Genomic DNA, 44,924 nt, shown 5'->3' with positions numbered 1-44,924 from the left:
CATGCTCCGGGAGTTCGTGGATTTTGCCAATGTATTTAACTAACTCTCAATTTTGCAATCTTTACCATCAAAGCAGAAAATATGTCTATGGTGTACAAATATTATGAAAAAAGCTGAACTTCCTCCTACTTTTTATCCTTTCGCAAATACATCAAAATTCCATGGATCACTCTGCCAAGGCATGCTCCCACCACTGCCCCGGCAATGGTGATTCCCAGTATTTCCACATAGCGAAATCTGTTTGCCGAAAATGCCCATACGCATGCTACGACGCAGCACAAAACGATCAATCCGATATAGATATCCTTTATACTCTTATTCTCCCTCGAACTCCCGGATGACATCGCATCATTTCCCACCAATTCATCAATGCTTATGTCGAATTGCTTTGATAAGAGAATTAATTGCTCCGGATTCGGCGCCGTCTCTCCTAATTCCCAATTTGATATGGTCTGCCTTGTAACATTAATTTTTTCTGCCAGCTTCTCCTGCGAAAGTCCCTTCTTTTTTCTTAAGGTCTGAATATTGTTTCCTAACTGCATCCGTCACCTCTCCTTTCGCATGAAGTATAGCATGCAATAGCTATGCAGTACTATCAACATCTCTGGGAAATTGCGCAAAGGAACTTAACATTTCCGCAAACCTCAGAGTTTCTACTGATTTGCCGGTTTCTCCGATATTCGGCATTGTCCACATGTTTCGAGTGTTCCTATGTACCATTTCAGGATTGCTGCCACAAAATTGCTACTACCAAAAACATAATTGCAAAACCAAATTCAATCACTGTCGTGAACCTGATTCTTCTCTTCAAAACACATACTCCCGGATGTTTTGAATGAATATAGATGGGATAAGTGTTCCCTTCTGTCATCCTCCGCAGCAGGCGATAGGGTACTGTCAATGTGGTCTGCTCATGGTAAACCGTGCTGTTACAGACGTATTCAAACACCGGTGCATAGCTGGTAATCCCATAGTGTCCGGGGTAGCTGTTATATCCGCAATAGATAGCTTCTATCTTCTGATTGCAGCAAAATACAGCATAGATATCATTCACACCCAGTAAAAACAGAAACAATCCAAACACGCTCATAATCAGCAGCGCTTCGAGAGCTTCATTCCCTACAAACAAAATAACAAATGATGTGATGGCAAAACCAGCAAATGTCAGGATGATGTCCAGACATATAAAAGGTACAACCTTATATCTCTTATTTTTTATAATGATAACGGTAGATACTCCAAACAATAATGTCAATATGTATACCAGAGCTTCCATTACCATATCCCTCTCCTCCGATCCAATAAGCAAAATTTATGAGTTTTTCATTACCCAGGCAAATGCCTTCGCGGTCCGCAGGCCCGGATCTCTGAAATGATTCCCCGGATTCCATTCCAGCGTACTGCCGATCCCACACTGCTGCAGCCACGCATGTGCCTCCCGGATACAGTCACCTACAGTAGCCATAACAGGATTTTTCGTCTTTTCCTCTTTGTCCCCCAGGCTTAAGTAAACTGCCCGACTCTGATTCTCGTGCTCTTTCATATAGGGCAGAAACCCTGGGAACCACACCGAGGGCGATGCCGCCGCTATCCCCGCAAACCGATCCGTCTGATAAGATGCCCACAGAGAAAACAACCCTGCAAGAGAATATCCTCCAAGATAATAAGTTTTACTTTCATCCGAGCATAAACGCAAAATTTCTTCTAACAACGAGGCTGCACCATCGCCAAAATCCTCTTTTCCGAACACCGCCGGTGATCGCCACGGAGACAGATCGAGGTTCCAGTCATCCACCTTCACCGCAATCATTTGAAAATCCAATGCTGTCAGTTTCCGGATCTGTGCCACTTCGCCCTCTATTTCCGGAAGATCATGATCTCCCACGGGCTGGATCAAAACAATGGGAGCCTCCGGATTCCCATATTTATATTTAGTCATGCCGTCCTCTTTCTCTATCAAATATCCTTTTCTATCAAGTATCCATTCTATTTTATCAGTTTCAGAATCCTTTGCCTGTTATATCGCTGCATGATCACAAACATCATATCAAACATGGCCGCAAGGATCGATGTAATGATAAATGCCGGATATCCACCCAGCCAATGACCTGCCACAATCGGTGCAAAGCTGAGCACTACGATCGTCTCATGCCCCAGTTCCGCCTGACATGTGACCTGCGCTATTTCCTCCCAGGTGTGTTGTCTCGGATCAAACAGGCTGGGATTATAGGTAGGCATACAATTCTTCCATTTTTTCACACGCAGCTTTTCATATAATTTCATTTCGGATTTACTTACCTGATACCAGTGTTTTCTGTAATCTGCCCTGTTATGCATGATAGAATTGTAGATAAATGCTACCACCCATCGCATGATAAAATGATAAGCAGTGGTTCCAAAGGTAATGGCAATCGTCAGCCAGATTCCTAACAAAGTTTTTTGATATAAAATAGCCGTGACCATGGTTCCGATCAGGAACACGACAGGCGCTGCCTTTAAAAAATTTATCATAGGTCATTCTCCGTTTTTTCCAACTTCATATACCCATTTTCTTAATGAGTTTTGAATAAATATGTTCCACGAACCATGGTTCCGTAGATTTCTCCAAAGCATCTTCCGGAGAGAACCAGGCCACACCGCTGTTCTCATCTGCCTTTACGGATACTTGCTCTTCCGAATCTGCCTCCAATAAATACGTGATATTCAGGTGCAAATGGCTGGACACATAGTTTCCTTTTTTCACATGTCCATCCACCGTCAGAGATTCCAGAGAAAAAATCTCCTCTGATACTGGTCTCACATTGGAAATTCCCGCCTCCTCCTTCACTTCCCGGATGGCAACAGACAGCAGATCTGTCTCCCCATCCGCATGTCCTCCCAGCCAGGACCAGGAATTATAAATATTATGATATACCATAAGCACCTTGCTTCTGTCCTTATTTACCACCCAGGCAGAAGCCGTAATATGCGCTACAGTATTTTTTCTGGAAAATGCATTCTCATTGTCCCTGATCCATCCCAGAATCAAAGCTTTGTCCTTTTCTTCCTGTTCATTGAATGGGGGATAGTTTTCTATTTGTCTGATGGAATCCTCTCGTGTCATTTGGTTATCTCCCTATTTTCAAACAACCGGTCAATCTCCTGCCAATCCTTACATCTCACAAACCTGTCATTGGGAAGCTCTGCCCGGCTGTTCCATGGCCGGTCGAACACGGCTGTCCTGCAGTTGTCAAAATGTATTACATGCTCAAACGCCGCCGGAGAATCCTCTACCGCAAAATCAAAGGTCATGTTGTAAAGTTCCGCCAATGTCATATTATATCTATAATCCTGTTTCGCTGTTTCGCGCCCGTATTTGTCTACGCAGAACAAGGGAACTCTTTCCAAATGATGTTTATCAAGCCATTGCCTCGATGGTTCGTAGGAATTGAACGGCCTTCCGGTAATGATAAAAACCTCGTGTCCCTGATCCACCCACTTATTAATTACCTCGGAAGCCCCCGGCGTCTCCTCATAATGCAACAGATTTTCCGGTAAATGCCCCGCCTTCATTAAGACTTCATACTGTGCATCATTCAGGTCAAAGGATTTCTGCAAATTGAAAAATTGAACCTGCCGATAAGGGACCTCAATGCCGAACATTTCTTTCGCAATTTTTGTAAAATATTCTGCGGTTTCACATAATACATCGTCAAAATCTATGTAGATTTTCATCATTTCTTTTCTCCTATACCTTCGCATTATTCTTCTAATAGATTTTTAAACACCATTGTGATTTCCGACTCTCCCCCATGGTTCCATTTAAACTTAACATCACTTCCTGCCTTTGGTTTTTCATTAATATCCCCCGCCAATTTTGCAGGAATGAGTTTTTCCCAATAACGTACATTATATATATCATTTTCTACAGATTCAACCACACCTAAATGTTGCTCAAAAATCTGCATAAAACCCTCCTTAACTTTTACTTTGCGGTACTCGGGAAACTCTTCACTGATTCTAAGCAACGCTGCTTCATCACCGAGCTTTTCAAAATCAGAACTTTCAATGAGCTTTCCTCTGATTAATGAAAAATCAGCATTTAATGGTAATACCATTATTTCATCAAATGATTTTCCCCTGGCATCTGTAATTTTATATTTGGAAGCTCTCTCAAATCCAAAACGCGGATAATAATAAAGTTCTCCAATAATTACAATTCCAGCTATTCCCTGCTTTTGGGCCAGTTTTATTGTTTCACGCATAAGCGCTCCACCGATATCGTTTCCTTCCCATGTTGGTTCAACTGCTAATGGTCCAAATGTAGCAATTTCATGCCTACTTTTTCCGTCTACGATCCACGCTTTTGTGTAATATATGGCTCCGACAATCTGGCCATCAATTTCTGCAATTCGGCTTATTTCCGGTATGTATTCTTGAGAATCACGAATAATGCGAGTCAATAAATGCTCCGTGCATCCGGGCCAATATTTATTCCAAAAGCTTCTCATTATCATTAATTCCGTTTTTTTATAATCTTCTTCGGTCTCTTGTCTAATGATTAAATTATTTATCATTGTATCCTTTTCCACTCCACAGGCCTCAATTTTCCTAACCATTTAAAACTAAAATTTGTCAGTTGAGTTCATTTTCCTCCTCATCATTGAAAATATACTTCGATGTTTCCTTTGCAAGGATTTTAATCTTTCAATTCTGCCTCAATCTCTTCAATTGTAGGCAAGCTTCCCTTAAATTCTTCTGGTATCAACTTAGATAATTCATAGCTGGATATTCCCAAAGGTTGACTTGTTGATTCCAGTGCATACTGTGCCTCGACTTTATCCATATCTTTACAGATTAACAATCCTAAAGTTGGATTATCATTCTCTGTTTTCATTTGGTGATTAATTGCGACAACATACGTTCCAAGCTGTCCGGCATAAGATGAGTCAAATTTACCTGTCTTAATTTCTACAACTACATAGCAATGTCTTTGTGTATTGTAAAACAACATATCGATGAATTTCTCTACTTCCCCCACTGTGATACGGACTTCGCGCCCCATATAAGCGAATCCTGTTCCGAGTTCTATTAGAAAGTTGTTTACTTTATTAATTAATGCATCCTTTAATTCCTTTTCATCATATTGTTCCCGTAATGTCAAAAAATCAAAATTGTACGGATCCTTTGTAATTGCCTGCGCCAAATCACCTTGCACTGAAGGTAATGTATTTGCAAAATTTGTTATAGCTTTTCCTTGTCTTTCAAATAAATCCGTATCTAAAAAATTTACCAGGACATCACGAGACCAATTATTTTCTAGTGTTTTTCTCACATAAAACAATGCCTTATCCACATTGTTTTTACATTTGTCTATTATTGTTCTATTATGTCCCCAAGGAATTCTAAAAACGATAGTCGAATCGTCCACAGCTTGTGGACGATTTCCGGCACAAGGATATTATTGCTTGCTCATGGTTGAAATATCTTTTCCAAGTTTCCAATAAAAACGTAGCATTTCATCATTTATTTTTACCGCTGCACGAATTTGGCTCCTTTTAAATTCATTTGATATTTCTGTTATCCAATCTTTGTATGATTCACCATCGACAATAACCAATTTCTCCATTATTTCATTCCCCTCTATAAATTATTTTTTCCCGTTTCACCACAACTTTTATCACCGCATCCACGATGGATTCCCCCGGCTCGATATGACCTCCCGGAAGTGTATATCCCTTCCAGTCATTTTTTATTCTGTCCTGTAACAAGTATCTGCCATTTTTATGTATTAAGCATAAAACGGTAAGTTCGACGCTTTCTGTTCTCATTTACTTTCTCCTGCAATGTTTTCGACAATTTGGGAATTTCCACTCTTCCTACAAAGATTTTCCACGCTGCCATACCATTACATAGTCCTTTTCCCCAGTAACTTCATCCAATCCTTCTCGTTGGATTTCAAAACCTTCTCTTTGATAAAAGTGAATTGCACGTGTATTCTTTTGGTAAACATTTAAGTATAATTTCATCTTTTTTTCTTTTACAAAATTCAACAGGAGCTTACCTATGCCCTGCGACTGCATTTCATCACGGACAAAAATGCCTTCCACATATTCATCATTTAACCCTATAAAGCCCTCTATCTGGCAGTCATTCTCATACACATAGACCTCTGCCTGTGGCAACATTTCTTTCACTAAATCAATATTATTTTTCCAATATTGACCCGGAATAAAATTATGTGCTTTTAAGTTGGTATCTAACCATATATCAACAACTCGTTCGATATCTGCTTTTTGTAATGCTCTGATCATACTTCTTCAAACACCCTGTTCTGCTACAATTTAGAAAACCACCTCGAAGATCGTCCCTCCGGATGGATTGGACTTCACTGTAATACTGCCATCATGCACTCTTACAATTTCGCGAACCAGGGCAAGTCCCAGTCCTACTCCACCCAACTCCCGGCTTCTGGATTTATCCACCCGGAAAAACGGTTCAAACACGCGCTCCTTAAGTTCCTCAGGGATTCCGGCTCCCGTATCCTCTACTGACAGATACACATGGTTTTCCTTCCGGTCTGCGGTTACTGTGACCTGCCCGCCCGAATGATTATATTTTATGGCATTCTCAACAAGATTGTATACCAGCCGGTAAATAAGGATATCACTTCCGGTCATCGTTATATCCTTACATTTTCCGATCAGTCTTATATTTTTTCCCTCTGCAAGCGGTTCCAGATCCTCCAATACCTCATCCACCAGAGCATCCAAGATAATTTCATCATCCCGTCCTACCGTCTGAAGCTCACTCATGTCGAGAAGTGTCTTTACCATTTTGTTGAGTCTGTCGTTCTGTTCGGTAACCATCTTTATCATCTGTACCGTGTCTGCATCATTGTCCGGATGTCTGTTGGAATGATACAGATCCAGCTGTACCTGCATCAGGGCCAATGGAGTCCGAAGCTCATGGGCTGCATTTGCAGTAAATTGTCTCTGTATCTCAAATGCAGCCGAGAGACGTTCCAGCATCCGGTTATACGAAACGCTAAGCTGGTTCAGTTCCTTCACCTGGTTTTCTTCTATCCGTGAATCTGCCAGATTTTGCGCCTGCACCTTTTCAATCTTGTCCGAAAACTCTCTGATCGGTCTGAGTGCATGCCCACTTATAAAATAGGTAGCCACTCCACCCAGAAGCGCCAATACTGCTGAAATGATCAAGCTGTTTTTCCTGTAGTCCGCCTTATTATTATAGACCTGGACAGAAAAGTCATTAGCGAACTCATCCCACTTGTCCTCCGGAATGCTGATATATATTTCCTCCGCATCGTCCGGCTGATCATCTCCCCGTGTATCCACAGCCTCCTGCAGGGAATCCATATAATATACACCGTTTTTATAGACAAGCATCGTCACGCATCCACATATCACCGCTATATATAATGTAATGATGCAGGTAAGTCTCCACTGCAGCGACATTTTTTTCATCTATCGGACTCCTCTCGTATTTTATACCCTTCTCCCACCTTGTTCAGAATCGGATCATATCCCAGCACAGCCTTAAGCTTTTTTCTAAGGGAAGACATGTGTACTCTGATCGCTCCGCTAAAGCTATCCACAGATGCATCCCAGACATGCTCCATCAATTCCTCCTGACTTACCGGTCTGCCCATGTTCAGAAGCAGATATTCCAGAATACCATTTTCTTTTCTTGTCAGGGATACCATTTCTCCTTTTGCATAAGCCTCACGCCTTACGGTATCGAACTTTATCTCACCGCTTTCCAGACATACATCCTTCTGTACAAACTTCCTTCTGGTCAGGCTTCTGATACGTGCCTCAAGCTCCTGTAAATGGAATGGTTTTTCCATATAATCATTTGCCCCTGCATCCAGCGCCTCAACCTTATCCGCTATCTGCCCTCTTGCAGATAATATAAGAACCTTCGTCTCCTCATTTTCCTGCCTGAGCTCCTTCAGGATCTCCATTCCATCCATGCCTGGCAGATTCAGATCAAGAACGACCAGATCATAGTTCTCCGTCAGGATACCTGCAAGCGCTTCTTCCCCATCATAGCAGGTATCCACCTCATATCCTGCGTCATACAGACTTTTCGCAACTGTATCACATATTTCTTTTTCATCCTCAACAATGAATAATCTCAAAATTCCTTCCCCGTCCTTAACAAAGATTTTACAACAATTATTGTATAATAGCGAAGTCAACTGGTCAATAAATACCACAATCGAAAGGAGTAACAATAACTTGAAGTGCAGAAAAATATCTCAGATCGTTCTGCTCGTCACCGGGATCACTATGATCGGCTACGGTGCAGTCAGAGGCGAAGCTGCTGTCGTGCTTGGTAAAGCAATAAAATTATGTCTGGAGTGTGTCGGAATTGGATAAGAGAAAAAAATCACTGTCAGGGCAGACAGCCGGAATACGCGGATGGATACAGGCTGCTGCCACACTGCTTACTAATATTCACATCCCTAATTTTTTTAAGGGCAAAATATATCAGGGAAACGCTAAGACCGTATGTGTACCGGGATTAAACTGTTATTCCTGTCCTGCTGCCACGGGAGCGTGCCCCATTGGCGCATTTCAGGCGGTGATCGGATCCTCCCGATTTAAATTTTCATATTATGTCACGGGATTTTTTATTTTACTGGGTGTGACACTTGGAAGATTTATCTGTGGTTTTTTGTGTCCGTTTGGATGGTTTCAGGATTTACTTCATAAAATCCCGGGAAAAAAATTTTCCACAGCCAGACTGAAGCCGCTAAGATATCTGAAATATATGATTCTTATCGTTTTCGTTATCCTTCTGCCGCTGCTCGTAACGAACTCTATAGGAATGGGCGACCCTTTCTTCTGTAAATTTATTTGTCCACAGGGCGTTCTGGAGGGAGCCATCCCGCTTTCCCTGGGAAATGCAGCCATACGGTCCGCACTTGGAAAACTCTTTACTTGGAAATGCTTTATTTTGATCACAGTTGTCGTGTTAAGCATTTTATTTTACAGACCCTTCTGTAAATGGATCTGTCCTCTTGGCGCGATCTACTCGCTGTTTAATAAGGTCAGCCTTCTTAATATTAAGGTGGAGGACAGCAAATGTATCGGTTGTGGTCAATGTTCAAGGGTATGTAAAATGGATGTGGATGTGTGCAGGCATCCAGACCATCCGGAATGCATACGTTGCGGAGCCTGCATCAAGGCTTGTCCCAAGGATGCGATCCATTACCGGTTTATGGGAAAATAATCTTATTACGATTACTTAAAGGAGAAATCAATCATGAAAACAAACAAAAAATTCCTTACTATTTTAACACTGTGCATAGCTTTATTGCTTACAGCCTGCGGCGCAACGGATGCTGCCGGCACTGACAAAACCAAGGAGTCTCTGACGGAAACCGGCACAGTATCCGCAGACAGCTCCAACACTTCACTGGATGATCTGTACCAGCAGGAGAACCAGATTTTTGCAGATCATGAGGCTGTATGGAACAAGGTATTCGGCATGATGAGCAAAAGTGGTGCTGATCCCAGCAAAAATTATGCTGATTATCTGGCTGATACCGTCGAAGCAAACAAGGACTCCTTTACAGAGGATGAATTGAAAACGCTTACGGATGATATGGAAACCATACGGAAAATCGAAGAACAGATCGCAGAACTGGAACAGGGAACTACCGCAGCCGATCATAATGCTCCGGAAAACAATTCCGAAGCTGCATCTCCCTTCCGGAATTTCTCCGGTCAGGATTTTGATGGTAATCCTGTCGATGAAAGCCTGTTTTCCGGCAATGCAGTAACCGTCGTTAATTTCTGGTTTACCGGCTGTAAGCCCTGTGTTGCTGAGTTGTCTAAGCTGAACGAATTAAACAATACGCTCAAAGCAATGGGCGGCGAAGTCATCGGCATCAATACCGAAACCTTCGACGGCAATGAAGCTGCCATGAAGGAAGCTGCCGCCGTTCTTGAAAGCCAGGGTGCAAAGTACCGCAATATTTCCATTGACTCTGCTTCCGATGCGGGTAAATATGCCTCTGATATTATGGCTTTTCCTACAACCATACTTGTCGATAGAAATGGCAATATTGTAGGGGATCCGATCCTTGGGGGAATTGATAACCAGGATAACTATGACTCTCTGATGCAGCAGATTCAATCGGTAATTGATGCAGACAGCGCAAACCAATAATGCAAAACACTCCCTACGAATTCTTCATTCACCTGTTGACACCGGCAATTGATTTTGATATTATTTATCAAGAAATGAATATTCCATGAGGGAGTAGTTAGCGCGAAGGTGTGATTTGTCAACATTCTGATTATAATTTTAGAGTATAATCTGGCAAATCTTAAATAATGAGACTCATGTATATCTATTAACGGTCTGTGTATAATACACACTGGCAGATAATTGATATACATGAGTCTTTTTCATCTCTGTCGATACTTATCATCGCACAGCCTTAGGCTGACAACACTATAATGGATCACGCAAAGGAGAAAAACATGGAGAAACTTATTAACAATGCCCCGTTTGCCCTTGTTCTTGTATTCCTTGTAATCGGTTTTGTACTGCTGATTAAAGGTGCGGACTTTTTCGTAGAAGGAAGCTCCAGTGTAGCGAAGAGACTGCATGTTCCGTCCATCATCATCGGTCTTACCATCGTAGCAATGGGAACCTCTCTCCCCGAGACAGCGGTCAGTGTATCGGCTTCTATCACAGGCAACAATGAGCTTGCGGTCAGTAATGTCGTTGGTTCCAATATCTTTAATCTGATGGTCGTGATCGGCGTATGTGCAATGATCGCCACCGTAGAGGTTGCGCGGGAAACTATCCGGAGAGATATCCCCCTTTCCCTGATCTGTGCCGGTCTTTTACTGCTTTTGGGGACCATGGGACTTGGTGATCCGGCCAACATGACACTGGGACATTTCGATGGTGTAATATTCATAGGTCTTTTTGCCGGATATATCTTCTACATGATCAGAATTGCCTTAAAGGCAAATAAAGAAGGAAAAAAAGTAGAGATTGAGGGCAGTTCCGATGAAGAGATCAAGCTGATCTCCGTACCGCTCAGCATTGTTTTCATTGTCGGCGGTGCTGCTGCGATCGCCTTCGGTGGGGATCTCACTGTCGATGCTGCATCCAGAATCGCAAGCGACCTTGGAATGACGCAGACGCTGATCGGACTTACCATCGTTTCCATCGGTACATCTCTTCCGGAGCTTGTGACTTCCATCGTTGCAGCCAGAAAAAATGAAGTCGATATGGCACTGGGTAACGCCATCGGTTCCAACGTATTTAACATCCTGATGGTACTGGGTATCGCTTCCGCCATCAGTCCTATCAGCATCATTACGGAAAACATCATTGATCTGTGTGTACTGATCGCATTTACTGTATGTGTATGGATCTTCGCAGGAAGCAAAAAGAAAATCGGAAGAGTCGAAGGCTTCTGTATGGTTGCACTTTATGCAGTATATGCAATTTATATTATAATCAGATAAATGAGGGATATACAAATGATATTGTTTTTTAAAGTATTTCTCACGGAATTCATCGCTGAGATGGGCGACAAGACACAGCTTATGCTGATCGCCCTTACTTCAAAATACAAATTAAGAGATATTATACTGGGAACCGCTGCCGCAATCCTGGTACTGAACGGTCTGGCTGTCCTCGCCGGCGGGCTCGTCAGCGAATTCATTCCCGGCTGGCTCATCAAGATCATTGCTGCACTTGCATTTCTGTATTTTGCCGCATCAACACATGCAGGTAGCAATGATGAGGAAGAGGAAGGCAGCGGCAAATCCAGGATCCGGTTCGCACCGCTTGCAGTTTTCTGTACCTTTTTCGTAGCCGAGCTTGGAGATAAGACACAGCTTACCGCCATCACCTTCGGCGCCAATGAAGGTATGAGTTCCGCACTGATCGTATGGATTGGCTGTTCTCTGGGACTGTTTTTAGCAGATATCCTGGGAATGCTTTTAGGCTATCTGTTAAAGAGCAAGACACCGGAAGGGTTGCTCAATACTCTAGCCTTCACCATCTTCTCTGTATTCGGCATCTTCACACTGTATCAGGGACTGAAGCTCATCAATACAGATGTCCGTTCCATCCCGGTATTGCCGATACTGATCGCTGCAACGATTGCTTTTGCCGGTATCTGTGTGTACCTGTTTTTAAAGAGAGAGAAAAAGGCAAAAGCAGCAAACTAAAAACGAACCCCATTTTGTTTTCACGGAATGGGGTTTATTTATCTATTCCGTTCGGAACTCAAAAGAAAAATAGTACACATAATCATCCATTTCAAGGGCATCCAGCTGGTCGTTCACAATATAACTAAAATCAAAAGTTCTCGCTTCGTCATTATCATAGATCAGCGCAAGAAGCGGCTGCTGTTCATCATAGACAATATCTGTTTTCTCCTGAATTTCCGTTGCAGCTCTTCCATATCCATAGTGCTCTCCTTCCGGAACATCCTCCAGGATTGGGATTAGCATATCTCCCTGCGATTCATCATCTGCAATAATAATTTTCACGGTACGATCCTTAAACTGCGGTACAATAATAATCGTTCCATTCTGCGGTGAATCCATTCCTTCATACGAAAGCCCTGCCCTTTGTCTGTCTACCAGCTTTCCTTCCCGGTATTGCCAAATATGAATATATAGAGTTTTAAATTCATTCGTTGCCGTGTATTTATACATAAAGGCACCGTCTACGCCTGACAGCATTTCCGCCGTTTTCATTTCAATACTGTCCTTGTCCACCGGAACGATAAAGTTCTGTGGCATATTTTTCCGGAATATCATGATTCCGACCGTCAAAACAACAATCGCCGCCGTGACAAGCAGAATATCTATAATGTATTTCAATCGTTTTTGCTTCTGCTTACTGTCCGTTGCCAGCCCGATAATATTTTCTTCCGATTTTTTGGCAATATTTTCCCGGACAATATCTTCTCCTGCCAGGAATTCATTGATGCTGATACCGAGGATCTGGCAGAGTTCCGAATAGACGGATACATCCGGCAGACACACGCCCGTCTCCCTTAATTAAAGATATTGTTGGGTAAAAAAGAAAGGTCAGTCGATTTTGCCGATGAAGCGGTAGTAGATTTCTACTTCCTGCTCACGGCTTCCGTCCTCGCCCTTGACAGCTTCGTGGACGGTTATTTTTTCAATTAGAGTGTTCAGAAGTTCGGCGGTCAGCTCCACAGGGTTGACATACTGTTTCATCAGGGCAATCCACTTTTCAGCATCCGCTGCGGTCTGTACGGCGGCTTCCATCGTTTCGTGAAGCTGTCTTATTTTTGTTTCAAGCTCCTTTTGCTCGTTCTGGTACTTCTCGGACAGCATATTGAAGTTATACTCGGTTATGCGTCCGGCAGACCAGTCCTCATACATTTTAGCAAACAGCCCGTCAACCTCGGCTTTACGCTTCTCTGCCTTTTTCAGCTCCGCAGCCTGCTTTTTCTTCGCAGAGTTTCTTTCCCTGTCGCTGGCATTGAGCAGGCGTTTCAGCAGCTTGTCCTCGTCTTTCTGTGCCAGCATAGACCAGTATTGCAGTCTTGCAAGCACATAGGCATACAGTACATCATAGCGGATATAGTGCATGGAACACTGGCGTAATCCCTGCCCGTTCTTGCTGCAATGGTAGTACCCGTATGGGTTCTTATTCTGCTTGTTTTCCCCATAGGCTAAAGACCATCCGCAGTCTGCACATTTTATCAATCCTGCGAAAATCTGTGTCGTACCGTTTCTGCGTTTCCTGCGTCTGCTTGCAATCAGCTCCTGAACTTTTTGGAACACTTCTTCAGAAATGATGGCTTCGTGGGTATTTTCCACACGATACCATTCTTCCTGCGGCTTCCGCACCTTTTTCTTGTTCTTGAATGAAATGTTGCTCTGCTTGTTGTGAATGCTGTGACCGATGTAGGTTTCCTCTTTCAAAATGCTCTTGACCTGTGCTATCGTCCACGCATAGGCTTTTTCTGCGGGCGCACCGGCGTAGATATTGGCGAAAGTCCCGTATCTTTCATAGTTCAGCCAGCCGGGGGTAGGTACTTTTTCCTCCACCAGAATCCGTGTAATGCTGGCGGCTCCACGCCCGTGTACAGCAAGGTCAAAAATCTTCTCTACAATCCAGCGTGTTTCCGGGTCGATCAGAAGATGACCTTTTTTGTCCGGGTCTTTTACATAGCCCAGCGGTGCATAGGCTCCATAGTGTGCGCCATTGGCAAATCTTGTGTGCATGGCAGCCTTGACCTTTTTGCTGGTCTGTCGGGCGTGCATTTCATTCAGGATGTTTAAGAACGGTGCAAGCTCGCTTTCTCCGTTGATGGTGTCCACATTGTCATTGATGGCAATGTAGCGTACTCCCTTGCTGGGGAAATAGATTTCCGTGTACTGACCGGTCAGGATATAGTTTCTTCCCAGACGGGATAAGTCCTTTGTGACAACGCAGTTGATTTTCCCGTCTTCGATGTCATCAATCATCCTTTGGAAACTTGGACGCTCGAAATTTGTCCCACTCCATCCGTCGTCAATGTACTCGTCTACAACGGTCAGCCCATGCTCTGCGGCATACTGTCTAAGCATCATGCGCTGGGTCTGGATACTGCCGCTTTCCCCCTGTAATTCATCGTCACGGCTCAATCTCAAATATAGTGCAGTGTTATAAATCGTTGTATTGTATGGTTGTTTCACGGTTAAAAATCCTCCTTCTAAAAGAAACAACCCACGCTTATACAATACTCGCTGGTACAAGTATATCATAAGCGTGGGCTGATTGACAGTCGTTATTCCGTATTTTTTCAGGAAGCGGCGGCAGCGTGCTGGATCACATCTTCCAGCAGGCTGTCAAGCGGCTTCCCATCCTGTGCGAAATGCTCCGATACCTTGATACGGACTTTCCCCATGACAAAATACTGGGTGCCGTCTTTTTCGGTAAGCAGGGTGCCGCTGTTTTTGTTATTGCTCTCGTTTTTGCTTTTTGCCATAGGCAGTTACCTCCATAAATGAAATATGCCCGACAAGGGAATGTCAGACAGGTGTACAGCCGCAGACTGTCTCCGTGTCAACCAAACCGTGTCAACCGGCAGAAAAGACTTTGAAAACAATCCACAGGCGCTCTATTATTACTTTTTACTTTTTCTTTGATTTCTTGGTTGACATGGTTGACAAAGGAGAGAAATGCCCCAAATATCAGGCTTTTCCCCGTCAACCGGCTGTCAACCAAAGCGTCAACCAAACTGTCAACCGGTGGCTTTTCAGAATGGAAGTTCCATTTGCCGGGCTTCTTCTTCCGTGATTTCCTGAAAACCGTCCCCCTCCGGCGGAGCTTGGTTGACACGCTCCCAGCCTTTTTGAGAACCGTATTTCTTATACCGCTTCGGGCTTTTGTAGGCTGCCCAGCCCTGTATGATGCCGCCCGCAATGCCGGTATTCATAATCTCGCAGATTGCCCGTGTCTCCCAGTCTGCCGGGGAATTTAAGTTCCCCAGCGCTTCCTCATAAAGCTGCTTGGAACATACCCTGTCGCCGGTGTAGTCCTCCAAATAGGCGTAGATCATGCCGGCCTGTGTGTCTTCCTGCATAAAGTCCTGCTGGTGGGCGTTCAGGTATCGGTTCATTTCCATGCTGAATGACAGCTTATACTTCCCACTGCGGTAAACCGTCATGGCTTCCGCCCACATCTGTTCGATATACGCCCTCGCCGCCGCTTCATCGTCCAGTATGTGAACCTCCGCCCGTTCCGGGTACACCGTCACGGGGAGAAAGCGCCGGTTGCCGGTGCGGTCACGGGGCAAAAAGTCCTGCCGGTTGGTCGTCCCTCCAAATACACATTGCCGCAGCCGGTCTGCCGGATGTGTCTCATACGGCACTTTGTAGGTTTCTTTCTGGCGGCTTAAGAATGACTTGATTTCCTCAATACTCTTGGCGTTGGCTGTGGCAATCATCTCCGACATCTCGATAATCCAATGCCCTTGCAGCTTGCGGTACACATTTTCATCGTCCAGCTTTTTCAAATCGTCTGAAAACCATTCGTCCCTGCCTGCCAGCAGCCGGAAAAAGGTGGATTTCCCGGCTCCCTGACCACCAACCAGACAGAGCATGACCTCAAACTTGCTCCCCGGTCTGAATACCCGCCGGATGGCTCCCATCAGGAACAGTTTCAAGGCTTCATAGGTGTATTCGTCCGTATCGGCTCCCAGAAAGTGATGCAGGGCGTAACGGATGCGCTCTGTGCCGTCCCATTGCAGGCTGTTCAGGTAATCCCTGACTGGATGGTAGCGGTTTTCATTGGCAACAATCTTGATGGCGCTCTGCACCTTTTTCTCGCTGGTAAGCCCGTAATTTTCTTCCAGATACAAAAGCAGGTAGTTCATGTCCATGTCGGTCAGCGTGGTACTGGTGCGCTCCCAGCCCAGCGGCTTCACAATGTCAATCTGCTCCGTCAAAAGGTTCAGGCGCAGCGCCCCGCGAAACAGAGGGTCACGCTGGAACACCGTCAGGCAGTTTCGGATGCTGTTCTTCACGCCGCCTTTCTGCGTCCCCTCTAATGTTTCCCGGATTTCTGCCGGTGTCTGCGCCGGTTCCATTGTGTCCATCGTCCTTTTGACCGCTTCCTGCGTTTCCGGCGGCAAGCTCTGAAATTCGCTGTTCAAGCCGCAACACCTCCTTTCCCTGTGCGGCGATCAATGCCGCTTTTTCTTCTATTTCTCCGTATAACAAAATATCCAAAAGGTATTCTGTGTAGCTTATCCTCTGCAACGCTTCCACAAAAAGAGGATGCCAGATGGCATCCTGCGGCTGTGGGGCGTGTGCTGTTTTCCAATGCTCCAGCAGGCGCAGATAATCGCATAGCACCCGGAAACAATACCGTTCCGTTTCCTGAAATCTCTGCTCCGCTGATTTTTGTCGGGGCTGTGACCTGTTGTGACGCTTCCTATCTGGCGGCGCATTGCCGGATTTCTCATAGGAAACGCCGAAGTCCTCCGCAAGCCTGACCGCAGCTTCCCGTTTCCCCAATCCATGCAGCAAAGCGGCAAAGTCGATCACATCCCCGGAAGCCCCGCAGCCGAAGCAGTAAAAGCGGCTGTCCACTTTCATGCTGGGCGTGCGGTCATTGTGGAATGGACAGCAGACCATGCCGTTTCTCCCCACCCGGATTCCATAGAATGAAGCAGCCTGCCGGGTGGTAACAGACTGTTTCACCGCTTCAAATACATTCAAATGCTCCCTCCATAAAAATACTGGTAGCGGTAAAGCTGCCGGTTATATCATAGCTCCATCTCATGTTTCTTTCTCTGTACTGCCTGTGGCTGCTCCCTCCGGCGCAGTGCGGTATCTACGGCGTTCTGCACCTGCCGTAGCCGTATGACTTCCTCCCGGAGTGGCTTGTGCTGCGGAGACAGTTCGGCATACTCTGTTTTTAACTGTGCGTATTCCTGTTTCCATGCTTTCAGGGCAATGGGTTTTCCGTCCAGTTTTTCTTTCAGAATACGGCGGGCGGCATAAAACAGCCGTAACTCCGCATCGTGGGATGTTTCAAATTTCTCCCTCTGTTTCTTAAACTTGATATTGTTCAATTCCGTATGAACAGGTTTTAGCCGCTGGTAATTCTCGCCCTCCCGTATCAATTCCTGCAATTCCTTTATCCGGGCAGATTTCTTTTTCATGGAGTCGCTTAACGCTTCAAATTCTTCGTTGACAGAGGAAAGACGCTCCTGCAAATCCTCTAATGTGAGCAGCTTGTTTTCCGTCAGATAATTGACGGCTTCGGCAAACTGCTTTAAGTTTCCGGTTCTGGCTTTATTGCTCCATGCCCCTGCGTTGCGCTGGTTGTAATAAGCGATCAACAGGTCGGCAAGGCTCGGTGTCTGCGGTTTGGAAAGTTCTTCTTTTACCTCTGCCATCCAGACAAACAGGGCTTTGATCTTCTTCCTCACATCCTGCATGAGCCGGTTGGTGGCTTTAATCCAGCGGTTCAGTTCCCCTTTCTCGGTGCGGATGCCCTTTGCTTCCATCTGCCGGACATTAGCTCCCTCGTGGACAGTAGGTATCAGGTCAAGCCCCTGCCGCACATAGGAACGGTGGTCGATACGCACATCCAGCCCTTTTTCCTCAAATTTTGTATTAACGGCAGCCGCCCACTGCTCCCGCCAGTGTTCCAGCGTTTCCGGCTCATGCCAGTCTGTTGTATGGACAGCGTTAAACATATAATCGCCGTTTTTATCCCGGATTCGGTTTCCATCTTCATCAAGAAGATATTCCCGACGCTGTTTTTGTCCCCATGTGCCATCCGGGTTCAAAGGGCGCATGGTTGTCATCACATGAAAATGCGGGTTAGGGATGCCGCCGTCCTCTTTCTCCGGGCTGTGAAAAGCAAGGTCGGCAATCATGCCTTTTGTCACAAACTGCTCCTGTACGAACTTCCTCGCCAGCTCCATGTTTTCTTCCAGCGTCAATTCATTCTGCATGGCAATATCAAAGGAATAGGCAAGCTGTGCTTTTGGATGTTTCTCGCAGTTCTCCACAGCATTCCAGAGGGTCGCCCGGTCAAGATATATTTCCGGCGCATGGGGCGGCAGCATGATTTCCGAAGCGATCACGCCGCCCTTTTTGGTGTAGTCGCTGACTTCTCCATAGTAGCTGCTGTAAAGACGCTCCCCGGCTCGATAGGCTGCGCTGGCAATGGCGCTCTGACCGGCGCTGCGCTTGATCTGTGCGATTGAAAAATGATAAAGTGCTATCCTTAGTCACCGCCTTTCTCCTGCCCGGAAATACGGGCGTGGTTCTCTGTGGCAGACCGGATGAAATGCTCCGCCTGCGGCAGATTCAAAATGCTTTCCATGAGGGAATAAAATTCCGCTTCGGATAGCTCCTTTGTCTGTGGTGCAATGCTCTCAATAGCTGCCCCACGGGTAATCAGCCGGTGCGTCCTCTGTTTCCGGGAACCGCTTTCCAGATACGCCTGCCGGTTTTTCAAACGCTGCATTTTCCGTTTTTCCTGTTCCAGCAGGACAGTGGTTTTTTCATATTCCTGCTTCAACTGTTCCAAAGATTTTTCCATGTTCTCACATCCTTTGCTGATAAGATAAAGAAAGACCATCCGCAGACAGTCCGTGTGTCAGTGCTTCTATAAAACCCGATGAAAAGGGAAAACCGCAGAGCGGATTTCTCTTTGCGGCGAGTACACAGGGGATAGCCGCTTTAGCGGCGCAAGGGGGTGTAGCCACCTTGTCGGAGCGAAGCGAACGCAGACCTCGGATTGCTGATTTTATCAGCGGCAGAGGTAAGCTCCGCAGGACGCACGATACATGGTCTTTAGACTATGTATAGAAGTGCGCCCTTAGTTCCTAAGGGATTTTGCCGTTTCCGGCAGTCTTGTCCTTTTTCTTGGAACGCTTGGAAAGATACTTCGGGCAGTCAACCACAACCGCCCGGAAGCTCTGTTTACATTCGTGCTGGCATTTCCGGCACAGTTCGTTGTAAGTGATACGGCTGCGGTCATTTAAGAAGAAAGACCATTCCAACCGCCGCTTGTTACTCATTCTTGCCATAACCGGCTCCTTTCTCCGTTTCTATCTGATGTACGCAGATAGGCTGTTTTGATGTAGCGTCTCGGTATCATTTTTAAGTTTTTTTCCCTCTGTATGCCCCTTTGGAAAGTGCGGCAGTATTGCAAGTCAGGGAATGATACCTCACGCTTATTTGTCGCTTCCCGGTACGGTTTCGGAGCCTTTTGCCATCCATTCAAAGAAAGCAGTTTTGCTGACCTTGATAAGTCTGCCCCTGCGGAACGCTGGAAAGCCGGGTGTGTGTACCAGCTCATAGGCGCTCGCTCTTGAAATTCCCATAATCCACTGAATGTCCGCCACATCCAGAACCAGCGGTAAATCCTCGTAGCTGTTCAATCTCTTTTTATCGTTCATTCTGTTCCTCCCATAAATCAAATAGGTTAAAATGCTTCCTGCTGCCGTTCTCCCCAAAAGCCGTTTTCCTGCCCCATTCCTGCGGTGTTTCCCTGCATTGGTGCGCCGAATGCGTCACTTCTCCTGCCGGTCATATCCCTTTTGGACGGTCATTCACTTGTCAAGGTACTGTGCGGTACGAAATTACCAACCGCAATCATCATAGCGTACTATCCTTGACAAAACAATGATTCTGCGATACCATGAGTGTAACGGATATAACTGAATTATATAATTACCATAAGAAAAGGCAAGGGATAGGGATGGAGAATCAGTTTATACGGCATGAGCCATGTTTTGAGAGGATTTTGTTTGTCCTGACGCTGGACAGGAAGAAAATGAAAGAGCGGATTTTGATTGGGGAAGAACAGCAGATCCGCTTCCGTCTGAACGGGAGCCAAAACGCAGAGGTGCTTTGTGATATGACACGCCCACTGGGAACTTTTTTGATAAACTTTGAGCGTGACACGGACAGAGACTGGAACTTATACGGGCTTTCTCCGCTGCGGCAAGCTCTCCACTCCAACCGATGGAAACAGCCGGAGCTGGAGCAGGCGGCAAGCGAATTTCTCTGGGGAAAATATCTTAGCAACGACCCTCTGAAAATGTATGTGGCGTTCCGTATCTGGAACAGCTATCTGCTTGCCAGAGAACCCCGTGACCGTAACGCTGCCTGTGACCGCTTCATGGATAAAATGAGCAGACTGACCGGGGTATTCCAAAACGAAACCATGAGCTTTGACAGGGAGACAGGAAAACCGAAACATTTTCAAGCTGGCAGCCTTTATTTCAAAGGCGCACCGTCAGAAGATACCCGGCTTGACCTCTGGTTCCCGGACAACCGGCGCACAGAAGAATGTGTGTCTGCCTATGCGTCCCTCTACCCGTTGATTACCTATTATCTGAACAGGCTGAATGACTGGGGGCTTTGCTTCCGGCGGTGCAAGGTCTGTGGAAAATATTTTCTAGCAAAGAGCCAGCGGTATGAGCTGTGCAGCGACAAGTGCCGAAAAGCACAGGCGCTTCAAAACAAGCGGGAATTTGACGAGAGGTCAAGAGAAAATAACTATGACCTGCTTTATAAAAATGAATGCCAGAACTGGCGCAACAAAATAAACCGGGTAAAAAATACCGCAGGCTTTCCGGCTGACCGTCTGGAAAAAATACAGGCTTCCTTTTCCGACTTTAAGAAAGAAGCCTTACAGAGAAAAAAGGCTGTAAAAACAGGAACGGCCAGCCCGAAAGAATTTACGGACTGGCTGTATCAGCAGAGTAATGTAATTGTTGAGCTGACCGAGATATGAAAAACTTTCTATCGTCAATTTCGCATTATTGCAATAACAGATTGCTTCTTCCATGAATGGTAATATTATCATCAAACTTTTGGAAGAACTATAAATGTCCGAGGTGCCTTTGATTTCGACAAAAAAACAGGCTGAATTGTTACAAAGCTCGGACATTTCAAAAATTTTTTGAGAAATGGCGAAAAAAGCGGGGCAGCACACGCCGCCCCGCCGATCCCATACGGTTATTCCATCGCCCGCATTTGTTCGATCAGGGATTGCTTTTTCTGTCTGCGGATTGTCCATACAGACAAGATCAGTTCCATTCCGAACAATACCAGAATGAACAGTCCCATTTCCAAAACCGGGAATTTGTAAGGCACTACATTTCCGGCAAAAGCTCCTATACTCATTTTTCTGCAAGCAAAGATGGAAGCCGGAAGCCCAACGATCAGCGTCGCCAATGTTGCAAAGAGCGCATAGCACAGCCCCTCACAGATGTTCATTTCACATAGCTGTTTTTGTGTTAGGCCGATAGAACGCAGAATACTGTTTTCCTGCTTTCGGGCTATCTGGTTAGAGAGTGTCGTATTGATAAGGTTGATAACGCCAAAGAGAAATACCAACCATGAAAGTATCTCCATACTGCCAAACGCAAAAGAATTTGTCATTTCTTCATATTCAATCACTGTATTGATTTCATCTAAGGCAATATTACTATGGCTGGCAACAATATTTTTCAATTCAGCTCCCACATAGTCCGTTTTTTTCGGATCGTTTACAATGCTCCATGAATAGTCGAAAGAAGCGATTTCCGGGTGCAGTTCATGGAACAATGCTTCTGGTGCGAAAAAGAGTACTCCATCGAGGGCCAGTTTTCCATGCCCGGAAGGCGTCTTGTTGGAATCAAACAATCCTGATACAGTGACGGAAACAGGCGGTTGCCCCTCTCCAAAATAAAAGTCAACTGTTGAACCAACACCCATATCCTCATTCTGCTTTAGCACATTATAGTCAATTACAATACTACGGGAATCTTTTGGCATCGTTCCTGCTGTCAGAGCCGCTTCAACTGTTGCATAATTCTGGTCGGTCAGCATATCACACATACCACCGCTTTGGTAAATGTCCGTCTTAAGGGTTGCATAGAGAGATTGTCTGCTTGAAATTATATCTGTAACACCATCAATAGATAAGATTTCCTGTTTTAATTCTTCATTCAACGGATTTCCCGCTGCCATAACCTTTTCTTCTGTCATTTCAGAATCCAAATAAATTTTATAGTCGCCGTCCGGGAAAAACCGTCTTGCAAGCGCCTCTGGAGAACGCAGCAAAACAATGGAGGATACCACAAGCAGAATAATTCCGCCCAAACTCAATGAGGCTACAATAGCAACGGTCTTTTTTCGGTCACGCTTAAAATTCGCAATTCCCATTGAAACAGGATTGAGCTTGATATTCTTTTTTCGGCTTCGGATGTCCTTTTGTGCCGGGGTAAAACGGACGGCTTCAATCGGGGAAATCCCTGCCGCAATTTTTATCGGCTTACGGATGGAAACAGATACCATGATCCAACTGCTTATGAGTGTCAAAATAATCGTTGCCACATAGGAAACAGCATTAAATCCCTTGGGAAACAAAAGAAAACCGCCGCATACACCCAGCACTGTACCAATCAAAATCCCGATACTGCCGAGTTTACGCCCCTCCCGCTTTACAATCCGCTTGATTTGCTTTGGCGTTGCACCAATCGTCCGTAGCTGCCCGTAGCTCTTGATTTTGTCATTGATGGAGATACGGAAGATACTCTGGATCACAATATAGCCGCCGATCAGAACAATGGCAATCACGCCAGCCATCAGTGCAAAATCAAAGGATTTAGAAGCATAGGCAAAATACTTGCTGTTCATTTTGGGCATAGGAAGCTGATATTCCTCCGCAATCTCCCTGCAATAAGAGGTCATCAGTTCTTCGCCCAACTGGTCGCTGTTTTTGAAATGGACATAGGCGCGATAGCCAGTCGGGTCAAACCCTTTCCATCCTGTCAGGGCAGCGTTGGAAAGAATGATAGCGCAGGTATTCGCTTCTTTTTCATTTACGCTGTCCATAATGCCGGTAACGACATAATCACCATGAAAACTCTCTGTATCTAAGGTCACAGTGTCCCCGATCTTGGCATTGTTTCCATAGGTGGAAAGAAAGTATTCGCTTACAACAACTTCATTTGCTTTTTCAGGAACCCGGCCCTCTAACAACTCCATCTGCGCCTTGGTAATCTCCATCATTTGCGCGTCGCAATACACATAAGACGCATGATAGCCCTGTTCTGAAAGCTCCTCACCCAGCATATAGTAGCCGCCTACGCGCTCAAACTCCGGCAGTCCTTTCAGGGTTTCAATGTCGTTTTCCTCTACGCCCAGCCAGACCGCCTCATAAGTATCGACAACCTGATTGCGCTGCATTTGTGTCAGGGAGGTAGACACAATTCCCGTAAAGCAGATCAGAAATGCCGCCAGCGCAACGGCAATCACCACCATCAGATTCCGGCGCTTCTCGCTTTGCAAACTTTTCTTTGCCAGCTTCTTTGTAATGGCGCTGGTATCATTCTCAAAAGGCCATGTCATAGCCTGCCACCTCCTTACTCCACAATCTTGCCGTCCTCAATGCGGACAATCCGATCTGCAAGGCGGGCAATGTCGTCATTGTGCGTAATCATCACAACAGTTTGCCGGAACTCTGCACTGGTGCGCTTGATAAGCCCCAGCACCTCGGCGCTGGTCTTGCTGTCAAGGTTGCCGGTCGGCTCGTCGGCCAGCACAATAGCCGGTTTGGTAATCAAGGCGCGGGCGATAGCCACACGCTGCTGCTGTCCGCCGGAAAGATTGTTCGGCATATTTTTCAGTTTATCTTCCAGCCCCAGCAGATGAACGATCTCGTCCAAAAACTTCTGATCCACCGTGTCCCCGTCCAGCTCCACCGGCAGGACGATGTTCTCATACACATTCAGGATCGGAACAAGGTTATAGTTCTGGAAGATAAAGCCGATGTTGCGGCGGCGAAAGATGGTAAGCTGCTCGTCGTTCTTCTTTGCCAGTTCTTCGCCTCGGACAATCACTGTTCCGCTGGTGGGAGTGTCCAGCCCGCCCATCATGTGAAGCAGGGTGGACTTGCCGCTGCCGGAGGTTCCCACAACGGCCACAAACTCACCGTCATTTACGGAGAAGTTCACGCCGTCAAGGGCGCGGGTGATATTCGGCTTTGTGCCGTAATACTTTTTCAGATCAATCGTCTGCAAAACGCTCATACTCAAAACTCCTTTCAAGGCTTTCTGCCTGTTGATAAGGTCATTGTAAAACCCAAATGTCCGCGAAATGTTACAGCGGCCAAAAAATTTCATTGAAAATCGGGGTGAAATGTTACAGCGCTCGGACATTTCAAAAAAATTTACGGCGGGCAGCCGGAAATGGCCGTCCGCCGTAGCTCATGATCTGTTCTAAAACCAATTCGCCTTTTGATTTCTAAATTGAGGAGTATCGCTTTCTTGATAAGGATTGTAGGTATTACGGTTACACCCAAACTCTTTTAATGATTTTATTTTATTGTCCTCTGTCCATTCAATCAAAGAAATACCGTCAAATTCCTCTATATCCCCATTGTTCATTCCATTTTTGAAATACCACTCTACAATCGTTTGATTTTCTTTATGGAAAAATTGCTTGATTTCCCAAACTACCACCTTTCCACGGGTATTCCACTCCTGAAACCAATGTTTTACTGTTTTACGATTGCTATACTGGGGACACCAACTTTCTGTATAGAGTACATCTTCCGCAAAAATATCATCAATGCCCATATCTTTCTGATAAAGCCACATATCAAACCACAGTCGGATTATTTTTTCTCGTTCATTCATAATAGAAACACCTCGCTTGTTTACTTTCATTTTGTAGGCAGCATAATGGAAAATTCCGAACCCTTGCCCGGCTCCGAAACCACTTTGACATAGCCGCCCTGCCGCATTACAATCTCGCGGGCCAGATACAGGCCAATGCCCACGCCCTGCTGTTCGTGTACTTCTTCCTCACGATAGAAGCGCCGGAAGATGGCAGCCTGATTGCTTTCGGAAATGCCCTTGCCGGTGTCGGTCACTTTGATCTCCACATACATTTCCCACAGCACCACCGACACAGCGATTTTCCCGCCTGCCGGGGTGTACTTCACCGCATTGTCCAGCAGGTTAAAGAGGGCTTCCGATGTCCACTTGCTGTCATGGGAAACGGTCAAATCCTCCGGGCAGTCCACGGACACGGCGATTTCCTTTTTCTCCGCCGCATACACGATCCCACTCATGGCCTGCGCCACAGTATCAAAAAGACGGCCCAGCTTCTTATCCAACTGGATCACGCCTGTTTCCAGTCGGGAGGTTTTCACAAGGGCCTGAAAGAGAAAGTCCAGCTTATCCGTCTGGCTGCGGATTCCCCGGATAAAGTCGGTGCGCTCCGCCTCGGTCATGGGCTTTTCCAGCAGGGTGTCCGTCGCCATTTTCAGATTGCTTACCGGCGTTTTCACCTGATGGGAAATATCCGATACAAGGGTCTGTAACTCCTGCCGTTCCTCGTCCACCCGGCGGCGGTTCTCCTGCATGATCTGGTAAAGCCTTGCCAGCCGGTGTCCGATTCTGGCAAGCTGGGTTTCGCTGTCCTCTGGCCGCTGGGGCGCTTCATTCCCGGCGATCATGTGGTCTAAGGTCTGGCACAGGTCAGCGGTAAACTGCGACAGCCGCTTTCCAAACGCCTGCGTCAGTACAAAAATCCCCACAAGGGCGCACAGCAGCAGCGTCCCGCCTGTCAGCAGCACCGCAATCTGTTTTGTCACAAGAAACAGGGCTATGGTGATCCCGGACATGGAGAGGACAAGCTCCATTGCCACCCGGCCAAACAGCCGCTTTACCGAGAGGTTTTGAAACTTCATTTTGCCTCGCCTCCCGTCCATTGATAGCCCATGCCGTAAACAGTCTTGATGTAGGGTGCGCCGCCGTCAGATTCAATCTTGCTGCGAATCCGGCTGATGGAGGTTGTCAGGGTGTGTTCGTCTACAAACCTCTCGTCTATATCCCACAGCTTTTCCAAAAGCTGCCCACGGGTCAGCACTTGCCGGGGATTTTTGCGGAACAGGTTCAGCATTTTATACTCCATCGGGGATAGGGTCAGGGGCTTGCCGTTTAGGGAAGCCGTCTGCTCCGAGAAGTCCAGAAACAGCCGCCCGTCGTCGTAAATGTCCTTGGCCGGTTTGTGGTGTTCCAGCATAGCGAACATGGCTTTGATTTTTCGCTGCAAGGCCCCGATCACAAAGGGCTTTGTGATGTAGTCCACCGCGCCCACCTCATAGCCCCGTATCTGGTCGCTCTCCTGATCGTTGGCGGTCAGGAATATTACGATGGTGTCCGGGTGCTGGGGCTTTATCAGCTTGCACAGCTCAAAACCGTTCCCATCTGGCAGGTTAATGTCCAACAGCACTAAATCAAATTCCCGCTGGCGGATGGCTTCGGCTGCGGTTCTGGCATTTAGAGTAGAAGTCACGCCGTAGCCGTCTGCGGTCAGGTTATAGGCTAACATCTTATTCAAAAAACTGTCGTCCTCGACAATTAAAATCTGCTTCATATCCTCACTTCCTTTGCTTTTTGCAGATAGTATAACAGGCAAATGTCCGAGAATTGTTACAAGGACAAATATATTTATCATATTACAGCTTTTTTATGTGTACTGCAATTTTATAAAAGAAAGGACAGCAGTATCATCAAATTGCTGTCCTTGCGGTTTATTATAGCTGGTAGTGTATAAGCGTGGGTTCATCATATTTGGTGTGGTATCTTTAACTATGGGAAACTCCCCGCTCCCACTTGGATACGGATTTGTCACTCATACCCAGTTTTTCGGCGAGCTGCTTCTGCGTCATACCTAAGTCTTTTCTTTTGCCTGCAATATATTTTCCTATCTTGACGAGATCCATGTGCTTACCTCCTGTGTCTGAGATCATACTATTCTCTTTTCAGAAATAAGTACACCTCCCGGAAGTAGAATCCCGGTATCTACTGTGTTTTCCATTGTATACTCTTCTATTACACCTATTTCTGTTCCAACAATTTCTTCCAGTCATCCGGAAAACCCATCGTTTTCACATCTACTTTTTCATATTTATCTATTAGCAATTCTATTTGATCTACATAAAGATTCCAATGCTTGTCATTCTTTAAAATCTGTTTCATACACAATAATACACCAAACATTCTATTGTTTCCTATACCGGCTTGTGTATATTCTTTGTAAAGAATAGGCGTCTTTGAAAGTTTTGCATTATACAACCTCCCATAATGCGCACAAACATTGCGAACATAAGAAATGCTCTCCAACCAACTTTCCAGATATGTATATCCAATTCCAAAACTCTTGGCAACTGCCTTTTTGTCAGCATTTTTCATGTTTTTGTAAAATTTTGAAAGAGTGCCAAAACTAAATACCTCCACCAATGCATATATAGGCAAATTTCCACCTGCATAATTAGTTTTGAAATTTCTCACAAACGGCGCCTTTGAGTTTCTCCGAACCTCCTCTTCGATATCAGCCATAAATGCCCGATGATATTCTTCGTCCACAAAATTTTGGGGTTCCATATATCCAAGAACTCCATAAACTTCCGCAAAATAATTTGCAATTCTGCATCTGACATTTACTTCTATTTTTTCTATCTCAGCAAATGTCACTTGTCTGAAATTAGCATTGAACAGATATAACTCTACAATCTGCTCAAATGTTACGCCTTCTTCATATTTCCCATTTTTAGGTTTAAATCCTAAACTATACGCCTTAATTAATCGGAAATAGGATATATCATTTAATATCTTCTTGGCATATTCCTCATTCTCAATAATTAAGCCAAGTGATTTCAAGTTTTCTATTTGTTCGTCTATTGTCATCGGTAATGGATGTTGCTTTAGTTCCCCCATATATTTTCCCCCTTAAAATTAAAAGACCCAACGTGGTCCGCATCGTTGAGAGGCGTGTTGGGTTCTGTTATTTTTAGTATATTCTATATGTTGTAAAAATACAATGATTATTTCAAATTACTTAAACTTTTTCTTATACCCGCAGTCGCAATAAGATCCGCCGGAAGCCAGGGTGTATTCCCTGACAAAATTGGTGACACCGCCCGCCTCGCTCATGGTGTAGTCAAACTGGCACATGGCAGGGATCAGCTCAGTAAGTCCCAGTTCCTTCATAAGGGTACAGATTCCGCCTTGCTGTGCTTGTGTCTCTTGCGCACTTCTCTGGCGTGATCTCTGCGGGCCGCAATAGCTTCTGCCTCTTCCTTAGGAATCAGCTTCGTGGTCTTGACGATATATACGCCGCCATCATATGCCTTGCGTACCCGGATCTTGCCCTTGAGATAGCCGTGCTTCTCGCAATAAGCCACGCAGTAATAATGCCTGCCGTTAGCGCTGAACCATTTGATCTTCTTGCGAAGGTTACGATGGCAGAGATAACATTTGCTGGACACGACTTCCTTATCTGCGAAAGCTTCTGTCTTGTCCTTGAATTCCCTGGAAATATATTTTACATAGGTATCAAACTGCGCTTTCACCTCGTCCCTACGGTCCTTCGGAGGACAGAAGGTATCGTAGGACAGGTTCACCACTACCTCCGGGTGCTCCTCCAGTATCCGGATCAGGATCTTTGCCGTATAGTAGGCATCACTGAATGCCCGGTGGAAGGGAATATCCTTCTCAATATGCAGAAAATCGATGGCATATTCCAGATTTCTGCGGATCTTGCGCTCCTCATAGGCAATGGCGAACAGCTTCTGCACATCCAGAAACGGCAGAGGTCCCGGTGCCAATAGCGGCATCTCATAATATGCCATATTCCGCTGTAACTCCGTCAGATCCAGCGTGCCCCAGGTACAGAACAGATACTCCTCCTGTCCGCACCATCTGACAAAATCTCCTCCGACCTCCGGGAACGGCCTTCCACGCTCCAGCTCCTGCATCTGAATATGGATCAGTTTGCTGGTGATCTTGTGCATCTCATGGTAGACCTGTGGTTTCACCAGTTCATTGAATTCGCTGACCATGACACGTTCTTTATTCAGTTTGATGGCACCGATCTCTATGATTTCAAAAGGTAGCTTCTCCACAGCATCCTCTTTACCGGTGTTACTCTGATTCCATTCCAGATCCAGAACGATATATTCCATACGTTCCTCCATATTTTGATATCGGGGTCAAAAGCCCCCGACTTTGATGCCTGCGGATTGCTCCGTGCTACGCACTCCCACGTCTCCGCTCCGCTTCGGTCCGTGCTAGACATGTGCCACTGGCACATAGCACCCCACCCAATATTCGCATATCGTGGGATTATAAATGTCTTACAGTCTTGGCAGTGCGATATCCAATACCTCTTCATGCCAGCAGTGGTCTCCCTCTCTGACATCGTGGATCGGGTATTCCTCTTTTCCGTACAGGCTGTAAGCCTTCCGCACAATATCCATCTGCTCCGTCACATTCACCAGTCCTCTGGGGCCGTTCAGATGGTCATCCCGGCAGGACTGAACCGCCAGCGGTCTCGGCGCAATGAGCGATGCAATATCTCCCATATCAAAGTGTTCCCACAGATGAGGAACATAATTACAGCTGCAATTACCGTTGAGTAATAACAATGCGTCACGATATCCATAGAGATATCCGCTGATGATACATTTTTTCACACGGTCATCCAAAGCAGAGATCCAAAGCGTCTGCATACCACCGCCGGAAAATCCCACTACTCCTAAATCATCAGTATCCCATTCGCCCCGTTCGTATACATAATCGATCAGCCGGGAAGCGTCCCAGGTGCACATACCTGCCACGGTCTCTCCCAAAGGCTCCGCCATATGTGCCAGATGAAAACAGGTACTGGTCAGGAAGGATTTCTCATCGGTTCCTTTCTGCAATGCCTCATCCCTGCGTTCTCCGAAGCCTCTGCAATCCGGACAGATTGCCACATAACCACGCTTCGCCAGCTGCATACCGTAATCATAATGGTAGAATTCGATCATCCGTTTTACCGCGGGAATATCATTGCATCCTGCCACGCTGAATTTACCTGCGCCCTGATGCCCCGGAAGGGCAAGAAAACATTTCTGCTTCCCTTCGTTCTGCTTCGGCGGGATCAGTATATACATAGGCATATATACTTCCGGCTCTACCTGAAGGATCACTTTTTCCCGACGAATGCCGTTCTCCAGCTCCACGACTTCTTCCACGCGGGGGTCCAGATCACAGGTCTCCATATATTTCCATCCCAGAAGCTCTTTCAAAGTCTCTCTGGAAGTCTCTTTCCAACTTTCCCATTCCTCTCTGGTGGATCCGGTGAAAGCATCCTGTCTTGCATAGTTATCGAATTTCTTCTGCATTCCCTTCAGGCTTCCGTAGAAGTGAGGGATCTGAACGATCGTATCTGCCTGTTCCATGACTGCTCCTTGCGTTTTCATTTTCTCTTATTGCTATTCTTACCATTCTCTGCCCTGTGCGTGCAGTCCGTCTTCCACATCTCCTGCAAAAAGGCTCTCCAGCCAGGTATGCGCCAGTTCAACCCAGGAGGTGCATTCCTCCTGTACGGCTCTGCCATCGTTAGTCTCTGTCAGCTTATTCGCCAGTGCCAGCCCGTGCGCTCCCTTTTCATACATATGGAATTCCGTGGGCACTCCGGCTCTGCGGAGAGCGCTGACGAACAGCAGGGAATTTTCCACCGGTACCGACTGATCCGCAAAGGTATGCCAGATGAAGGTCTTCGGCACTTTATTTGTTACCTGTTTCTCCAGGGACAGCTTCTCTCCCAGCTCCTCCTGTCTGCTGCCTAACAGATTCTCAAAAGATCCTCTGTGGGCAAACTCTCCGGAAGTGATGACCGGATAGCATAACAGCAGTCCGTCCGGACGCAGCAGCTCATGCTCGGATGCCGAAAGTCCCTGGCTCTCTGCCAGAAAATCTTCATCCCAGAACACCCCAAGGCTGGCTGCCAGGTGTCCTCCCGCAGAACAGCCTTCCACTACGATCTTGTGGGGATCGATATGCCACTCTTTTGCGTGCTCCCGCAGGAACTTGATGCTGTAAGCCAGTTCCTTTAAGGAAGTAGGATATTCCGCAGGGGCGCAGGAATAGCGCAGCACTGCCGCATGATATCCCATCGCCAGGAATTTCAGTGCCATGGGCTCCGCCTCTCTGTCGGAGGTTCTTGTATAGCCGCCTCCCGGGCACAACAGGATCAGAGGTCTGTCGTTAATGGCCATTGCCTCCGAATACTCCTGAATATAGGTAACTAAATGTGCTCCCGGCAGGGAACCCTCCTGATGCAGTTCAAATGTATTATAGATCATCTTTTTCCTCATTTCCGAGCATTATCATTGAAAAATAAGGCGCAGACCATGTAGCAATACTACCGGCCTGCGTCTTCATCTGCCTTATTAATATTTTCATAACTATTCAGAACCCCATTCGCAAAACGCTCCTATGGAGCTTCTTTTTTGCTCATGTGGTTGCTTCGCCCTATAAATATCATAAAATATTCTTACGAATGCCAGCATTCGACGAATATTTGACGATATTTACATGGCTCTGAATAGTTACATATTATCTTAGTATGCTCTTCCCCAGTATACCATCTTTTTCGCAGGTTTTCCACAACATACGCAGGTATCTGCGATCTGTTCCTGTTCAAAAGGCATGCAGCGGCTGGTAACAGCAAGCTTTTCCTTGATCTTGTCTTCACATTCCTGGCATCCGCACCACATAGCCTTGACAAATCCGGACTTCTCATTGAAGATCTGCTCGAACTCTTCCATGTTATGTGCCACATAAGTATGGCTGTCGCGGTGTGCTCTTGCTCTCTCCAGCATTTCCTTCTGCATGGTCTCCAGGATCTCGGCTGCCTTGGTCTCCAGATCCTCCAGAGCTACCTCGGTCTTCTCTCTGGTATCACGGCGGCAGATCACACACTTGCCTGCCTCGATATCCTTAGGCCCAATCTCCACACGAATCGGATAACCTCTCATCTCAGCCTCTGCGAACTTGAAGCCGGGGGTCTTATCACTGTCATCTACCTTGACACGGAAATCCTTCGCCAGGCGATCTCTCAGCTCATACGCCTTGTCGAGAACGCCTTCCTTTTTCTGCATAACGGGTACAATGCAGATCTGGATAGGTGCCACACGGGGAGGGATCACCAAACCTTCGTTATCACCGTGTACCATGATCAGTGCTCCGATCAGACGGGTGGTCATGCCCCAGGAGGTCTGATGTACATATTTTAAAGTATTGTCCTTGTCTGCGAACTGGATGCCAAAAGCCTTGGCGAAACCGTCACCGAAGTTATGGCTGGTACCGGACTGCAGTGCCTTGCCGTCATGCATCAGTGCTTCTACCGTATAGGTTGCAATTGCACCTGCGAATTTCTCCTTCTCGGTCTTCTGACCCTTGATTGCGGGGATAGCCAGAACCTCCTCCAGGAACTTCGCATATACATTCAGCATCTGCAGAGTTCTCTCCTGAGATTCTTCTGCGGTAGCATGTGCGGTATGTCCTTCCTGCCACAGGAACTCTCTGGAACGCAGGAAAGGTCTGGTCTCCTTCTCCCAACGTACCACGGAACACCACTGGTTGTATACCTTAGGCAGATCTCTGTAGGAATGGATGTCATTCTTATAGAAATCACAAAACAGCGTCTCGGAAGTAGGTCTGACGCAAAGTCTCTCGGGAAGCTCGTTCAATCCTCCCTGAGTAACCCATGCTACTTCGGGTGCGAAACCTTCTACATGATCCTTCTCCTTGTCTAACAGGGACTCAGGAATGAACATGGGAAGATATACATTCTGTACTCCGACTGCTTTGAAACGTGCATCCAGCTCCTTCTGGATCAGTTCCCAGATCGCATAGCCTGCGGGCTTAATTACCATACATCCTTTTACGCTGGTGTAATCACACAGCTCTGCTTTCTTCACTACATCGGTATACCACTGGGCGAAATCTTCTTCCATGGAAGTGATCGCTTCTACCATTTTCTTGTCTGCCATTTTCTCTCTCCTTTTCTTTTTCTGAAAATAAACTGCTCATACGATCTACGGAAACGAAAAACGCCGGGTCATCGCTCCCGAAAAAGGGACCGATCACTCGGCGGTACCACCCTGATTGATACAAATATGTATCCTGCTCTGTCACCGTTAACGCCGGTTCTACGCTGTGCTTCGCCGCTTCCAGGTACATTGCGTCTCGCACAGGACTCCAAGGGAGGTTTCCGATCCTCTGTCATAAGGGGTTCCCAGCCGCACGCCACCGTGTCCTTCCCCTCTCTCTGGGATACTTTCCGATCGTACTGATCCTTTTCATCGTCATTGTCGTATGCAAGTAATTGTAGTGCATGCTTCCGTGATTTGTCAAGGTCTATCTGCTAATAAGAAGATACCTGCCGGAGCTGCATAAAATAAAAGCAGATAATAACGCACCAGGGATATGGGACCCAGAAAGACCGTAAGGCACAGTGCCAGAACCAGCAGCCAACTGTTCCATATCTCTGCCCTCCGCCGCCGGATGCCATAGAAAAACAGGATCACTGCCAGCCAGAAATAGGTGCCGATTGCAAACAACGCACGGATCACCGGAATTTTCTGGTAATAATATTCCAGCGATATCTTACGATAAAATTCTGTCAGCCGGGAACTGATCGTCTTCATTTCCAGTACATTTCTTCCCTCGAAATCAAAGTAATAAATATCACCGTCCGGATCATCCACAACCGATGTCCCCGGATACCAGGCCTGATACGTATTATCCAGAAAGGCTCTCAGATAACATCCCGGATACTTCCATCCTTTTCGGAACCATAGTCTCAGATACTCCAACTTATTTTGAAGAAGTTCTTCATTATTCACATAATTTTTGATCCGGTCTGCCAGAAACGGATTATATTGTGACCACTGTTCTCTGTCCATGATCTGATCCAGCAGCTGCAATTCCTCACTGTCAAACGCCGCTTCTCCCTTATCTGTATATACCCTTGCAATCTGTTGGAGCGGTACACACAGAGCCTCTACCGCGGAACCTTTTTCCGCATGGAGCAGAGTTTCCATTCCCACAGACAATAGCATGGTCAGCAGAATCGTTCCCGCAAACAGTGAAATGATCTTTCTTTTCTGCTTTTTACAGAAAACCGCGCACAACACCAGATAAAGAAAAAACGCATAAATTACATTTTTCCGATACAGCGCTCCCACGATCAGGCTGCACGATAATGCTGCGATTTTCTCTTTCTTCCGAAAAAATCCCTCCGTATTCTCATACAATTCATACAACAGGTGAAATGCAATAAAAAGTGCCAGAGAGCATACCACATCCTTGGTCGTACTGACGGAAAACAAGGCAATCGTCGGCAGAAAAGCATAAAAACAAAATCCGACTCCCAACAGCCATTTTCTATTCAATCGCCGATACCAGAAATCCAGACTATAGGAAAAGGTCGCCGCACAAAGTATCATCTGGAAGCAGGAGTGCAGAAATACTGCCTTCTCCATCGTCCCGAAGATCCGGTATCCTATCGTGATAACGCCTCCCATGACCAACGTGCTGAGTAACGAATGGTGTGTATTATACGGTACCTCAGGATACATCACCTGAGGCACCTGCCCGTAAATATCATAATTATAAAATCCGGGATCATGGGAAAGAAGCACCGGCAACCAGGCTATCAACAATCCTGCAAAAATCAAAAATATTCTCTTTCCGATACCTTTCCCGATACCATCCTCCTGAACTGCCTTATCTCTCCCTGCATGTACAAACAGCCATCGCAGCATCTGTTCAAAAAGTAATGTCTCTGCTATCCACCATAAAATCCAGCCTGCTATAGGAACCTGTTCCAGCCAAGACTGCATCGTTCTATGTACGGAAGTATGGTATTCTATACTGATCCGGCATCCCACTGTCTGACAGGTTGCCAGTAATATCGCAGGTATTCCTACAGCAAATCTGTCAGTCCAGTCCAAGTCTTTCCCGGATGCTGTCCGCTGCAATATTCCAGTCACCCATTTCTTCATATGCGGCATCCATCTTCTCCTTTTCTCTGGCAGCTCGCTCCGTATCTCCGGTCTGAAGAAATGCCTTATACATGGACGCCGCCTCAAAATATCTCGCCACACCATAGCATTCCTTTTTTGTTCCGGACAGCAAGCCGCCGTACGCCATGTCCTCGTGATAATTTACTAACAGGTAGGCATAATTTTCACTCTGCACATTATTCTCCATCCAGTTGGTCTTCGCAGGACGGGAAAAGGCGTAGTTTAATTCCCGGAACATATGAATGGTTCCCCAAAACAATAGCAGGCACAGGGCTATGATCACCAGATTCATCACAAGCAGCGCGCCTCTCTGCTTCTGTGCCTGTTTCAGCTTACTCTTCAGATTTACCATAACCCATCACCTCGCCTTTTTCTTCCAGGAATAAGATTTTTTGTGCATTTGACATCGTACCGAAATTCTCTGCCTCTTCCGGGGTCATGCCAAAATAGGTCTGCAGCAGTGCCTTCTCATTCTCTTCCATCCGGAGAATGGCTTCCTTCTGCTCCTCCGGCAGTTCTCGATATTGTTTTGCCCTATAATCATTATCCACAGGATGCAGAATCCTTTCCAGCTGCTCGTAATAATCCGAAATATTTTCATACAGACCGGGAAGTATGGATACATTGCCAGAGTTGATCGTAACTGCCTTCATCAGACTTTCATAAAAGTAACGATACGCTCCGCTGGCTTCCATGAGCAGCTGATATTTTTCATAATTATTATTACTGCTATAAGGCCGGATGTAATGCCTGTCGCAAAAAGCTGATAAACCTATGTAATCCTCATCTTCCAGATATTGTTCCATCTGTTTCATATAGCTGCTCTGCCGGATCCCTGCATCAAACTGCAGCAAGCCTCTGTGGATGCTCCAGCTACGTGCAGATACTACAAACACCACCACACACAGGATCACCAGCACTGTGATGATTATCATATGTGACATGATCTCCGTATTTTTCTCCGCCACTTCATAGACATCACTTTTGGTATCCTCAAAATTGCTCTTATAATGCTCCATGTCCTTGACATGCTGTGCGGCTTCTTCATTTGGTCTTCCGCAATGCGGACAATATGCCTGCTCCAATGTCAGATTGCCCCCGCAATATTTACATTTCATCATTGCTTTTATGATCCTTTCCTATTCGTTATGCTTCTTAATGTATTCCTCGCAATCCTCATATCTGGGATAACCGTAATTATTTCGCAGACTATCCTCGAATTTTTTCTCTTCTTCTGCGGTAAACGTATAACGGTCTGCCAGACTGTTCAGGGTTGCTTCCACATAAGGACGGATATACTCCCTGTCTTTCTCCGTCAGAATGACCTCGCTGTAGTCCAGTCCCCGCATCATCCAATAATCATCTAAAAGCTGTGTCTCCTGATAGTCGCGAAGTGTCTCTCCACTCTGTTCCATCGCCAGATATTCTCTCGCATCCCGGCAGCTCATGAGCCAGCGGAAAATACCACTGTGTTCCCATCGGTCTATGGTTCTGTTCTCTTCGACAGCCTGCTCATAAAAATCCATCAGTGCTTCCAGATCCTTCTCCTGATAGAGACGGTCCAGTATCGGAAAGTTCTCTTTTTCCCACAGATAATCCGCTCTGGCATCCCTGGGTTCTATATACCGCACCCGGAACACAATTACCGCAAGTATCGCTGCCAATGCCGCCAATAAGATCAGAAGCTTAATCACAAATTTCTGTTTCTTTTTCAGTTTTTTCTTCAGTTCCTTCTCCGGTACCTGCTCCAACTGCTGCATATCCTGCCGCATGCTTTCCAGCTTCCCCAGATATTCCGCTTCGGCGCCCTTGTAATTCAGGCTTCCGCAATAGGGACACTTCGGAAGGGTATCCTCAAATTCTGCCCCACAGGAACTGCAGATGATCTTTTTAACTGTGGTATCTGCCATACAAATCCTCATATCTTTCCACAACCTGCACACTTTGGACTGCCGGCGCAAAGCTGCTTATTGTTCATAATCATTATTAATATACAACACAAAAATGACACGTGCAATGCAGAATCACTTTTTGCACACATCTTGAGGTTTTTGTCTCTTTCCTGTAAAATAAACTCAGTCGAAAAACCTGCCCGCAGTTCAAAATTGCGGGTTGCTGAAAGGAATGACGATCGATATGTATGAGAACGGTTTTCTGGATCCGGCCTATATCACACCGGAGGAACAACAGATTTTAGACGGTAATATTGCCGTTCAGAAGAATCTCTACACCAGCAAACAGGATTTTGTAGTAGAGAGTGATAAATTTTTGGAACACTCCGAAGATGATATTACTCTGCGTCGCCACACCCGCTTTGTGGATTTTCCAAAGCATAAACATGATTACGTGGAGATCTTTTATTGTCTCTCCGGTTCTGTCACACATGTCATAAATGAAGAAGAGATCTGTCTCCGCCCCGGGGAACTTCTATTTATGAACCAACATATCGAACATGCGGTAATAGCCTGCGGCCAGGAAGATCTGGGCATTAACATCATCATCCGCCCCGCCTATTTCCAGAATATCCTGACTTTGATCAACAAGGATAATATTCTGGCGGATTTTATCATCAATGCGCTGGAAGGTGACAGTTGTGTCGGTCAGTATCTGTACTTTACCGTCTCCGATAATCCCTGCATCCAGAACCTCATCCACAATGCGGTCTTCCTTCTGTTACAGCAGCCTCAGAACTGGCATAAGCTCTCGGAACACACCTTTGCCCTGCTGTTCATGCATATCTTAAGCAATGCGGAAAATATTTTATTAGACCAGAAAGATGAGCAGAGCAATGTCCTGATGGTGGTGGTACGCAGATACCTGGCGGAGCATTATGATACCGGAACTCTTCACGAACTGGCTGCACAGATCGGGTACACCCCCTCTTCCCTGAGCCGTATGATCAAAAAATATTCCGGCACTACCTTTAAGGAAATACAAACACGGCAGCGTATGCGAGTCGCTATGAATCAGCTGTCCCACACCGCGCTGCCGGTGTCTGAGATTGCCCTGTCTGTAGGCTATGAGAATCAGAACTTCTTCTACAAACAGTTCAAAAAAATGTATGATATGACACCTAACGAGGCGCGTTTAAAATCGCGCCGATAACGTCAGGCATTCAAGATATAACGGTTCGAGGCTCCTTCGTGTGTCCCTCGGATCGTTATTTTTCATATAAGAATTCTTCCGGAAGGGTCACACCGAAGTCCTTTGCCAGATGGCGAAAATCATCGGGGGTAATGGTCTGTCTCTTATTCGGCTGCATGGACAACATCTTCACCAGGATCTCAGCGGACTTCTCTACGGTATGCATCAGTCCGAAGGTCAGGTCGAAATCCTTGCCTGCGGCAAAGGTTCCATGATGTGCCCAGATGGCCAGATCGTATTTCTTCATCAGTTCGGAGGTAGCTACTGCGATCTCTCTGCCGCCCGGTACCATCCAGGGCACTACGCCCACACCATCCGGGAATACTACGGGGCACTCGGTTGCCATCTCCCACAGTTCTCTGGTGAATACCTTATCCTCCAGAGGAAGCACGAAGGTCAGCGCAATGATATTGGTGGTATGTGCATGATATACCACACGGTAGTCGGGATCCTGCAGCTTCTTCACTTCCAGATTCATCAGGTGGCTGGGGAGCTCGGAGGTAGGTCTGCCCCCGTTTACCAGCCCCCATACGATACGGTAATTCTCACCCTTGTCGTCAAGTTCGATCATGCAGATAGAATCTTCCGGCTTAATGCTGACATTACGAAAATATTTGCCACTGCCGGTCACCAGGAAATACTCTCCTGCCAGTGCGGGAACTGTGGTGCCGATGGGCTGGAACTCCTTCGGCTCAAAGTTCTCCTTTACCTGTTCTACCTCTTCCGGCTTCACACGGTAAGACAGGTTGCCGCCGTTACGTTCATGCCAGCCTTGCTGCCAGCCGTCATCTGCCATTCTGATAAATCCCTGTACAAATTCTGCATCTAAAAATTTCATGATAATACCTAGCCTTTCCATTGCCTGTGAACTCCGCCCACAGGCATATTGTTTTTAAATCATAAACATTCGTAACTATTGCGAATTTCATTCGCAAAATTGCTCTTTCAGAGCTTGCTTTTTGCTCCTGTGGTTACTGCGCCATATTTACACAAGTGCCCTTACCGTGTGATCACATCTACCGGTACGTTCAGTATTTTAGCAACCTTTAAAATGGTGTCAATATGTCTGCCGGCAGCTGCTGCCATATGATGGGTAGGGCCTGCCTCGCTCCAACGGTTCACGAACTCTCTGCAGGGGATTGAGAATTTGGTACGCATATTGGTGTCACCGAAAGTGAAGATCGGGCCGGGCTGATTCTCGCCTTCTGCCACAACGAACTTGAAGTTGCCGTCCTTATCCTGCGTGATAGCCAGATAGGTCACAGGGCCTACGGGAGGATAGAACTGAGTCAGATATCCGCCGCCTACCTTGCCGTGGAATACCTTAACGATCTTCATGGTGGGCTTATGTGCCAGAGAGATATCCGCATCGCCGGATCCGGAATGACCGATGATGCAGATATCCTCGTTGAAATCAATGGAGTACATCTCGGACAACTGTCCCATACCGGAGATCGTCTTCAGAATGGACATTGCCATGGCAACTTTCATATCACCTTCTACGGCACATGCGGTACCTTGCTTGATCAGCATGGAAAATGCAGGGATCAGCATGGAATCCAGTTTACCGGCTACTCCCTGTGCCTTACCGGCATAATGGGAGGCGATCATGCTTAAGTCTTCATCCTTCGCCCACTGCTCGAAAGCAAGCACATGCTTTGCCATATCCAGAATATCTTCGTCATCTGCGGTAGCGCCACCCTCTACTTCGAAGGTATCGATGATGTCCTGTGCCTTCGCTTTAATAGCTTCGGTATCGGTAATATCGTCTGCAATAGCCCACATATCTTCCCAGTCAAACTGCTTGGTATACAGGCCCATTCTGTTGTAAAGGTTGGTCTCATCGATATAGAGATCCATCATTCCGGGATAAGGGCGGCCGATCTGGGCAATATTGGTCTGACGGAAACGTCTGCGGACCTGAGCTGCCTTACACCAATCTTCGATCTGAGCTGCCACCTCGGGGTCGCCGCCTTCTACCACGCCGGTGATTACAGCATGTCTCTTGCCTGCACGCTCCAGGTCTGCCACAGCCTCACCTACGGCACCACAGGCATACAGGTCACCCAACCAGATGGGAATATCGGTATTGGCATAGTCCGGTGCCAGCTTCTTCTGCACATTGATACATACTACAGGCACGTCCAGATCGCGGATTGCGGGAAGTACGTTATAGGAAGTTGCATAGGTCAGCAACTGCAGGAATACCAGATCTACGTCTGCAGCACGGAATTTATCACCTGCTGCCATAGCCTGTTCCTTGGTGGTCACCATGCCACCATCAACGATATCTACAGTATCGGGAATCGTCTTCTTGAAATCCTCATACTGTGCCTCGAAATTAGGTACCAGCTGGGGGAACTGGGGCAGATATGCTCCCAGAGCGATGGAAAATACACCGATCTTTGCCTTTGTGTTTACTAACATTTCTGAATCTCCTCCTTTTTCTCCGCCTTCCCAATCAATATGGGAAGCAAATAATTCTCGTTTGCAAGAATATATTTTCAATCTGCCGGAACATACGTCTTAATCTCAAAAGAATCTCTCACACACTGTCTGGCACCTTTTAAGTCTGCCAGATCTCCCGCATGGATCATCTGTGCCAGCAGATTCCCGATGGCCGTTGCTTCTCCGGGACCTGCATATACGGTTTTCCCTGTGGCATCCGCCGTCAGCTGGTTCAGATAAGCCGCATTGGAGCCTCCACCGATGATATGGATGCTGTCATAGATCCTGCCTGCAATGGTTTCCAACTCCTTTACGGTCTCTCCGTAAGACTGCGCCAGACTGCGATATACCACTGCTGCCAGCTCTCCTACGGTCTCCGGAACCGGCTGACCGGTTTTTTGGCAATACTGTTTAATTGCTTCTATCATACTGTCCGGGGATAAAAAGCTTTGATCATTCACATCCACTCTTGATGAAAAATCCCTGCTTTCCTCCGCCATATCACACAGCTGTGCAAAAGAGTAGGCATCCTGATATTCGTGTCTCACCGACTGGATCATCCACAGTCCCATAATATTTTTCAGGAAACGGAACCGGTGATCGTAACCGCCCTCGTTGGTAAAGTTGGCCGCTGCGGCATCCTCTGTAATGACCGGTTTCAGGGATTCGATTCCCATGAGAGACCAGGTTCCCGAGCTGATATAAATGCCGTCTCCTTCTGTCTGAGGAACTGCCATTACGGCCGATGCGGTGTCATGGCTTCCGCACAGTACCACTTCCAGATCGAATCCTACTTCCTTCTGAATCTCCGGAAGCAGCTGGCCCACTTTCGTTCCGGGCATCTGCAGCGGCAGGAAAATATCCTCCGGGTAACCCAGCTTGCGGATCAGCTCCTTATCCCACTGATAAGTATGCGGATCTACCAGCTGTGTCGTTGAGCCGTTGGTATACTCCGACAGCTTATTGCCTGTCAGGCGGAATCCAAAATAATCCGGCAGCATCAGAAGTGTCTTCGCCTGTTTCATAATCTCCGGGGTCTTCTTTTCCACTGCCATAAGCTGATAAATCGTATTAAAAATCTGCTTCTGAATACCGGTTCTGGCATACAGTTCCGTCTCCGGCAGTATTTTCGCCACTTCCGCATCCATTCCGTCAGTACGGTGATCTCGGTAGCCGTAAGTATCTCCCAGAATCTGATCTTTTTCATCCAGCAATACATAATCCACAGCCCAGGTGTCGATTGCCATGCTGACCGGAAGCTTGCCCAGTTCTTTGCATTTTTTCATTCCGTTCAGAATCTCACCGAACAGCCGCTCCACATTCCACAGAAGCTTGCCGTCCTTATGATCCATTCCGTTTTCGAAACGGTAGATTTCTTCTAATTCGATTTTGCCGTTCTCCAAATGTCCCAGAATATGTCGTCCGCTGGAAGCACCGATATCCACGGCCAGGTAATATTTCTCCATAAGATATCCACAGCCTCCTTTATCTGAAACTGAATACCTGTGTAAGAAGCGGCTGTGCTCCTGTAACAGGATCCTTCTCCATGATTAGAATATCTTTCATATATTCATCCCATTTTTTCACTACATCGCTCTCTGCCTGCACTTTTGCCGCATAGTCGACGCCCTTTTCACATTCGTAATAACCGAACAGTTCCTCGCCCTGCATCCAGATAGAGTAATTTACAATTCCGGCATTTGCCAGAACTTCCTTCATCTCCGGCCAGATGTTGTCATGTCTCTTCTTATATTCCTCCTGCATTCCCGGTACAATTTTTCCGCGCCATGCGTATTTTTCCATACAAACCACCATACCTTTCTCACTCATTATTTTCGTTGCAAATCTGCTCTGTTACCCAATCTCTGTCGCAATATTCCTCTGCTTCGGGCATCAGCTTTTTCATAATCTGTGCTTGCAGAAGCACAAACTTGTGCTTTTAACGATATTATAGAAAACATAATCTGCTTCTGAAATGACATTATTTGCTCCCTGGACTGTCCGATTTTGCCCGATCCTGAGAATAGCTGTTTATTACAACGTGGGAATTGTGTTATGATACAATAAGTTCACCCGTATAAAGCAGCCGCCGTGGATAAATTGTACCGCAAATTTGATCACGATAGCCGCCCAAGCAAAGAGAGTATGAAAAATACCATCGTTATGTATCATAAATAATAATTTAGAAAGCACAATTTTTATGGAACGTACATTAACCTATACAACAGATCATTTCATATCACCCCTGCCGGTCAACCATTTTCTGAAGCAGAAAGGGTTTTCTTCCCAGAATCTGGTGCAGTTAAAAAAAGACCCCACCGCCGTGCAGGCAAACGGGATTCCCTGCTTCATGAATCATATATTGCAGCCGGGAGATACCTTGACGCTGCATATCCACGAGGAACACTCCTCGGAAAAAATCCCACCGGTGGAGCTGCCGCTGGATATCATCTACGAGGACGAGGATCTCATGGTGATCAATAAGCCGGCAGGCATGCCGATCCACCCTTCCATGAACAATTATTACAATTCCCTGGCAAACGGCCTTGCCTATTATTTTGCACAGCAGAACTGTCCCTTTGTGTTCCGTTGTATTAATCGTCTGGACCGGGATACCTCCGGACTTACGATTATAGCCAAGCATTATGTCAGTGCCGGAATGTTGTCCACCATGATCGCCAACAAGACCAGTTCCAGTATCACAAGGGAATACCTTGCCATTGTAAAAGGCTCTGTGCTGCCTTCTGAGGGTACGATCACCGCTCCTTTGGGACGTAAAGAAGGTTCTATCATTGAACGCTGTGTGGATTTTGAAAAAGGGGAATCCGCTGTTACCCATTACCGGGTTTTGGACGAAAAAAATGGACACAGCCTGGTCTCTCTCATCTTAGAGACCGGCCGCACCCATCAGATACGGATTCATATGAAATACCTGGGCTATCCCCTGATCGGAGATTATTTGTACAACCCGGATATGGAGCAGATACAGCGACAGGCGCTGCATGCCTGGAAGCTGTCCTTTGTCCATCCCATCACCGGCGAGAAAATGCAGTTCACAGCACCTCTGCCGGAGGATATGGCGAAGGTAGCGGGAGATACCCCATGGAACATATCCTGAATCTGCTTAATCTACAAGCAGTCATGCAGATTCCTATGGTGCAGTATTATGCACGCAGTTTCTTCAGTGCTTTCTCCCGGATCAGGCATTCACCGTGTTCTTCCAGATATCTTATCTTCTGCTCGTCTGCGGCATACAACGCTGCGAATTCCATAGCCTGGATGCAGGCTCTACTGTAGCGCTCGTAGGACGCACCGCCCTTCTGCACATAGACATAGCAGGTGCCGTCTTCCATCCGGTACAACGTGCTGTTGATCCGCAGGTTCGCCGGTAATACGGCGGCATATTCGATCACTCTGCCGATATTGCGGAAGGCAAAAATTGCAAACTGGGGCTTTGCCGCTTCCTCTGCTTTTCCCTTTGCTTTCTTATTTTTCCCGGCATTGTTCTCCGTTTCTTCCTTCGCCTGTTTTCCCAGCGTAGCGCCGATCTCTGCCTTCTTCTCCTCGAAGACCCGTTTCATTTCCTGCAAAGCCTGCAACAGCTGTGCACCGTTTTTATTCTCCAACGGTTCTTTCTCGGAAAATACCAGTACCAGTCCCTCATCCGGCAGCATCATGATCTGCAGGTCAAATGCGTACTTCGGCGGCTTGTAGCCTACCTCTTCCTCTGCCTGCTCAATAATCTCCTGTACCACCTCTTTGGCCTTATCACTGCGGGTCACAAAATCTTTATAATCAATCTCGTACTCTTCCAATTCTTCATTGGACAGGAAGCACTTTACTGTCTTGTCATCAATTCGTTCTATTTTCATAGCTATCACGTATAATCCAATTATCCTCTTTTGAGGGTAATGGATTATTCTCCTTTCTCC

General features: G+C 46.4%; 51 protein-coding genes. 8 read left to right on the top strand and 43 right to left on the bottom strand.

Annotated elements, in window-relative coordinates; genetic code table 11:
- Nucleotides 1-125 precede the first annotated feature (125 nt).
- The 13 genes from DWZ61_RS16705 to DWZ61_RS16650 all read right to left on the bottom strand — a co-directional run bounded on the left by DWZ61_RS16705 (nt 126) and on the right by DWZ61_RS16650 (nt 8,143).
- Entirely contained in the window at nt 126-542 is a 417-nt protein-coding gene (locus tag DWZ61_RS16705; protein ID WP_118539770.1) for a helix-turn-helix transcriptional regulator, read from the bottom strand.
- A 179-nt stretch (nt 543-721) separates the two neighbouring features.
- Nucleotides 722-1,282 carry a hypothetical protein gene (locus tag DWZ61_RS16700; protein ID WP_118539768.1) on the bottom strand — a complete coding sequence of 187 codons (561 nt, stop codon included), beginning with the start codon at nt 1,280-1,282 and terminating at the stop codon, nt 722-724.
- 30 nt (nt 1,283-1,312) lie between these two features.
- Nucleotides 1,313-1,939, bottom strand: a complete 627-nt coding sequence (locus tag DWZ61_RS16695; protein WP_118539766.1) for an esterase — start codon at nt 1,937-1,939, stop codon at nt 1,313-1,315.
- Between the two features lie 47 nt (nt 1,940-1,986).
- Nucleotides 1,987-2,511: a hypothetical protein gene (locus DWZ61_RS16690; protein ID WP_117465110.1), complete on the bottom strand. Its 525-nt coding sequence runs from the start codon at nt 2,509-2,511 to the stop codon at nt 1,987-1,989.
- A gap of 25 nt (nt 2,512-2,536) precedes the next feature.
- Nucleotides 2,537-3,103, bottom strand: a complete 567-nt coding sequence (locus DWZ61_RS16685) for an NUDIX hydrolase (RefSeq protein WP_117568800.1) — start codon at nt 3,101-3,103, stop codon at nt 2,537-2,539.
- Nucleotides 3,100-3,717, bottom strand: coding sequence for a 2-dehydropantoate 2-reductase (locus DWZ61_RS16680; protein WP_243026445.1), 618 nt, complete (start codon nt 3,715-3,717; stop codon nt 3,100-3,102). Before DWZ61_RS16680 ends, DWZ61_RS16685 begins: the two co-directional genes overlap by 4 nt.
- Nucleotides 3,718-3,740: 23 nt before the next feature.
- Nucleotides 3,741-4,571: an N-acetyltransferase gene (locus DWZ61_RS16675; protein WP_172594821.1), complete on the bottom strand. Its 831-nt coding sequence runs from the start codon at nt 4,569-4,571 to the stop codon at nt 3,741-3,743.
- Nucleotides 4,572-4,678: 107 nt separating this feature from the next.
- Entirely contained in the window at nt 4,679-5,410 is a 732-nt protein-coding gene (locus tag DWZ61_RS16670; protein WP_347475461.1) for a PDDEXK nuclease domain-containing protein, read from the bottom strand.
- Nucleotides 5,411-5,440: 30 nt separating this feature from the next.
- The gene (locus DWZ61_RS20480) at nt 5,441-5,608 is read right to left on the bottom strand and encodes a hypothetical protein (RefSeq protein ID WP_347475460.1); all 168 of its coding nucleotides are present in this window, start codon (nt 5,606-5,608) and stop codon (nt 5,441-5,443) included.
- Between the two features lie 4 nt (nt 5,609-5,612).
- Entirely contained in the window at nt 5,613-5,810 is a 198-nt protein-coding gene (locus tag DWZ61_RS16665) for an NUDIX domain-containing protein (protein ID WP_117465107.1), read from the bottom strand.
- A gap of 48 nt (nt 5,811-5,858) precedes the next feature.
- Nucleotides 5,859-6,293: an N-acetyltransferase gene (locus DWZ61_RS16660; protein WP_118539762.1), complete on the bottom strand. Its 435-nt coding sequence runs from the start codon at nt 6,291-6,293 to the stop codon at nt 5,859-5,861.
- Between the two features lie 30 nt (nt 6,294-6,323).
- Nucleotides 6,324-7,466 (bottom strand): HAMP domain-containing sensor histidine kinase, encoded by a 1,143-nt coding sequence (locus DWZ61_RS16655; protein WP_118539760.1) that lies wholly within the window; start codon nt 7,464-7,466, stop codon nt 6,324-6,326.
- Nucleotides 7,463-8,143 (bottom strand): response regulator transcription factor, encoded by a 681-nt coding sequence (locus DWZ61_RS16650; protein WP_022154558.1) that lies wholly within the window; start codon nt 8,141-8,143, stop codon nt 7,463-7,465. Before DWZ61_RS16650 ends, DWZ61_RS16655 begins: the two co-directional genes overlap by 4 nt.
- Nucleotides 8,144-8,243: 100 nt before the next feature.
- On the opposite strand from DWZ61_RS16650, the gene DWZ61_RS16645 reads away from it, so the two are divergent.
- From DWZ61_RS16645 to DWZ61_RS16625, 5 genes are all read left to right on the top strand, one after another.
- A complete protein-coding gene (locus tag DWZ61_RS16645; protein ID WP_117465104.1) occupies nt 8,244-8,384 on the top strand; it encodes a CD1871A family CXXC motif-containing protein in 141 nt (46 codons plus the stop codon).
- Nucleotides 8,377-9,240, top strand: coding sequence for a 4Fe-4S binding protein (locus DWZ61_RS16640; RefSeq protein WP_118539759.1), 864 nt, complete (start codon nt 8,377-8,379; stop codon nt 9,238-9,240). The genes DWZ61_RS16645 and DWZ61_RS16640 overlap by 8 nt, the downstream gene beginning before the upstream one ends.
- A gap of 33 nt (nt 9,241-9,273) precedes the next feature.
- The gene (locus DWZ61_RS16635; RefSeq protein ID WP_118539757.1) at nt 9,274-10,182 is read left to right on the top strand and encodes a TlpA disulfide reductase family protein; all 909 of its coding nucleotides are present in this window, start codon (nt 9,274-9,276) and stop codon (nt 10,180-10,182) included.
- Between the two features lie 317 nt (nt 10,183-10,499).
- The gene (locus DWZ61_RS16630) at nt 10,500-11,501 is read left to right on the top strand and encodes a calcium/sodium antiporter (protein ID WP_118539756.1); all 1,002 of its coding nucleotides are present in this window, start codon (nt 10,500-10,502) and stop codon (nt 11,499-11,501) included.
- 15 nt (nt 11,502-11,516) lie between these two features.
- Entirely contained in the window at nt 11,517-12,212 is a 696-nt protein-coding gene (locus DWZ61_RS16625; RefSeq protein ID WP_118539755.1) for a TMEM165/GDT1 family protein, read from the top strand.
- Nucleotides 12,213-12,254: 42 nt separating this feature from the next.
- Here the strand turns inward: DWZ61_RS16625 and DWZ61_RS16620 are convergent, their stop codons facing one another.
- The 9 genes from DWZ61_RS16620 to DWZ61_RS16580 all read right to left on the bottom strand — a co-directional run bounded on the left by DWZ61_RS16620 (nt 12,255) and on the right by DWZ61_RS16580 (nt 19,936).
- The gene (locus DWZ61_RS16620; protein WP_118539753.1) at nt 12,255-13,037 is read right to left on the bottom strand and encodes a transcriptional regulator; all 783 of its coding nucleotides are present in this window, start codon (nt 13,035-13,037) and stop codon (nt 12,255-12,257) included.
- 45 nt (nt 13,038-13,082) lie between these two features.
- On the bottom strand, nt 13,083-14,705 hold the full coding sequence (locus tag DWZ61_RS16615) for a recombinase family protein (RefSeq protein WP_008791695.1): 1,623 nt from the start codon (nt 14,703-14,705) through the stop codon (nt 13,083-13,085).
- Nucleotides 14,706-14,812: 107 nt separating this feature from the next.
- The gene (locus tag DWZ61_RS16610; RefSeq protein WP_004849804.1) at nt 14,813-14,998 is read right to left on the bottom strand and encodes a hypothetical protein; all 186 of its coding nucleotides are present in this window, start codon (nt 14,996-14,998) and stop codon (nt 14,813-14,815) included.
- 270 nt (nt 14,999-15,268) lie between these two features.
- Nucleotides 15,269-16,609: a virulence-associated E family protein gene (locus tag DWZ61_RS16605; protein WP_118536010.1), complete on the bottom strand. Its 1,341-nt coding sequence runs from the start codon at nt 16,607-16,609 to the stop codon at nt 15,269-15,271.
- On the bottom strand, nt 16,494-17,234 hold the full coding sequence (locus tag DWZ61_RS16600) for a CHC2 zinc finger domain-containing protein (protein ID WP_014079457.1): 741 nt from the start codon (nt 17,232-17,234) through the stop codon (nt 16,494-16,496). Before DWZ61_RS16600 ends, DWZ61_RS16605 begins: the two co-directional genes overlap by 116 nt.
- A 47-nt stretch (nt 17,235-17,281) precedes the next feature.
- A complete protein-coding gene (mobQ, locus tag DWZ61_RS16595) occupies nt 17,282-18,697 on the bottom strand; it encodes a MobQ family relaxase (RefSeq protein WP_085953783.1) in 1,416 nt (471 codons plus the stop codon).
- A gap of 59 nt (nt 18,698-18,756) precedes the next feature.
- The gene (locus DWZ61_RS16590; protein WP_008816380.1) at nt 18,757-19,074 is read right to left on the bottom strand and encodes a DUF3847 domain-containing protein; all 318 of its coding nucleotides are present in this window, start codon (nt 19,072-19,074) and stop codon (nt 18,757-18,759) included.
- 286 nt (nt 19,075-19,360) lie between these two features.
- The gene (locus DWZ61_RS16585; RefSeq protein WP_004614949.1) at nt 19,361-19,564 is read right to left on the bottom strand and encodes a hypothetical protein; all 204 of its coding nucleotides are present in this window, start codon (nt 19,562-19,564) and stop codon (nt 19,361-19,363) included.
- A gap of 147 nt (nt 19,565-19,711) precedes the next feature.
- A complete protein-coding gene (locus tag DWZ61_RS16580) occupies nt 19,712-19,936 on the bottom strand; it encodes a helix-turn-helix domain-containing protein (RefSeq protein ID WP_118539751.1) in 225 nt (74 codons plus the stop codon).
- 302 nt (nt 19,937-20,238) lie between these two features.
- Here DWZ61_RS16580 and DWZ61_RS16575 point away from each other — a divergent pair, with 302 nt between their 5' ends.
- Complete coding sequence (locus tag DWZ61_RS16575; protein ID WP_118539749.1) at nt 20,239-21,279, top strand: DUF6076 domain-containing protein; 1,041 nt, start codon at nt 20,239-20,241, stop codon at nt 21,277-21,279.
- 224 nt (nt 21,280-21,503) lie between these two features.
- Here the strand turns inward: DWZ61_RS16575 and DWZ61_RS16565 are convergent, their stop codons facing one another.
- From DWZ61_RS16565 to DWZ61_RS16490, 16 genes are all read right to left on the bottom strand, one after another.
- Nucleotides 21,504-23,882 (bottom strand): FtsX-like permease family protein, encoded by a 2,379-nt coding sequence (locus tag DWZ61_RS16565; RefSeq protein ID WP_117447644.1) that lies wholly within the window; start codon nt 23,880-23,882, stop codon nt 21,504-21,506.
- 14 nt (nt 23,883-23,896) lie between these two features.
- A complete protein-coding gene (locus DWZ61_RS16560) occupies nt 23,897-24,562 on the bottom strand; it encodes an ABC transporter ATP-binding protein (protein ID WP_002586595.1) in 666 nt (221 codons plus the stop codon).
- Between the two features lie 189 nt (nt 24,563-24,751).
- Entirely contained in the window at nt 24,752-25,171 is a 420-nt protein-coding gene (locus DWZ61_RS16555; RefSeq protein ID WP_044946403.1) for a nuclear transport factor 2 family protein, read from the bottom strand.
- Between the two features lie 26 nt (nt 25,172-25,197).
- Entirely contained in the window at nt 25,198-26,229 is a 1,032-nt protein-coding gene (locus DWZ61_RS16550; protein ID WP_117447643.1) for a HAMP domain-containing sensor histidine kinase, read from the bottom strand.
- Entirely contained in the window at nt 26,226-26,918 is a 693-nt protein-coding gene (locus DWZ61_RS16545) for a response regulator transcription factor (protein WP_117447642.1), read from the bottom strand. The genes DWZ61_RS16550 and DWZ61_RS16545 overlap by 4 nt, the downstream gene beginning before the upstream one ends.
- Before the next feature lie 211 nt (nt 26,919-27,129).
- On the bottom strand, nt 27,130-27,267 hold the full coding sequence (locus DWZ61_RS16540) for a helix-turn-helix transcriptional regulator (RefSeq protein ID WP_347475459.1): 138 nt from the start codon (nt 27,265-27,267) through the stop codon (nt 27,130-27,132).
- A gap of 115 nt (nt 27,268-27,382) precedes the next feature.
- Nucleotides 27,383-28,261, bottom strand: coding sequence for an Abi family protein (locus DWZ61_RS16535; RefSeq protein WP_022312786.1), 879 nt, complete (start codon nt 28,259-28,261; stop codon nt 27,383-27,385).
- Nucleotides 28,262-28,378: 117 nt separating this feature from the next.
- On the bottom strand, nt 28,379-28,534 hold the full coding sequence (locus DWZ61_RS16530) for an L-2-amino-thiazoline-4-carboxylic acid hydrolase (RefSeq protein ID WP_022312787.1): 156 nt from the start codon (nt 28,532-28,534) through the stop codon (nt 28,379-28,381).
- Nucleotides 28,531-29,508, bottom strand: a complete 978-nt coding sequence (locus DWZ61_RS16525) for a 3'-5' exonuclease (RefSeq protein WP_118539747.1) — start codon at nt 29,506-29,508, stop codon at nt 28,531-28,533. Before DWZ61_RS16525 ends, DWZ61_RS16530 begins: the two co-directional genes overlap by 4 nt.
- A gap of 171 nt (nt 29,509-29,679) precedes the next feature.
- Nucleotides 29,680-30,786 carry an alpha/beta hydrolase family protein gene (locus tag DWZ61_RS16520; RefSeq protein WP_243026444.1) on the bottom strand — a complete coding sequence of 369 codons (1,107 nt, stop codon included), beginning with the start codon at nt 30,784-30,786 and terminating at the stop codon, nt 29,680-29,682.
- Nucleotides 30,787-30,804: 18 nt separating this feature from the next.
- Complete coding sequence (locus DWZ61_RS16515; RefSeq protein WP_243026443.1) at nt 30,805-31,671, bottom strand: alpha/beta hydrolase; 867 nt, start codon at nt 31,669-31,671, stop codon at nt 30,805-30,807.
- A gap of 258 nt (nt 31,672-31,929) precedes the next feature.
- A complete protein-coding gene (gene proS, locus DWZ61_RS16510; protein WP_118539743.1) occupies nt 31,930-33,363 on the bottom strand; it encodes a proline--tRNA ligase in 1,434 nt (477 codons plus the stop codon).
- Nucleotides 33,364-33,723: 360 nt separating this feature from the next.
- The gene (locus DWZ61_RS16505; protein ID WP_147354731.1) at nt 33,724-35,388 is read right to left on the bottom strand and encodes a DUF6020 family protein; all 1,665 of its coding nucleotides are present in this window, start codon (nt 35,386-35,388) and stop codon (nt 33,724-33,726) included.
- On the bottom strand, nt 35,315-35,752 hold the full coding sequence (locus tag DWZ61_RS16500) for a hypothetical protein (RefSeq protein ID WP_118539739.1): 438 nt from the start codon (nt 35,750-35,752) through the stop codon (nt 35,315-35,317). Before DWZ61_RS16500 ends, DWZ61_RS16505 begins: the two co-directional genes overlap by 74 nt.
- Entirely contained in the window at nt 35,733-36,521 is a 789-nt protein-coding gene (locus DWZ61_RS16495; protein ID WP_022312459.1) for a hypothetical protein, read from the bottom strand. The genes DWZ61_RS16500 and DWZ61_RS16495 overlap by 20 nt, the downstream gene beginning before the upstream one ends.
- Before the next feature lie 18 nt (nt 36,522-36,539).
- Nucleotides 36,540-37,310: a hypothetical protein gene (locus DWZ61_RS16490; protein WP_118539737.1), complete on the bottom strand. Its 771-nt coding sequence runs from the start codon at nt 37,308-37,310 to the stop codon at nt 36,540-36,542.
- 214 nt (nt 37,311-37,524) lie between these two features.
- Here DWZ61_RS16490 and DWZ61_RS16485 point away from each other — a divergent pair, with 214 nt between their 5' ends.
- Nucleotides 37,525-38,505: an AraC family transcriptional regulator gene (locus tag DWZ61_RS16485; protein ID WP_118504465.1), complete on the top strand. Its 981-nt coding sequence runs from the start codon at nt 37,525-37,527 to the stop codon at nt 38,503-38,505.
- A gap of 55 nt (nt 38,506-38,560) precedes the next feature.
- Here the strand turns inward: DWZ61_RS16485 and rhaD are convergent, their stop codons facing one another.
- The 4 genes from rhaD to DWZ61_RS16465 form a co-directional block, all read right to left on the bottom strand.
- Nucleotides 38,561-39,382 carry a rhamnulose-1-phosphate aldolase gene (gene rhaD, locus DWZ61_RS16480; protein ID WP_118504499.1) on the bottom strand — a complete coding sequence of 274 codons (822 nt, stop codon included), beginning with the start codon at nt 39,380-39,382 and terminating at the stop codon, nt 38,561-38,563.
- A 161-nt stretch (nt 39,383-39,543) separates the two neighbouring features.
- Nucleotides 39,544-40,971 carry an arabinose isomerase gene (locus DWZ61_RS16475; RefSeq protein ID WP_118504467.1) on the bottom strand — a complete coding sequence of 476 codons (1,428 nt, stop codon included), beginning with the start codon at nt 40,969-40,971 and terminating at the stop codon, nt 39,544-39,546.
- 77 nt (nt 40,972-41,048) lie between these two features.
- Complete coding sequence (gene rhaB, locus DWZ61_RS16470; protein WP_118539735.1) at nt 41,049-42,458, bottom strand: rhamnulokinase; 1,410 nt, start codon at nt 42,456-42,458, stop codon at nt 41,049-41,051.
- Nucleotides 42,459-42,477: 19 nt separating this feature from the next.
- Nucleotides 42,478-42,795, bottom strand: a complete 318-nt coding sequence (locus tag DWZ61_RS16465) for an L-rhamnose mutarotase (protein WP_117466521.1) — start codon at nt 42,793-42,795, stop codon at nt 42,478-42,480.
- Between the two features lie 397 nt (nt 42,796-43,192).
- Here DWZ61_RS16465 and DWZ61_RS16460 point away from each other — a divergent pair, with 397 nt between their 5' ends.
- Entirely contained in the window at nt 43,193-44,110 is a 918-nt protein-coding gene (locus DWZ61_RS16460) for an RluA family pseudouridine synthase (protein ID WP_118504471.1), read from the top strand.
- Nucleotides 44,111-44,156: 46 nt separating this feature from the next.
- Here DWZ61_RS16460 and DWZ61_RS16455 read toward each other — a convergent pair whose 3' ends face one another.
- Nucleotides 44,157-44,864 (bottom strand): adaptor protein MecA, encoded by a 708-nt coding sequence (locus DWZ61_RS16455; RefSeq protein WP_117466515.1) that lies wholly within the window; start codon nt 44,862-44,864, stop codon nt 44,157-44,159.
- Between the last annotated feature and the right edge of the window lie 60 nt (nt 44,865-44,924).

This window comes from Clostridium sp. AF34-10BH (assembly GCF_003478095.1).
Taxonomy (GTDB): Bacteria; Bacillota; Clostridia; order Lachnospirales; family Lachnospiraceae; genus Acetatifactor; species Acetatifactor acetigignens.
This window is presented reverse-complemented; position numbering and strand designations above follow the sequence as displayed.

Excerpts from the sequence above, each read along its gene's own strand:
- DWZ61_RS16635 (WP_118539757.1), top strand. The coding sequence starts at position 9,274 with ATGAAAACAAACAAAAAATTCCTTACTATTTTAACACTGTGCATAGCT.
- DWZ61_RS16490 (WP_118539737.1), bottom strand. The coding sequence starts at position 37,310 with ATGGCAGATACCACAGTTAAAAAGATCATCTGCAGTTCCTGTGGGGCA.
- DWZ61_RS16485 (WP_118504465.1), top strand. The coding sequence starts at position 37,525 with ATGACGATCGATATGTATGAGAACGGTTTTCTGGATCCGGCCTATATC.
- DWZ61_RS16550 (WP_117447643.1), bottom strand. The coding sequence starts at position 26,229 with ATGAAGTTTCAAAACCTCTCGGTAAAGCGGCTGTTTGGCCGGGTGGCA.
- DWZ61_RS16660 (WP_118539762.1), bottom strand. The coding sequence starts at position 6,293 with ATGATCAGAGCATTACAAAAAGCAGATATCGAACGAGTTGTTGATATA.
- DWZ61_RS16505 (WP_147354731.1), bottom strand. The coding sequence starts at position 35,388 with ATGCCGCATATGAAGAAATGGGTGACTGGAATATTGCAGCGGACAGCA.
- DWZ61_RS20480 (WP_347475460.1), bottom strand. The coding sequence starts at position 5,608 with ATGGAGAAATTGGTTATTGTCGATGGTGAATCATACAAAGATTGGATA.
- DWZ61_RS16685 (WP_117568800.1), bottom strand. The coding sequence starts at position 3,103 with ATGACACGAGAGGATTCCATCAGACAAATAGAAAACTATCCCCCATTC.
- DWZ61_RS16515 (WP_243026443.1), bottom strand. The coding sequence starts at position 31,671 with ATGATCTATAATACATTTGAACTGCATCAGGAGGGTTCCCTGCCGGGA.
- DWZ61_RS16560 (WP_002586595.1), bottom strand. The coding sequence starts at position 24,562 with ATGAGCGTTTTGCAGACGATTGATCTGAAAAAGTATTACGGCACAAAG.
- DWZ61_RS16700 (WP_118539768.1), bottom strand. The coding sequence starts at position 1,282 with ATGGTAATGGAAGCTCTGGTATACATATTGACATTATTGTTTGGAGTA.
- DWZ61_RS16680 (WP_243026445.1), bottom strand. The coding sequence starts at position 3,717 with ATGATGAAAATCTACATAGATTTTGACGATGTATTATGTGAAACCGCA.
- DWZ61_RS16625 (WP_118539755.1), top strand. The coding sequence starts at position 11,517 with ATGATATTGTTTTTTAAAGTATTTCTCACGGAATTCATCGCTGAGATG.
- rhaB (WP_118539735.1), bottom strand. The coding sequence starts at position 42,458 with ATGGAGAAATATTACCTGGCCGTGGATATCGGTGCTTCCAGCGGACGA.
- DWZ61_RS16580 (WP_118539751.1), bottom strand. The coding sequence starts at position 19,936 with ATGAACGATAAAAAGAGATTGAACAGCTACGAGGATTTACCGCTGGTT.
- DWZ61_RS16690 (WP_117465110.1), bottom strand. The coding sequence starts at position 2,511 with ATGATAAATTTTTTAAAGGCAGCGCCTGTCGTGTTCCTGATCGGAACC.
- DWZ61_RS16610 (WP_004849804.1), bottom strand. The coding sequence starts at position 14,998 with ATGGCAAAAAGCAAAAACGAGAGCAATAACAAAAACAGCGGCACCCTG.
- DWZ61_RS16585 (WP_004614949.1), bottom strand. The coding sequence starts at position 19,564 with ATGGCAAGAATGAGTAACAAGCGGCGGTTGGAATGGTCTTTCTTCTTA.
- DWZ61_RS16555 (WP_044946403.1), bottom strand. The coding sequence starts at position 25,171 with ATGAATGAACGAGAAAAAATAATCCGACTGTGGTTTGATATGTGGCTT.
- DWZ61_RS16495 (WP_022312459.1), bottom strand. The coding sequence starts at position 36,521 with ATGATGAAATGTAAATATTGCGGGGGCAATCTGACATTGGAGCAGGCA.
- DWZ61_RS16465 (WP_117466521.1), bottom strand. The coding sequence starts at position 42,795 with ATGGAAAAATACGCATGGCGCGGAAAAATTGTACCGGGAATGCAGGAG.
- DWZ61_RS16655 (WP_118539760.1), bottom strand. The coding sequence starts at position 7,466 with ATGAAAAAAATGTCGCTGCAGTGGAGACTTACCTGCATCATTACATTA.
- DWZ61_RS16475 (WP_118504467.1), bottom strand. The coding sequence starts at position 40,971 with ATGTTAGTAAACACAAAGGCAAAGATCGGTGTATTTTCCATCGCTCTG.
- DWZ61_RS16525 (WP_118539747.1), bottom strand. The coding sequence starts at position 29,508 with ATGGAATATATCGTTCTGGATCTGGAATGGAATCAGAGTAACACCGGT.
- DWZ61_RS16575 (WP_118539749.1), top strand. The coding sequence starts at position 20,239 with ATGGAGAATCAGTTTATACGGCATGAGCCATGTTTTGAGAGGATTTTG.
- DWZ61_RS16500 (WP_118539739.1), bottom strand. The coding sequence starts at position 35,752 with ATGGTAAATCTGAAGAGTAAGCTGAAACAGGCACAGAAGCAGAGAGGC.
- DWZ61_RS16630 (WP_118539756.1), top strand. The coding sequence starts at position 10,500 with ATGGAGAAACTTATTAACAATGCCCCGTTTGCCCTTGTTCTTGTATTC.
- DWZ61_RS16545 (WP_117447642.1), bottom strand. The coding sequence starts at position 26,918 with ATGAAGCAGATTTTAATTGTCGAGGACGACAGTTTTTTGAATAAGATG.
- proS (WP_118539743.1), bottom strand. The coding sequence starts at position 33,363 with ATGGCAGACAAGAAAATGGTAGAAGCGATCACTTCCATGGAAGAAGAT.
- rhaD (WP_118504499.1), bottom strand. The coding sequence starts at position 39,382 with ATGAAATTTTTAGATGCAGAATTTGTACAGGGATTTATCAGAATGGCA.
- DWZ61_RS16695 (WP_118539766.1), bottom strand. The coding sequence starts at position 1,939 with ATGACTAAATATAAATATGGGAATCCGGAGGCTCCCATTGTTTTGATC.
- DWZ61_RS16540 (WP_347475459.1), bottom strand. The coding sequence starts at position 27,267 with ATGGATCTCGTCAAGATAGGAAAATATATTGCAGGCAAAAGAAAAGAC.
- DWZ61_RS16565 (WP_117447644.1), bottom strand. The coding sequence starts at position 23,882 with ATGACATGGCCTTTTGAGAATGATACCAGCGCCATTACAAAGAAGCTG.
- DWZ61_RS16520 (WP_243026444.1), bottom strand. The coding sequence starts at position 30,786 with ATGAAAACGCAAGGAGCAGTCATGGAACAGGCAGATACGATCGTTCAG.
- DWZ61_RS16590 (WP_008816380.1), bottom strand. The coding sequence starts at position 19,074 with ATGGAAAAATCTTTGGAACAGTTGAAGCAGGAATATGAAAAAACCACT.
- DWZ61_RS16460 (WP_118504471.1), top strand. The coding sequence starts at position 43,193 with ATGGAACGTACATTAACCTATACAACAGATCATTTCATATCACCCCTG.
- DWZ61_RS16705 (WP_118539770.1), bottom strand. The coding sequence starts at position 542 with ATGCAGTTAGGAAACAATATTCAGACCTTAAGAAAAAAGAAGGGACTT.
- DWZ61_RS16455 (WP_117466515.1), bottom strand. The coding sequence starts at position 44,864 with ATGAAAATAGAACGAATTGATGACAAGACAGTAAAGTGCTTCCTGTCC.
- DWZ61_RS16605 (WP_118536010.1), bottom strand. The coding sequence starts at position 16,609 with ATGGACACAATGGAACCGGCGCAGACACCGGCAGAAATCCGGGAAACA.
- DWZ61_RS16530 (WP_022312787.1), bottom strand. The coding sequence starts at position 28,534 with ATGAAGGAACTGGGACTTACTGAGCTGATCCCTGCCATGTGCCAGTTT.
- DWZ61_RS16665 (WP_117465107.1), bottom strand. The coding sequence starts at position 5,810 with ATGAGAACAGAAAGCGTCGAACTTACCGTTTTATGCTTAATACATAAA.
- DWZ61_RS16535 (WP_022312786.1), bottom strand. The coding sequence starts at position 28,261 with ATGGGGGAACTAAAGCAACATCCATTACCGATGACAATAGACGAACAA.